Raw genomic sequence first — 57,344 nt, forward strand, 5'->3', positions numbered from 1 at the left:
TTCACCGTCCATTCAGCCGGGTCCACTCGACGGGATGTGGAAGCGTGAGCCTGATCGCCCTGACGTCACTCGCCGGGCTGTTCTCGGTCGTCGCCGGGATCAACGACGGCGGCGCGCTGCTGGCGACCGGCCTGAAGATTCCCAGCGTCCGGCCGCTGACCGGCCTGACCGTCCTGATGGCCTCCGTCGCGCTGGTCCCGCTGGGGACCTACCGGGTCGCGGCGACCTTCACCACCCGGCTGGCGAACCTGAACGGGCCCGGCGGCCAGGTCGCCACCGTCGTGGCCGTGCTGTGCGCCCTGGCCGTCGTCACCTTCCTCAGTGGCAGGGGAAGGCCGACCAGCCTGACCCTGGCCGTCGTCGGGGCCCTGACCGGCGCGGGTCTCGGTTGGGGGCTGCCTGTCTCGGCGGGCGTCGTGCTGTTCGTGCTCACTGTCGCGCTGGCGGCGCCGTTCGCCGGGGGGCTGCTGGCCGTACTGGTGAGCCGGCTGCTCACGCTGCCCGCGAACGGTGGCGCGCTGCGGCAGTGGCACCGCGCCGGGTTCACCCTGCAGTGCCTGGCCTACGCGGCCAACGACGGGCAGAAGATGCTGGCGATCTTCATGCTCGCCCTCGGTTTCCAGGGTGCCCCGCTCCCGGTCTGTCTGGCCGTCGCGGTGCTGTTCGGCGCCGGCGCCCTGTACGGCCTGCCGCGTGCCGGCCGTACCCTCAGCCGGGAGATCATCGTCTCCCGTCCCCTGCACGGTGTGACCGCGGAGCTGGCCAGCGGCACCGCGGTGGTCGGCTGCGCCGCGATCGGCGCGCCGGTGAGCATGACCCAGACGATCGCGGGCGCGCTGATCGGGGCCGGGGTCGCCGACAGCGTCGGCCGGGTCCGCTGGCATGCCGCGACGAAGATCGTCCTGGCCTGGACGCTGACGCTGCCGCTGAGCGGGCTGCTCGCCGCGGCGGCCGCGCTCATCGTCAGAGGGGTGGTCTCGTGAAGCGGCTGCGGCGGATACGCGACCTGATGACCGGGCGGATGGACGGCGGGCTCACGAAGGCCCTGATCGGGCAGCTCGAGGCGACCAAGGAGGGCGCCTGGCTGGCCATGGCCATGATCGGCGGTGACATCGAGCGCAGCGACGCCCACGCGCGGATGCGCGCCATCGAGCACCGGGGCGACACCGAGCGGGCCCGCCTGGCCGAGGAACTGTCCGGCTCCCTCGTCACGCCGATCGACCGGGAGGACCTGTACCGCCTCTCGCGCTCGATCGACGACGTGCTCGACTCCCTGCGCGACTTCGTCCGCGAGTCGTATCTGTACCGCGTCCCCGACCAGCGCCGCTTCGTCCCCATGCTCGACCAGGCGATCGTCGGCATCGAGGCTCTGGAGACCGCGGTCGGCGACCTGGCCTCCCGCCCGGCCACGGTGGCCGAGGACGCCCTGGAGGCCAAGAAGGCGGCCGGGACGCTGCGCCGGATGTACCAGTACGAGATCGCCCGCATCTTCTCCGGCGAGATCAGCTCGGAGGCGGTGAAGGAGCGCGAGCTGGTCCGCCGCCTGGAGATCGTCGGCATGGCGATCGGTGAGGCGGCGGACGCCATCGCGGACGGCGCGATGAAACGCTGAGGCCGGACGAGCCGCGGGCCGTACGGGGTCTCCCGTACGGCCCACGGGTCAGAGCTGAGCGGACGGGTCAGGAGACGCGAAGGTCGTCGATGGCCCAGTACCAGTTGTTGCTGGCGTCGTAGTAGCGGAAGCGGACGGTCATCGTGGAGGCGCCGGAGGGAACGGCGACCGAGAGGGACTCGGCCTGGGAGACGGCGTCGGCGGTGTAGCTCTTCACGACCGTGGTCGGGCCGCCGTCGAAGGAGACCAGGACCTGCGCCTTCTGGGTGCCCTCCTGGCGGTAGTGGGTGACGTAGGAGATCTTCGCCGTGGTACGGCCCGCGACGGAGTACGGCGCGCTGACGAGGGTGGAGTTGTAGGTGCCGGTGCCGTGGGAGGCGTCGTCCCACTCGTCGGAGTCGGCGACGGCGAACACGCCACGGCCCCTGACGAACAGCTCGCGCCACTGGTCACGCTGAGCCCTGGACCAGAACTCGTCGGTCGTGAACGACCAGCCGCGCCACTCCTCGACACCGCCGGAGGGCAGGCCGGTGTTGTCCACCGACCAGCCGGAGGGCGCGGTGTGGGTGAAGCCCTTGACCGTGGCCGGGATACCGGTCTCGCCGACGCGGGTGCCGAGGGTCAGGCCGTCGAAGGGGTCGGTGGCGCGCACCGCGACGGACTTGCCGTCCAGGCCCGCGGGGAGCGGGAGGTGGAGCTGGGCGAAGGCGGTGGCGGCCACGTCGACGAGGCGGGTGTCCGAGGGGGTGGCACCCGCGGCGATGCCGGGCCCTGAGGCGAGGACGAAGGTGCGGCGCTCCTCGATGGTCGAGCCGCCGTGGCCGCCCGCGTCGGTGTGGCCGTGGTCGGTGCCGACGATCACGGTCCACCGCTCGCTCGCGTAGGTGGGACGGGCCCTGACCGCGGCGAGGAGGCGGCCGATCTGCCCGTCGATGGTGCCGATCGCGTTCAGGTAGGCCTGGCTGCCCGCGCCGCTGCTGTGCCCGACGATGTCGATGTTGCCCAGGTAGACGAAGGCGGCGTCCGGGTTGCGGTCGCGGAGCACCTGCTCGGAGACCTGGGTGAGCCGCTCGTCCTCCGCGGGGTATCCGGCGGTGTCACCGTCGAGGACGATCCGGGCGTCGATGGCGGTGCCGAAGGTGCCCTGGTCACCGAGGGGCTTCCAGTCGACCGCGGCGTAGGTGGAGAAGGCCGGGTTGGTCCCCTCGACGCGGCTGAGGAAGTCGGGGTAGAGGTCGTAGCGCTTGCCGGTGAAGGTGTTGTCCTTCACCTTGTGCTTGTCCGGCCACACGCCGGTGGCGATCGTCGACCAGCCGGGGCCGCTGGAGGTCGCGGCCATGGGGTTGGTGTAGAGCAGGCTCGTCCCGAAGGTCCCGCCCGCGATCAGGGAGTCGAGGTTGGGCGCGGTCGCGGGGGCGATACGGTCGTAGCGCAGGCCGTCGAGGCCGATGACCAGGACCTTGTCCGCGCTGGTGCCGTTGGGGACGTTGGGGACGGGGAGCGGGGCGGCCAGGGTCGCCTTGCTGTTCAGGACCTTCTCGGGGGACGGGGCGGGGGTGACCGCCTGGGAGGCGGGCGTGCTCGGCTCGGCCAGGGCCGCCGTCGCCGGGACCAGGATCGTGGCCATCGCCGCCGTCGCCACCACCGCGTTGCGTAAGCGCATGAACATCCTCCTCGCTGGGGCCGGAAATTCCGGCTCTGCGCGAGGATCTCCGGCACGGGTGATCACGCAAAGGCTGGCAGGTTAACAATGAGCTTCGCAGGTAATCGCGTTTTTCAATTGGCGCTATAGGCGTATTGAATGAATAGATGGTGATAACGTCCGGGATTTATGAGCGATTCTGAGGTAAGCGATCGTCCCGCCGCCCGGGTGGTCTGCGTGGCGGGTGACGGCCGGGTGCTGCTGATGCACTGGCGCGACCCGGTCGGCGGCAGGACCCTGTGGGAGCCGCCCGGCGGCGGGATCGACCCGGGCGAGACGCCGCTGGAGGCGGCACGGCGGGAGCTGACCGAGGAGACCGGCCTGCCCGGTACGGCGGTGCTCGACCGGTGGCTGCCGGTGCACAGGGAGTTCGACTGGCTCGGCGTCCACTACGTCAAGACCGAGCGGTTCTACCTGGCCAGGTTCGACGGCACGCCCCTCGTGGACCCGGGGGCGTTCACCACCGAGGAGAACGACACCTACCTGGGCCACGGCTGGTTCTCCCCCGAGGAGATGGCCGCGCTCCCCGACGCTCTGGAGCCCCCGGACCTGGTCGAGGTCGTGTCCCGGATCGTCCGGCTGGGATAGCTCCCTGTGGGACGGTTCCCAGCCCACACTGTTTTCGGTTTTGGGTCGAAGTCCCCGGTGTGTTTCCCGGGGTGACTGTTCTGGGGGTTGCGCTTCGCGGTTTGGCCCGGTTGGCGGATGTTCGCTGTTCGCGCTGCGGGGGGCGGGTGGTCCGGCCGGCCGTCGTTGGTCGCGCTCTGGTGCTTTCAGGCCTCCGGCCTGGCGGGCGTGGGGGTTTCTGTCCTTTTATACGCCGGCCGGACCACCCGCCCCCCTCCGCGCACGACTTGCCCCACCGTACGGCGCGCGGACCGTAGTCGCTCCCTTTCCGACTGCCCAGGGGGCTCGGGGTGGCTGAAGCGATCCGTGGGGGGTTCGGTTCAGGGCTGATCGCCGTAGCTGAAGCTCCTGTGCGGGAAGGAGCGCAGGGCTGAGGTGAAAAGCTGCCCCTTAAGAAGGGCCTCCCCACCCGTGGAGCACCAGCTTCGGTGAGGCGAGTGATGCCCACCCAGTCCGGTGTGCGGCTTCCACTTCATAGGTTGACGCTTGGCCTGGGTCGTCATCCGTAATCATGCTGACGCCGTACCAGCCGTCGACGACACCTTGGGAGCACGTCATCGGACTGGGCGTCTCCCGATCCTCAGCCTCCACCTCTGCGGGAGAGAGCCGGGCCTTCCGGAGGTGGTGGGGGCCGCTCGTGGTTGCCCACTGTGTCGCCCAGGATCGTTGCCTTGGACCCGCCAGGAAAGCGGACATCGAAGCGAACATCGAAGCGGGCGTTCTCGTCGATGTTCCTGACTGCCCGGATGCGCGTCAAGGCCGTGCGTCGAAGCCTCCGGCCTTGAGGTGGTCGAGGAAGTCGGCCCAGGCCGCCGGAGAGAAGACCAGTTCGGGGCCATGCGGGTCTTTGGAATCGCGGACAAGGCGACGGTCGCCGGTATAGGCGATTTCAACGCAGTTGCCGCCGTTGGTGCTGAGGCTACTTTTGCGCCAGGCGACGGGAGTCGGGTCCGTGTTCGAGGCAGCCATGTTCCTCCTTCCTGGGTCAGTATGGGTTATTTTCTGATCATTGAGAAGACAAGGGTTGCTGTCTCCTGGGCAGAAAGCGCTTGAGCAGTCAGATCGTTAAACATGTCGGTATATACGTCCAGCTCGTCGGCGTCTTCGAGGACGAGGCCACTCATAGCCTGTTCGATGTAGACGAGCGTGGGGTCCGCCGAGTCTGGGAACTCCAAGATGACGAACGGCCCGTCCATCGCCGGGTGGGCTCCTGTCCGGAACGGCAGGACCTGGATTGTAATGTTCGGAAGCTTGCTCTGCTGGAGCAGGAAGGCAAGTTGATCGTTCATTGTTCTCGCGTCGCCCACCTCCCGTACCAGTACCGCTTCGTCCAGTACGGCGTGCAGCCGGACCGGATTGTCGCGACTCAGGAGTCGTTGGCGTGCCAGGCGAACCTCGGCTTTCTCCTCGATGCGCGCCGAGTTGGACCTCGTAGCCGTCGCCTCGATCACCGCTTTGGCATATGCCTCGGTCTGTAGAAGACCTGGAATCACCTGTGCTTCGTAGGTGCGGATCACCGCCGCGTCGGACTCAAGACCGATGTAGGAGTCGAAACCGGTCTTCAGTGTGTCTCGGTGGCGGTGCCACCAGCCTTTCTGTCGCGATTCGCGCGCCAACGTGATCAATTCCTGCCGAAGCGCCTCTTCCGTGACGCTGTAGTGATCGAGCAGGTCACTGACATCGCCATGGTGAACGCTCACCCGGCCTGTTTCAATGCGCGAGACCTTGGTCGCGGACCAGCCCAGGAGGGTGGCCACATCGGTTCCGTTGAGACCGGCGGCTTCTCGCAGGCGTCGCAGCTCAATCCCGAGTCGGCGACGCCGGGCAGTGGGGCTGATGGGCATCGTCACCCTTCCGGTTGGATCTCATAGCTTCGCAAAGCCTGTCTGCCTGCGCAAACACAATCCATTCGAGATTTCGCGCAAACGCAATTGCGTGTACGCACTTGCTCAGGCATGCTCTGAGCGTACGGCATGTAGCTGTAAGTATCTGTCTGGTGTCAGAAAGTAGTCTGAATCACTCAAATCGGAAGGGCTGGCCATGAAGTCGTGTGATCCGCAAGAGCAGTTCGATCATCTGGTGCGGTTGGGACGGGATCTGCACCGGATCGGGGTGGGCACCACGCTGGTGCTGCCGGTAACCGGTCAGCCCGTCCTGGAGGTCGTCTCGATGGGCAGGACCAGAATCCGGGTGGTGGTGGTCCGGCGGGCGCGGGAGTGGATGTTCATCTGGCGGCCATGGTGGGCGCGGATCTGGATGCCGGGTTCGTGGGTGTGGGCCGAGGCCGACAACGCCGCCGACATCGTCGCCATGGCGGCCGCCGCATGACCCCGCCTCCGCCCCCATTCCCGCTCTCGGCCACGACCGCGCGGGCCGCCTGCCGCTACGAGCGCCACCGTGCGGCCTCACCCCGCTGGGCCGTGCTGTTCCCCCTGGGCCACGCCGAGTTCCCCGGCACCCCCGCCTCGGTCCCCACCGCCCGCCGGTGGGCCCGCGACCTGCTGTCCGGCAGGCTCTCCGACACCACCCTCGACGACGCCCTTCTCCTGCTCAGCGAGGTCGTCACCAACGCCGTCGTCCACTCCGACTCGGGGCGTGAGCCGTACGGGTCGGTGACGGTGTGCGTGGCGCTCTCGAACGACCACGGCGACAGCACGGTTCACGTCGAGGTGATCGACGACGGGTCGGATGACAGCCTGCCGTTCGTCCGCGCGGCGACGACCGACAGCGACGGCGGACGCGGCCTGCTCATGGTCGAACTGCTCTCGGCCCGCTGGGGCGTCCACCACGACGACGAGGCGGGCAACGCGGTGTGGTTCCACCTGCCGGACGGGCCGGACAGGACAGGGGCGCGGGACACGGGTAGTGGGCCGGTCACCTGAGCCCTCCAGGTCGCTCGTCGTCCATCGGCACCGGCCAGGTCCGCGTACTCCTCACCGTCCCGGCGCCTGGGGAAGGCAGGCGGATGAGGAGGATGGGATGGAGCCGGGAGAGGTGGCCGGACTCGCTCTCATCCCGCGGAGGGGACCACGCTGGCGCCCAGGCGCCTGAGGGAGTGACCCATCAGCGGCCTTCCTCCGGGAAGGTCCGCCAGGCCGAACAGGCGGTTGCGCAGGGCGATCCGCCACGCCTGGTGCGGAACCGTCCAGCCCGCGGTGCTCCTGCCTGCTGCCTGCTTGCGCAGCACGAAGGGGCGCATCCGCCGTTCGTAGCGCTCCAGCGCGGAGCCGACGTCCGCTCCGAGTAGTTCCGTGGCCAGCGTGTGGGCCCCGCCCATCGCCATCGACGACCCCTGGCCCGCCATGAGCGAGACGGCGTGGGCGGCGTCGCCCAGCAGGGTGACCCTGCCCCTGCTCCACGTGGGCATGCGGATCTGCGCGACGTAGTCGTAGTACGGATCCTCCGGGCACTGCTCGAGCATCCTGTCGACCAGGGGGCCCAGCCCTCGGTAGACGCTCAGTGTCTCCGCCCTGGGATCGGTGGGCAACGTCATGGCCGGGCAGGCGTGGATGAGGGAGGCCGCCAGGGCGCCGTTCCCCGTCGGGTAGAACCCGGCCTGCCGGTCGGGCACGCCCACCAGGACGAACCTCCTGCCGACCTCCTCGGCGAGTTCGGCGTCCTGGAACAGGTAGGACACGGTGTGGTAGCCCAGCGAGCGCAGGAACGCCTCCTCCCCGCCGAAGACCAGCCGCCGGACCGTGGAGTGGATGCCGTCGGCGCCCACGAGGAGGTCCGCCCTGCGGACGGTGCCGTCGGTCAGCTCGACCTCCACGCCCGAGGGGACGTCGTGGACGGCCTCGATGCCGGTGCCGTACAGGATCGGGAGGTCACGGGGCAGCGCCGAGCGCAGGACCGCCTCCAGGTCCCCGCGCATGAGGCTCAGCACCCGGCCGCCGAGCATCTCCTGGAAGGAGGCGTAACGCAGGCCGCCGACCCGTCTGCCGCGCCTGTCCGCGTAAGTCAGCTCGGCGATGTCGGCGGCGACCTCGCGCAGCTCGCCGAGGATGCCCATCCGCTCGGCCACGTCGTAACCGGAGCCGAAGAAGTCCATCATGTAGCCGTCCGAACGCGGCGCCGCCGCCCTCTCCACGACGGCCACCTCGGCGCCTGCGCGCTCCAGCCACCAGGCCAGGGTGAGTCCGGCTATTCCCGCTCCGCAGATCATGACCTTCATCATCGCTCCGCTTCCCGGGCGAACAGCCCGTTCCGGTAAATGGCCAGCACCTCGTCGGCCCAGCGGGCCGCTCCCTCAGGTCCAAGGGGGTCGACGCCGAGCACGTCGGTGAGCTGGTCCCGCAGGAGCAGCAGCATCAGGTCGTTGACCATGAGGAAGGCGGTGCGGACCGGCGGGTCATCGCCGGGCACGAGCACACCGCGCGCGATCAGGGCGTCGGCGGTCGCCTGGCTGGCGGCGAACCAGCGTCGGAACACCTCCGTGCCCGCGGGATCACCCGACAGCAGGAGACGGCGCAGGTAGCGCGAGACAGGTGAGTCCGGCGGCAGTTCCCTCAGGAACACCTCGGCGAACGAGGCGCCGTCCACGGGGTCGAGCTCACCGTCCGCCACCCGGGAGAACAGGCCGTCGAAGATGGACGCCACGTACGCGTCCACGGCGGCGCGCAGCCGTTCCTTGGAGCCGAAGTGGTGGATGACAAGGCCCGGCGAGACCCCCGCGGCCGTGGAGATCTGCCGGACGGTCACCGAGTCGGGCCCGAGCGCCGCGAACAGTTCCAGGGCACGGTCCCGGATAACGGCCTTGGCGGTCAGATCATCATGGGCTGAACACATGTTTAGGATACTAAACACATGTTCAGCTCAGATCAAGTGAACGGAACCCGGCCGTCCGGCGGGCGCCGCCCCCAGGGTGCGGCGCCGCGTGCCGGCACCGATCAGGTCCGCGTCACCACCCGCCGTACCGGCGACGACGGGAGCCCGCCTTCACCGGCGGGCGGGGCACCGCCTGGGCGCCTCACCCGAGGGAGCGGTCGGCGGGGCCGTCATAGTGGTCCGGGCCCTGCATCGACAGGTCGAGCGGCTGGACCATGTGCGAGTTGGACGAGGCCCGCCAGCCCTTCTCCCGGGTGGCCTCCTCGATGGAGTGGGCGCACAGTGAGAGCGAGCGGCAGACGATGAACAGGGCCTTGAGCTGGAGCGGCTCGTATCCCATGTCCAGGCCGATGCAGCCCATGGCGCCGGGGCCGTTGATCCAGATGCGGCGGCCGAAGACCTCCTCCGTCGCCTCCTCCATCGCGCGGGCGACGGCCACGTAGCGGCCCGAGACGCCGAGCTCGTCGGCGAGGCCGAGCAGACGGACGGTACGCGGGTCACGGATGTGCTGGGCGTGGTGGAATCCGGGCATCCGCTCACGGCGCTCGCGCATCTCGGCGACGACCTTGGCCGCGGCGTCCGCGTCGCTCAGCCCTTCGCGCACGGCCCGCTCGGCCACGGCCAGGAACAGCTCCGCGGGACGGTCGGCGGTGCCGTGCAGACGGCCGATGCCCGCGACGCCCGCGGCCACCGCGGAGTTGAGCTCGGCGCCACCCGAGGTGGCGAAACGGACCGTGGCCGAGGAGGGCGACATGGCGTGCTCGGCCATGTTCACCATGATCGCCTCGGTCATCCTGCCCACCTCGGGCGTCGGCAGCTCACCCCTGAGCACCAGGTGGAAGTGCTCGCCGAAGGTGATGTTGCCGGTCAGCTCGTTGACGTCGTACCCGCGGACGACGATGCGGTCCTTGTTCTTCCAGGCGATCGCCGTCTCCCAGGCGAACGGCTTCTTCTCGGTCAACGGAGTTTCCTTTCGGGGAAGTAGACGCACGCCGGGTCGAGTTCCTCGCGCAGCAGGCGCAGGTCCTCGGGAGCCGGCGGGACGACGGTGGTGAGATCGGGGGAGAACAGCGGGGTGAACCCGGTGTTGTCCAGCACGGCCCGCTCCGTGGCACCGGGCATCAGCGCGGTCACGGTGAGAGCGGAGTCCTCCGCCTCCATGACGCACAGGTCGGTGACGACCTTGACGGCCAGCGGCGGCAGCCCGGCCGCCGCGCGGGCTCCGGGGCCCGACAGGAATCCGGGGCTGGTGACGTAGTCGCAGCGCGCCGGGAAGCGGCGCCGCTCGTGGTCGGTGAGGACGACCACCTGACGGCAGTGACTGGCGATGTCGTTGGCGCCGCCGCTGCCGGGCAGCCGGACACGTTCCCCGCTCTCGCGGGGCACCCAGGTGGAGTTGATGTTGGCGTACTCGTCGACCTGCGCTCCACCGAGGAAACCGGTCCGCACCAGACCTCGCTGGACCAGGCCGCCCAGTGCCTCGAACAGCGACCCGTGACGGGAGGCGCCGTGCATCAGGCGGGGGTCGACCACGGAGACCGGGGTCGGCACGACCCGGGGGAACATCACGCCGGACTCGATGACGAGCTTGGCTCCGGGAGCGTGGGTGCGCTGGGCGAGCGTCGCGGCGAGCAACGGCAACCCGGTCCCGACGATCACCAGGTCGCCGTCCCCGATCTGCCGCGCCCCCTCGACCACGAGCAGCTCACGCGGGGTCGGCCCGCTCATACGAGACTCCTCATCTGGTCGGTCAGCAGCGCCCTGAGTGAGCCCTCCGGGTCACGGAGGCTCAGGAAGGCGTCGAAGTCGGCCCCCGCGTACACGTTCGCGGCGAGCCAGTGGCGCAGTTCCCCGTCACCGGCCCGGCCGAGCGCCTGGTACTCCTTGATCTCCGACTCGGCGAAGTCGTAGGCGCGGTACACCGAGGTGGGGAAGGCGCCGAACGGCTGCTCGACCACGGCGGAGACGTAGGCCTCGGGGATCGTGACCTGCTCCGGCCGGTCGGCGAACGACCCCGCCGGGACGATCTCCTCGGCCGAGACGATCGTCACCCTGGCCGCCCTGACCATGTCCACCTCATGCGAGGTGACCCCCTCGATAACGACATTTCCCGAAATATCAGCACGGTTCGCGTGGATGATCGCCACATCCGGGATCATCGCCTTCAGCAGAACCAGGGGACTGCCGCTCCAGGGGTCGACGTCCTGCCTGGCGTAACCGGCCGCGACCATGTCGGTGAGCAGGTCGGTGCCGAGCAGGCTCCTGGTCGGCAGGTACGGCAGGCCGAGCGCCCCCGCCGCGAACCGGGTGGCCATGGCCAGGTGGCTGTGGTCGCCCACGCTCACCTCGCCGCGCTCGACCGCCCGCCGCCAGGCGAACAGCGTGCCGTACCGCTCCAGGTTGCCGGTGCCCTGCTCCGTCCTGGCCACGAGCCCGGCCGCGACCAGCATGTCCAGCGGCAGGGAGAGGTTGCAGCCGACCACGGTCAGCCCGCCGACCCCCTGCCGGATCACCTCGTGGACCAGGGCCATCGGGCAGCGGTTGATGTTCTGCCCGCCCATGCCTACCACCGCGCCCGGCGTGACGAAACGTGCGACGGCCTCGGCCGCGGTGGTCACCTTCTCCGCCGTCATCGACGCCTCGCGGCCCTGACATGCGCCGTCGGCGCGTTCAGAAGCTTATGCACGCCGACCGCCACTCGGTGTAGAAGTCCCAGACCTGCGGAGAACACTCGGGCGGCCCGAACTGCGACATCTTCGAGCCCATGTGCGGCAGGTGCGCGTACGCGCCGACGCCAGGCCTGTTGACGTGCAGCATGCCCGCCTCGAAGCGCTCAAGCGCCTCGAACGCCTTGGACATGTCCGAGGTGAAGATCGTGCCGCTCATGCCGTACCTGACGGAGTTGGAGATCCGCATCGCGTCGTCGAAGCCGTCGCAGTCGATCACGGAGAGCACCGGCCCGAAGATCTCCTCCTGGGCGATCTCGCTGTCCCACGGCACGTCGCGCAGCACGGTCGGCTGGACGTAGCAGCCGTCGGGCACGCCCTCCGTGTGGCGCCCGCCGCCGACGGCGACCCTGGCTCCGGCCTCCTGGGCGGATCTGATCGCCTCCAGGCAGGCCCTCATCCGGGCCTCGCTGACCACAGGGCCGATGTCGGCGCCCGCGTCGGCGCCCGCGCCGACCTTCAGCGCCGAGACCCGCTCGACCAGGCGCTCGAGGAACTCGTCCTTGACGCGCACGTCGACCACGACCCTGGAGGTCGCGCTGCAGCGCTGGCCCGACTGGCCGAACGCGCCGAACACCGTGGCCTGGACCGCCTTGTCGAGGTCGGCGTCGGCCAGGACGAGGACGGCGTTCTTGCCGCCCAGTTCGAGCTGGGTACGCAGCAGCCTGGGGGCACCCGCGGTGTGGATGGCCAGGCCGACGGGCAGTGAGCCGGTGAAGCTGATGCCGGTCACGCGCTCGTCGGCGACCAGCGCCTCGCCCGCGGCGATGTCGCCCTGGACGAGGTTGAGCACTCCGGGGGGCAGTCCGGCGTCCACGAACGCCTCGGTCAGCAGCGCGCCGCTCAGCGGGGTGAACGGCGACGGCTTGAACACCGCGGTGCAGCCGGACAGCAGCGCGGGGGCGACCTTCCACATGGGAATCGCCAGCGGGAAGTTCCACGGCGTGATCAGGCCGACCACGCCGAGCGGGGCGCGAAAGGTGTAGGAGAAGGTCCTCGGTTCCTCGGCCGGGGTGGTCTCACCGTTCAGTCGCCGGGCCTCGCCCGCGGTGAAGTCGAGGATGGCCAGGGCGCGCCTGACCTCGCCGCGCGCCTCCTTCAGCAGCTTGCCCTGCTCACGAGTGATCGCCTGGGCGAAGTCCTCAGCCCGTTCCTCGATGAGCCGCTCGACGGCCCGCAGGTAATCGGCCCGCCGGATCGGGCCCAGCGCCTTCCAAGCGGGGAAGGCCGCCGACGCGGCCTCGACGGCGAGGTCGACGTCCGCTCCGCCGGACTCGGCGAAGTCGCCGACGCGGTCCGACAGATCGCCCGGGTTGATGTTGGGCCGGGTCTGCCCGCTCTCCGGCGGGCGCCACTGGCCCCCTATGTGGTTGAGCAGGTAGCGACTCTCCATCGGATTCCTTTCCACCGTGCGACTGTCAGTGGTCAGCCTCACCGCGCGCGCTCCCCTCTCACAAGGGGGAATTACCCGATGCCTCCGATAGGCAGGGGCTATAGCGCTTTACCTATGAGCCCGATCAACAAATGATGCGTTGGCCGCGCTCCGGCACTGGGTTAGACATTCGGCAGCACGCGGTCTCCGTCCGTCAAAGAGCCACTAAATGGCCCCCAAATGACGTTAACCACGAATTCATCTGATCGAAACAAGCCGGTGGGTTGAACGTCGCTCAGGTAAGACCGACAAACGCCATGGTTCAGGGCGTAAAACTCCCAGAAGGGCACTTTCTATGCGAAACCTCCGCTTGCGGGCGGCATCGGCGACCGTACTGGCCATGCTCTCCCTCAGCGCCTGCGGCGGCAGCGCCACAGCCGGCGACTACGACTGGGCCGCCGCCCCGGACGAATCCAAGATCGCCGCACAGGGCGCCGACCTTCCCACGTACGGCCTGGCGCCCGACTGGGCCAACTACGAGGAGGTCATCAAGACCTTCTGCGCCAAGCACGGCGGCACCTGCAAGCACGCCGACACCGACATGTCCTCCGCGGAGGAGATCCAGCGCTTCGACGCGGAGAAGGGCAACCCGGTCGGCACCGCCAGCGACATCGGCCTGATGTGGGGACCGGTCGCCGAGGCCAAGGGCGTCGCCCCTTCCTACCTCCCGCCGTCGGCGAGCAAGCTCAAGGACTGGCAGAAGGCCAAGAACGGCGGCTGGGTCGCCACCTTCGTCGGCGTTCCGGCGTTCGTGGTCAACACCGACAAGGTCACCAACCCGCCGAAGAGCTGGGCCGACCTGCTCAAGCCCGAGTACAAGGGCATGATCGCCACGAAGAACCCGGCCTCCTCCGGCACGGGCCAGGCCATGGTCGTCGCCGCCGCGGTCGCCAACGGCGGCTCGGTCGACAACCTCGTCCCGGCCTACGACTACTTCAAGAAGCTCAAGGACGCGGGCAACCTCAGCGACGCCAAGCTGAGCGAGGAGACCCTGGAGAAGGGCGAGGCCCCGATCCAGATCAACTACGACTTCAACGGCCTGGCCCAGAAGAACGCCCTCAAGGCCAAGAACGTCAACGTGGAAGTGATCATCCCCAGCGACGGCTCCGTCTGGTCCCCCTCGGGGCTGATGATCAACAAGTACAACACCGCCAAGGGCGACTTCCTCAAGGGCTTCCTGGACTACGCCCTGTCCGACGAGGCCCAGACCCTCTTCGCCAAGTTCGGCGCCCGGCCGATCCGCTCCCTCAACGGTGACCTGCAGCTGCCCGCGGACGCCAAGGCCAACTGGCTGCCGGACGCCGCGTACGCGCCGGTGAAGGAGATCGAGATCACCAAGGTGAGCCCCGAGCAGATCGTCGCCGACTGGGAGGCGAAGGTTCTAGCGTGACCCAGCACACCCCTGAGCCCGTGGCGGGAGGAGCACTCCTCCCGCCACCGGCGGGTGCCCGCCCGGCCCCCGCCCCAAGGCACGAAACGCCCGTCTCAGGCGAAGACGTCACCGCCTCGCCTCCGGGCCACATCGCGGGCCGTATGGGGAGGGCTCTCAGGAACTGGGGGCCGGCGCTCCCGCTGCTGGCGTTCACGTTCGCGATGCTCGTGCTCCCCGCCGCCAGGCTGGTCAACGACACCTTCGCGCTGCGCGCGGGCGGCTACGGCCTCGACAACGTGACGCGGGTGATCGAGAACCCGGTGGACCGGCAGGCCATCGCGGGCTCGCTCGGCCTCGGAGTGGTGCAGGCGACCCTCGCCACCCTCCTCGGCGCCCCCGCGGCCTGGCTGATCACCCGGATGCGCCTCGGCGGCCGGGCCTTCTGGCTTTCCCTGATGAACGTGGCCTCCAACTTCGCGGGCATCGGGCTGGCCTTCGGCTTCGTCGCGCTGATCGGTTCGACCGGCATGCTCACCCTGATCCTCGGCGGCCTCTTCGGGATCGACAACCCCTTCCCCTCGACCGGCTCATTCACCGGCATGAACATCGTCTACCTGTACTTCAACGTGCCGATGTTCGTGTTGCTGACCCTGCCCGCGCTGAGCGTGCTCAAGGACGACTGGCAGGAGGCGGCGGCGGTCTGCCACGCGACCCGGTGGCAGTTCTGGCGCCATGTGGGCATCCCCGTGCTGTCGCCGTTCGTGACCGCGGGGTGGCTGCTCATCTTCACCTGGACCATCGGCGTCTACGCGGTGGCGTACGCCGTCGCGGCCAGCCCGGGCAGCCAGAAGCTCATCACCCTGCAGATCGGTACCACGCTGGAGTCCTCGGTCTTCGGTTTGGAGCGCGCCGCGGTGCTCTCGGTGCTGCTCATGATCCTCGCCGCGGGCACGACCGCGCTCTACCGGCTCTCGCTGAGGCGGGCGCAGCGGTGGCTGTGACCGAGGAGTCCCGAAAGCCCCGGGAGCGGCACCGGTGCCGCTCCCGAAGACGCGGGCGAGAAGACGAACGAGAAACGGTGCGCTACCCATGAAAAGGCGGATCTTCCTGGGCCTTCTCGGCCTCTACTTCGGGCTGCCCCTGCTGGCGGCCCTGCTGTACTCCGTCGCGACCCGCTGGACCGACACCCCGCTGCCGGACGGCTACACCCTGGACCACTGGCTCGGCGTTTTCGGCAAGCCGGACGTGACGTCCGCGCTGCTGCGCTCCCTGCTGCTGTCCGCCGTGGTCGTGGTCGTCGACACGCTGCTCGTCGTGCCCGCCGCCTACTGGTCGGTCGTGCACAACCCGAGGATCGGCTCGGTGGTGCAGACGATCGCGGTGATCCCGTTCGCTGTGCCGTGGGTGGTCATCGGAGCGGGCCTCCAACTCGTCACCGCGTCGTTCGCCCCCGACCTGTTCGGCACATTCTGGCTGCTCGCGGCGGCGACCGCGGCCATCGCCTTCCCGTTCATGTACTGGGCGGTCGAGGGCTCCCTGATCGCCGCGGGAGCCGTACGGCTCAGCGAGGCGGCGGCGACCTGCGGCGCCGGTCCCGTCCAGACCCTGGTCCGGGTGATCTTCCCGGCGATCCGCGGCGGTGTGGTCTCGGGCGCGCTGCTGGTCGTCGCCACCGCGATGAACGAGTTCGCGCTCGCCAAGATCCTGGTGGGAGCCAAGTTCGAGACGCTGCCGATCTGGTCGGCCCGTCAGTTCGTCTCCCGCACCCTCGGCGACCCCAACGCGCTCGCCGTCGTCACGATCTTCACCTTCGGCCTCCTGTTCGCACTCTCCGCCCTGGTCGTCCATCTCGGGCGCGGCAGGGTGAGCACCATCGGAAGGACCCTGCGTTGACCTCCTCCCCCTCGTGAACGAGGGGGATTCCCACGGTCGCCCGTGAGGGTTCCTGTTTCACCGCCGGCCGCCCGCCCGAGAGGACTCTCGTTGAGGTCTCACACCAGCTCCGCAGGCGTTTCACCTGTCCGCCAGCCCGGCGGCCAGGATGTTCTTCGCGGCGTTCACGTCCCGGTCATGGGCCGCGCCGCAGGCGCACACCCACGCACGGACGCCGAGCGGCATCTCCTCTTGCAGCGCCCCGCAGGCCGAGCACAGCTTGGAGGAGGGCAGCCACCGGTCCGCCACCAGCAGGTCGCGCCCGTACCAGGCCGCCTTGTACTCCAGCATGGACCGCAGTTCCCGCCAGCCCGCGTCCGAGATGGCGCGGGCCAGGCCGCGGTTTCTGACCATGTTGCGGACGGTGAGGTTCTCCACGGCGATCACTTGGTTCTCGCGAACGAGCCGTGTCGTGAGCTGGTGCAGGTGGTCCCGGCGGCGGTCGGCGATCCGGGCATGCACCCGCGCCACCTTGAGGCGGGCCTTGGCCCGGTTGGCCGACCCCGTGGCTTTGCGGGCGAGCGCCCGCTGGGCCTTGGCCAGCCGGCGCCGACCGGCCCGCTCGTGCCGGCGGTTGACGATCTTCTCCCCGGTGGACAGCGTCACCAAAGCGGTGATCCCGACGTCCACCCCCACCGACGACCCGATGGGCGGCAGCGGGGAGATCTCCTCCTCCACCAGAAGAGACACGAACCAGCGCCCCGCCACGTCCCGGGAGACGGTGACCGTGGACGGCTGCGCCCCCTCCGGCAGCGGACGCGACCACACAACGTCCAGCGGCTCGTTCATCTTCGCCAGGGTGAGCCGGCCGTCGCGCCACCGGAAGGCCGAGCGGGTGTACTCGGCCGACGCCCGCGACCGCTTACGGGACTTGAAGACCGGATACCCGGCACGCTTGGCGAAGAAGTTCGTGAACGCCGCCTGCAGGTGCCGCAACGCCTGCTGCAACGGAACCGACGACACCTCCGACAGGAAACCGTACTCGCCGCCGCGCTTCCAGGCCGTCAGCGCGGCCGACGACTCCGCATACGAGACGCGGCGCCCGTGCAGCCGGTGGGCGCGGGTGCGTTCCTCCAAGGCCTTGTTATAGACCAGGCGCACGCACCCGAAGGTCCGGGCGAGCTCGGAGGCCTGCTCGGGGGTGGGGTGGAAGCGGTATCGGTAGGCCCGCTTCACGAGCTGCGCCATGCCCCACCTTCTACCACACAACCCACCAAATGTCGAACGCGTGTTCGATTTTGCGGTGATATGCCGCGCTTCCTCCCCCGCCTGAAGGCAGGGGTCTCCACACTCAAGGAGTTCTGATGAGTCACGTCGTCCTCGACGGCATCACCAAGCGCTACGCGGGCCATGTCGCGCTGGCCGGGGTGAACGTCAGCGTGGAGCAGGGAGAGATGCTGGCCCTGCTCGGCCCCTCCGGCTGCGGCAAGACCACCCTGCTGCGCTGCATCGCCGGTCTCACCGAGTTCGACTCGGGACGGCTGACCATCGGTGGCACCGACATGGCGGGCGTGCCGGTCCGCAGGCGCCCGATCGGCATGGTCTTCCAGTCCTACGCACTGTTCCCCAACCTGACCGTGCGCGGCAACATCGGCTTCCCGCTGACCGTGCGCAGGCAGGCCAAGGCCGCGGTCGCCGAGCGCGTCGAGGAGATGCTCGAGCTCGTCGGACTGTCGGAGCAGGGGGACAGGCTGCCCAATCAGCTCTCCGGCGGCCAGCAGCAACGCGTCGCACTGGCCCGCGCGCTTGCGCCCCGCCCCGAGGTGCTGCTGCTGGACGAGCCGCTGTCCGCGCTGGACGCCCAGGTGCGTCACCGGCTGCGTGACGAGGTCAGGCGCATCCAGCACCAGGTCGGCATCACCACGGTCTTCGTCACTCACGACCAGGCGGAGGCGCTGGCCATCTCCGACCGGGTCGCGGTGATGAACGCCGGGGACATCGAGCAGTGCGCCGCCCCCTCCGAGATCTACACCGCCCCCTCGACCCGCTTCGCGGCGGGCTTCGTCGGCAACCGCAACACCCTTGAGCTGCACGCGAGCGGAGGGCGGGTGACCGCGGGCGGCGCCTTCGACGTCGAGGCCCCCTGGGAGCGGGTGCTGTGCATGTTCCGCCCCGAGGACGTCTCGGTGCGCCACGAGGGGCCCGGCGCCCGCGCGGTCGTCGACGTGACGGTGTTTCTCGGCGCGACCACCCGCGTCTACGTCCAGGCCGAGGTCAACGGCTCCCCCGCCACGGTCTTCGCCGACCTCCCCTCACGCGCCGCCGCCACACTCTCCCCCGGCGACGTCGTACGGCTCAGCGTGGACCCCGGCCACGTCCAGGTCTTCCCCGCCTGACCGCTCCCCGGCCGCGCGACGTCACGACACGGCCGGGGCCGACCGACCGCCGGGGCCCGTCGCCAGGAGGTGCGAGGGTCCATGCGATCACCGGAGCGGTCAGGGCGCTTCCTCATCCCTTGTGGATGACGCTGGAGACACCGCTGAGCCTGGTGGTGCCCGGCTTGTGGACAATGATCTTCTTCATCGTACCCTCACAGGAAAACGACTACAGGTACGAGAAACAAGTATTCTCCGGTTCCACCGGATTGCAATGTTTAATGAAAAACGGGAATTAATCACTTTAGTCGACCAGAGGCCGAACAGCCGGGATCAGATTGTCTTTCTCTATGTAAATCACGACGTGTTCACCGCGTTCCTCTCTGCGGGTCTCGCGCCAGCCGTACTTGCGGTAGAGCTCGATCGCGGCGAGCTGGTTCAGCGTGGTGTCCGCGCACAGGCGGTGATACCCCAGCTCAATCGCCCGTCGCTCCAGCTCGGCGACCATCCGGTCACCGAGTCCGCGCCGCTGGAAATCCGGATGGACGCGCATGCGACACATCTCGGCCGTCCCGGAGTCGACGCGGCGGAGCCCGCCCATCGCCACGACCCGCCCGCAGGAGAGATCCCCGACAAGGAACTCTCCCTTGGCGGCGATGTAGATCTCACCGATGCGCGGGAAGTCGTCCTCGTAGTAGACACCGTCCCCCGGGGCGAGACCGACCTGGGCGAGGCAGATCCGGTGCAGCGCCCGGACGGATTCGAGGTCGGACCGGCGATAACGCCGGATCCTCATGCATCCCTCACCGTCGAGTCCATCGCGGGCGTGGCGCGCAACGCCTCCAGGTAGAGCTTGAGCTCGGGATGGTTGGGATCCTTGCCCTCCACGTCCCTGGCCACCTCGTGGGCGCGCTGCATGAGGATGTCCGGCCTGCAGCCCTCCCCCAGGCTGGCGAGGGTGGCCTTGGCGATGGCCAGCGCCTCGTCGATGTCCCCCTCGAGGAGCTTGCACTTGGCCCGGTCGAACTTGATGAACGTCGGGTCGAGCCAGTCGCCGGGGCCGTACTTGGTGAGCGCCTGTTCCAGGATGAGGTCGGCCTCCATGGCCTGCCCCAGCTTCACCAGCGCGTCGCCCTGGTGGAAGTAGAGCTGCCGCTCGGTGTAGCCGAAGGTCGCGTCGTCCTGGTCCGCCGCCGCCATCTGGGAGAAGGCCGCCCTGGCCCGGGACAGCGCCCGCTTGGCCTGGTCGACCACATCCTTCTTACCCGCGCCCGACAGCATCGCGAGCGCACGGGCCTCGACGACGGGTGCCATGGCCTGGGCCGCGCACGGCGTCTGGCCCGCCAGATCGCGGCTCTTCCTGGCGAGGTTGAGCGCCTCGCGCGGATCCCCGTAGTAGAGCGGGACCAGGGCCTCCCTGGCGATGACCCAGGCCCTCAGCGCGCGGTCCCCGGTGTCGTCCGCGGCGATCCTGCCCGTCCTGAAGAAGGACCGGGCCATCCTGTGGTCCCCCAGGTTGACCATGATCATGCCGCTGAGGCCCGCGAGCTGGGCCGCCATGCGGCACAGCCGCTCCTGCAGATCCACCGGCTGGCGCCGCTCCATGGCCTTGCGCACGGCACTGAACTCCAGCAGCACGTCGCACAGCAGCCGCAACGGCGGCGTGTTCATGTACTGGCGGCCGAAGCCGATAGTGGCTTCCTCCCACTGGTCGAGCATCGCGGGCGAGACGGTGGCCGACACCAGGGTCTCGTCCATCCTTCTCCGGATGTTCTCCACCGATCCGAGCACCTGTCCGTCGAGCCCGACGGCGGTACCCGCAAGAAGCTGTAAAAGCGTCCTCCGCAACACGTTCTCGTCCTCCTCGCTCCCGTCCGCGGAAAAGGCGCCGCCGATCAGCTGGATCGACGACTCGCGCGGACCAGGGGAAGTGTCGGGTCTTCCGTCTCGGAGATCGCTCCGGACGGCGCCGGACGCCCTGTGGCCGTGGCCACAGATGCAGGGACCGTCATAACCGAGGGAGACCGGTTCGACCCGGTAAGCGGAACACAGGTAGTGGAGGTATTCGGGCCCCGGACGTTTCAGCCCGCTCTCATAGGCGGACAGGAGCGTCTCCCCGATCCCCGGAGCCGACTTGCCGTCGCGTTCGAACAGTGCCCGTATCTGTTCGATTACGTCGGCGAGGGCGACACCGTGCGCGAGACGATGAGCCTTGATGCGGGTGGTCCCGAACTGGGGACCGCACACATCGTGGATCTCTTCCGCGATCTGAGCCGGGTTACGCCCTACGGCGAGGCCCCTCGCGCGAATCTGCCGCGCTAACTCCGTCTCCCTGTGCTGCCTGCCGGACATACCGGCCCCTCTCTCGCGGCCAGCTGGGCTGGTTGGCACGCCTGTCCCGACCGGTCCTCTCCCCGTTGACCCAGTGTGATTCGGGCGTCGCACTGTGCCTACAGAGAATAATGGACCACAGTTGGCTCATTCGAAACGCGCGAATGAAGCCGTCGGCTAAGGATCGTCCTCCGATGGACTGTTTCTTTCAACCTACTTGGGACAATGCACATCCTGATCTTGGTAAGAGTGACATTGACCCATCGGGCCAGGTGAGTCATCTTTGGCCAACCAGCATCGATCCGCGTGACCGAGCGGACACGATTTGGTGGGAGATGGGCCGAACCCAAGAGGAGGAACGAGGTGGGGGAAGACGACTTCGGGCACCTGGAGCGGTTGGTGTCAGAACTTGACGCTCGCGGGTTACACGCCCGAGTGGTGCGGACCCAGGCAGGCCGCGCCTTCGTCCGTGTGATCAACCCGAACGCGACCAGCCTGGCGGAGAACGTCACCTGCCGTGCGCAGGCCGCCCCCAGCCACCGTGATTGGTACTACTGGTGGTCCTGGGGAGAGCGGATGCACACGGTCAAGGACCCCGCCGGCGCGGCGACCAAGGTCGCCCGAGTGCTCGCCGCGGTGGGGGAGTGAGATAGACGGCGCACCGGATGGGATCGCAGCCATCCGGTCCGCCGTGTCCACCGCGGCTCGGCGGAGTCGGCGGGGTGACCGGTGCGGAGCGTCCTCGGACGCTGGGCACCCCGCCGGCTCCGAGATCGGGCGGGCCGGTCCCCATGTCGGCGAGATCCGCGGGACCACCGAGGACGCGACGTGGGCACGGATCTCAGCACGAGAACAGACTTCAAGTACCAGCGCAGACACGGGCCTCAGCAGCGGCGCGGGCACGAGAACGGGCCTCAGCACGAGCGCGGGCACGGCTGTGAGCGCCGATGTGAACAGGCGTGGACATCGGCACGAGCACAGATACCACCACAAGCCGCCGTCCGGGGCAGCCCGGACGGGGATCGGAGGGATCCCTCCCGGAACGGCACGGGACACGCTTCCGGGTGCGTGCCCCGTCCGGGCAGTTCGTCACCGGATCACCCTGGCTCGCCCCCCGCGGCCCCGAGTCCGGACGATCCCGTCCTCCCCGGCGTGATGTGACGACGGCCGGTTCGGTCGGCAATATAGGGATGTCGCTTGACTTACCCCCCTTTGTCGACCGAACCGATCCGGGAGGGATCCACTCCGTGTTCCTGCTCGTCCCCTCGCCCACCCCTACCCCCACCCTCACTCCTTCGCCCACACCGTCGGGCCTGCCATCCGGCTGGGAGGATCTCACCAACATGGGGGCGGGCTTAGTGGACCCGACATGTGGACGGGATGGTGGGGTAATCTGCGGGCTCGTGCAGACCGTTCTGCCCGTGGAATGGGCCCCCATCGTCGCAAACGTGATCGCGGGCCTGATCGCAATCGTGCTGATCTCAGCCGTCGCGATCGTGCTGCGCAAGATGGCCCACCGCCTGATCACCCGCGTCGTGCAGCGCGCCTCCTCGGACAGGCCGTCCCTGGCCGGACGGCTTCGCGGCAAGGACGTGATCCCCCTCGACGGCCTCGACGCCATCATGGCCGAACGGCGCAGGCAACGGGCCGAGACCATGGGCTCCGTGCTCAAGCACGTGGCCTCGATCATCGTCCTCGGCACCGCGGCCCTGACCATCCTCGAACGCCTTTCCGTCCCCATCGCCCCCCTGCTGACCAGCGTCGGCATTCTGGGCGTCGCGATCGGCTTCGGCGCCCAGGAGCTCGTCAAGGACTTCATCGCGGGCATGTTCATGCTTCTGGAGGACCAGTACGGCGTGGGCGACGTGATCGACGTCGGTGCCGCGGTCGGCACCGTCGAAGCCGTCACCCTGCGCATCACCAGGCTGCGCGACATCGACGGCCGGGTCTGGTACGTCCGCAACGGCACCATCATCCGCGTCGGCAACGAGTCTCAGGGCTGGTCCCGCGCCGCGGTCGACGTGCCGGTCGCCTACACCGTCGACGTCCCCGTCGTCCGTGACCTGCTGAACAAAGTGGTCGAGGAGCTGTGGCAGGACACCGACTTCCGCGACTCGATCATCGTGGAGGAGCCGAAGGTCTGGGGAATCGAGCAGATCTCCGGCACGGCCGTCGTCTTCCGGGTCAGCGCCAAGACCATCCCGTCCCGGCAGGCCGAGGTCGCCAGGGAGCTTCGCGTCCGCGTCAAGGCGGCGCTGGACGGCGCTTCCATTCCGATCGCCAGCGTCGCTTAGGCTTGGAGACGTGTCCGCCATCCCCGATGAACCCCAGTCCTTCTACGACGCCGTCGGCGGCGAGGAGGCCTTCCGCCGTCTCGTCCACCGCTTCTACGAAGGCGTCGTGGAAGACCCCCTGCTCCGACCGCTCTACCCCGAGGAAGACCTCACCGGGGCCGAAGACCGGCTGCGCCTCTTCCTGATCCAGTACTGGGGCGGCCCTGGCACCTACAGCCAGCAACGCGGGCACCCGCGCCTGCGGATGCGGCACAACCCGTTCGTCATCGGCTCCGCCGAACGCGACGCGTGGCTGAAGCACATGCACGACGCGGTTGTCCTCCTCGAGCTCCCCGAGGAGCTGGAGAAGCGCCTGTGGGACTACCTCGTCTACGCCGCGCACAGCATGGTCAACGCTCCTGACGCATAAACCCGGCCGGGCAGGGGCAGCCCATGCACATGGAGACCCCCTGGTGGCGTGATGCCGTCGTCTACGAGATCTACGTTCGCAGCTTCGCCGACGCCTCAGGAGACGGCGTCGGCGATCTGGCCGGCATCAGGCAGCGCATGCCGTACCTCGCCGACCTCGGTGTCGACGCGATCTGGCTGACCCCCTTCTACCGCTCCCCCATGGCGGACGGCGGCTACGACGTGGCCGACTACCGTGACGTCGACCCGCTCTTCGGCACGCTGGCCGACTTCGACGCCCTCGTCGCCGAGGCCCACGCGCGCGGTCTGCGGGTGATCGTGGACATCGTGCCCAACCACAGCTCGTCCGAGCACGAGTGGTTCAAGGCGGCGCTGCGGGGCGAGGGCCGCGACCGCTACGTCTTCCACGACGGCGGGGACCTGCCGCCCAACAACTGGCAGTCGACCTTCAGTGGCCCGGCTTGGAGCAAAACACCCGACGGGCAGTGGTACCTCCACCTGTTCGCCCCCGAGCAGCCCGACTTCAACTGGCGCAACCCGGAGGTGCACGCCGAGTTCCTCGACGTGCTGAGGTTCTGGCTGGACCGCGACGTCGACGGGTTCAGAATCGACGTGGCGATGGGTCTGTACAAGGCCGAAGGCCTGCCGGACACCCCTCCGGAGGACCAGGCGTTCAAGGCCGAGTCGCCGATCTGGGGCAGGCCCGAGGTACACGAGGTCTACCGGCGGTGGCGCGAGGTGCTCGACTCCTACCCCGGAGAGCGGATGGCCATCGGCGAGGTGTGGACCGACTCGACCGAGGACCTCGCCCGCTACGTCCGCCCCGACGAGCTGCATCAGAGCTTCAACTTCGCCTGGCTGGAGGCGCCCTGGTCCGCGGCGGCGTTCCGGAAGATCATCGATGACACCCTGGGCGCCGTGACCGCTCCCACCTGGGTGCTGTCCAACCACGACGTGGTCCGGCACGTCACCCGGTACGGCGGGGACCTGCCCAACTCCACGGCGGGCCTCGCCCGCGCGCGGGCGGCACTGCTGGCCATGCTCGCCCTGCCGGGATCGGCCTATCTGTACCAGGGCGAGGAGCTCGGCCTCCCCGAGGTCAGGGACCTTCCCCCGCAGGCCCGCCAGGATCCTATCTTCGCCCGTTCCCAGGGAACGCTGCCGGGGCGCGACGGCTGCCGGGTGCCCCTCCCCTGGTCCGGCGTGGCCGAGCCGTACGGCTTCTCACCCGACGGCGCGCGGCCCTGGCTGCCCCAGCCGGTCGAGTGGACGGTGCTGACCGCCGAGCGTCAGGCGGGCGACCCGGGCTCGACCCTGAGCTTCTACCAGGAGGCTCTGCGCGCCCGCCGCGCGCTACGCGGTTCACTCGCCGACGGCATCACGTGGCTGGACTCCCCCGAGGACTCGCTGTTCTTCAGCCGTGGCCGCCTGACATGCGTCGTCAACTGCGGCACCGACGCGGTTCCCCTCCCACCACACGATCGCGTCCTGATCGGCAGCGCCCCGGTGGACGGCCACCTGCTCCCCCCGGACACCGCGGCCTGGCTCCACACTCCGTGATCTGAGGCTGCCCCGCCCGGCGTGACCGCGGAAAGCTTCCGCATCCCGGGACCGGCCCCTCTTCCACACCCCGGTGGAGCCCTTCCACGAAAGCCTCCACCGGGCCGGCTCCATCCGCCCCGGCCCCGGTCATTCCGGGTTCACTGTCCGGCGACGAGGAAGCGCTCAAGGTAGTCGAGCTCGTGCTGCTCCAGCCTGCGCGGGGTCGCCCGCTCCACGTCGTAGGCGACCAGCACGGAGGAGGCACGGACGAAGGTCGTTTCCTCATCGCGGATCTCGTAGTTGAGGACGAACTTCACCGGCTTGATCTCGGTCACCCACGACTCCACCCTGACCGGGTCGGCGCGGAAGGTGAGGGGGCGCCGATAGTCGATCTCGTGGCGGGCCACCACGAGGCCGCTGAAGGGCGTCTCCCCCTCCCGGTGCGGGTCGAGGTGGAACATCTCCAGCCGCGCGTCCTCGAGGTAGTCGAAGAACCTGACGTTGTTGACGTGGCCCTGCGAGTCGACGTCGGCGAACCTGACGGCCCTGAGGAACACATGCCTGCGGGTATCGCTCACGGCCTCTGCCACGCTCTGTTCAAACACAACCCAAAAGGTAGCGAGCCCCCGGCTCCCAGCGCACAGCGGGGGCGCCGGGAGCCGGGGGCGACTCGCGTCAGTCGCGGGTGAGCTTGCGGTAGGTGACGCGGTGCGGACGGGCCGCGTCGGCACCCAGGCGTTCGATCTTGTTCTTCTCGTAGTCGGCGAAGTTGCCCTCGAACCAGAACCAGTTCGAACCTTCCTCCCAGGCGAGGATGTGGGTGGCGATGCGGTCGAGGAACCACCGGTCGTGCGAGGTGATGACCGCGCAGCCGGGGAAGTCGAGCAGCGCGTTCTCCAGGCTGGAGAGCGTCTCGGTGTCGAGGTCGTTGGTCGGCTCGTCAAGCAGCAGCACGTTGCCGCCCTGCTTGAGGGTCAGCGCCAGGTTGAGCCGGTTGCGCTCGCCGCCGGACAAAACGCCCGCCTTCTTCTGCTGGTCGGGCCCCTTGAACCCGAAGGCGGCGATGTAGGCGCGCGACGGCATCTCGACCTGGCCGACCTTGATGTAGTCGAGCCCGTCGGAGACGACCTCCCAGACGTTCTTCGCCGGGTCGATGCCGCCCCTGCTCTGGTCGGCATAGGAGATCTTGACGGTGTCACCGACGACGACCTGCCCGTCGTCCGGGGTCTCGCTGCCGGTGACCATCCGGAACAGCGTCGTCTTGCCGACGCCGTTCGGGCCGATGATGCCGACGATGCCGTTACGCGGCAGGTCGAACGACAGGTCGTCCATGAGGAGACGGTCCTCGAAGCCCTTGGTGAGCTTCTCCGCCCGGATCACCGTGGTGCCCAGACGCGGGCCCGGCGGGATCTGGATCTCCTCGAAGTCCAGCTTGCGGTGCTTGTCGGCCTCGGCGGCCATCTCCTCGTAGCGCTGCAGGCGCGCGCGGCTCTTGGTCTGGCGGGCCCTGGCGTTGGAGCGGACCCACTCGAGCTCTTCCTCAAGGCGCTTCTTGCGCTTGGCGTCCTTCTGCCCCTCAAGCTTGAGCCGCGCGGCCTTGGCCTCCAGGTAGGTGGAGTAGTTGCCCTCGTAGGGGTGGCAACGACCGCGGTCGAGCTCGAGAATCCAGTTGGCCACGTTGTCCAGGAAGTAACGGTCGTGGGTGACGGCCAGGACGGTCCCGGGGTATTTCTCCAGGTGCGACTCAAGCCACTGGACGCTCTCTGCGTCGAGGTGGTTGGTGGGCTCGTCGAGCAGGAGAAGGTCGGGCTGCTCGAGCAGCAGCTTGCACAGCGCGACCCGGCGACGCTCACCACCGGACAGCAGGGTGACGTCGGCGTCGGGCGGCGGGCAGCGAAGGGCGTCCATCGCCTGCTCGAGCTGACTGTCGAGGTCCCACCCGTTGCGGTGGTCCAGGGCATCTTGGAGCTTGCCCATCTCGTTGAGCAGCTCGTCGCTGTAGTCGGTGGCCATCAGCTCGGCGATCTCATTGAACCGGTCAAGCATGGCCTTGGTCTCGGCGACGCCCTCCTCGACGTTGCCGAGCACGTTCTTGGACTCGTTGAGGGGGGGCTCCTGCTGGAGCATCCCGACGGTGAAGCCGGGCATGAGCCGGGCGTCGCCGTTGGACGGCTGCTCCAGGCCCGCCATCATCTTCAGCAGCGTCGACTTTCCTGTGCCGTTCGGCCCAAGAACGCCGATCTTCGCGCCCGGCAGGAACGACAGCGTCACATCATCGAGGACGACCTTGTCACCATGCGCCTTGCGCACGCGCTGCAGTGTGTAGATGTACTCCGGCATGCCCTCTAGCTTAGAGCCTGATGGGCTTAGCTAGGGGCACCCTCCGGCCCTGGCCGCCTGGCGGGCGGCACAGGCGTCGCGGGCAGGCAGATCCGGTCGCGTCCGAGCTCCTTCGCCCGGTAAAGAGCCAGGTCCGCCGCGGCGAGCAGCTCGATCAGGTCGTCACCGTGCATGCTCATGATCGCGACACCCGCGGAGATCGTCACGGTGACCATGTTCTCGTCGGCGGGGACAGCCATCCGCCCGATGCGGGAACGCAGCCGCTCGGCGACCCTGCGGGCCTCGGTCACGTCGGCCCTGGGCAGCAGGACAACGAACTCCTCTCCGCCGAAACGGCCGACCACGTCGTAGTCGCGCAGCTGGCTGCGGATGGTGGCCGCGACCCCGATCAGCACCTGGTCTCCAACCAGATGCCCGTAGGTGTCGTTGACCCGTTTGAAGTGGTCGATGTCGACGATCAGCAGGGCGAGCGTCTCCCCGGTACGGCGCGCCCTGACGATCTCGGTGTCGGCCTCGCGCTGCCACGCGGCGGCGTTGAGCAGGCCGGTCTTCGGATCGGTGCGGGCCGCGGCCTGGAGCTGGGCGTGCAGCAGGCTGCGCTGGAGCAGCACCACCGGTGGCAGGGCCAGCACCAGCAGCGCCAGGTTCACCCCGCACGCGATGGCGACGAGGACGCCCAGGCAGAGTTCGACCACATCGAGCAGCAGGCTCTCACGGTTCCACAGCACGTCCCGCCAGCGGGTGTCGGGGACAGCGGTGTGCGCCGCGATGGCGATCAGCGCGGTGTTCAACACCGTGAACAGGACGGCACAGCCGACGGCGAGGAGGATCGGGCCACCGGTCCCCTCTGTGGGAACGTCCAGTTCGCCGACCACGGCGTGGAACAGCACCGAGGCCGCGCCCCCGGCCAGGCTGATGGCGGCCGAACTGAAGACCCTCCGATAGACAACCGTCTCACGCACCCGTTTCTGCAACAGGATCTGCAGCGGAATGGGCGCCAGCAGCGCGTAGACGGGCGGCAGCAGCAGCGCGGCCGGCAGCCACCAGGCGGACAGCAGGTCGCGGGAGACACCCGCGGGCATACCGAGCCTGCGGGTCGCCTCGATGCAGACGGCGCCGCAGACCATCAGCGCGACGAAGGTGAGTAGATCGTGCCAGTGGAAATCACTCGATGCGGCGAAAAACCCGATTGCGACGAGATCCAGGGCCACGATGCCGCAAAGATAGACAACCAATGGACGGCGCTGCCCAAGGATGGGCCACCGATCGGCCAGGGTCGTCACGGTGTCACGTGATTTGACCGAGGTGTGACTGGGTGCCGCCATGTCGTCCCCTTCTCCGACTAACGATGTGTAACACGATAGTTGCGGAGTGTGCGCCGCGCGATGGGAACCGCTACCTTGGGCGGAGTGGGTCCACTCATCAGGTGGCCCATTTTTGGGGACCGCTCCTCCCGGAGAGCGGACCATGTAGGAAAGGAGCAGCCATGCTGCGAGGTGTGACCTGGACATAGGCCCTGTCCCTTAGATCTTTTACCTCCTGCGGTCGCCTAGTCGGCATCTCGCGGCGTTCCCACCCCACCCCGCGAAAACGCTGCGCAAGCTCCGTGTTCGCCGCGGGAACCCCGGGATGTCCCGGTCATCACAGCCGGTTGCGGCCCCTCCTTCTGCGACGCACCGCTGACCGCATGCGCCATCGACCGCACGCACCGCCGATCGCACGCATCATTGACCGCACGCACCGTCAACCGCACGCACTGCCGATCGCACGCATCGTCAACCGCAGGCACCACTGACCGCACACCCGGCTCGACCGCGACGCACCATCCGGCTGCGGCGCGCCATCGGGCCTCGATGCGTCGGACCGGCTGCGGCACACCGGCGGACCGCGATATCTCGGTGGTCAAAGCGCACCGGTTGACGGCGATACAGCAGTTGGTCATGAGGCACCCGGTTGACCGGTTGACCACGACGCACGGGTTGACCACGACGCGCCGGTTGCTGAATCTCAACGCGTGATGTCGCCGCAGACAGTGGCTCTGACCTGGGAGAGCAGCGGGTTGCCGAGCGACATCACGCGTAGATCATCAGTAGTCGGCCGACAGCGTAGGCAAGATCTGCGAGACAGGACCAGCACCGTGCTTCGAGCGTGTGGCACGGCAAGCGTGTAGCACGGGCAAGTCCATCGGCCGTTCTTTCGGCGCCACCTCCCTTCTGTGGGAAAGAGCACCGACCGCATACGGCCGATACCCCCTCCCCTCACCCCTTCTCACCCCCCTTGTCCCCTCCGGAGCCCCTTTGCCGCAGTCCGAAGACTCCACCCGGAGAACGGGTCTCGAGAGCCCCGGCCTCAAAGAACATCCCCTGGCGGGAATCCGCCGCCTCAAGCGGCCATGCGCACCTCCGTAGGCCACGGCGTCTCGTCGCGTGCCTTGCCGTCACCCGGCCCCGGCTCTCGCCCCACGCCTTGGCCCTCCTCCACGTCGTGGCCCGTATCGTGCTCCGCGTTGTGATCGGCATCGTGGTCGGCGTCGTGGTCCGCTGCTCCGTACTCTCCGGCGAGCCGTCTCACCGCACCTCCTCCGGCCCCGGCCGTCTCAACCGACTCGTCTCCGTCAGCCCCGCCTCTCAGCAGAGCCAGGGAACCGGAGGCGTTCGCCGGGCCGGAGGCGGCGCGGACCGCAAAGCCCGTGGCGGGGGCGGCACTGCCCATGGCCCAGTCGTGCGTCTCCTTGTCGAGCTCGTTCCGCTGCTGCATGCCTAGCACCGGGGCCGCCCCGCCCCGTTGCGGCTTGCTGAAGCTTCCCAGGCCCCAGCGCAGGTCGTGCCCGAGCGAGTTGGCCTCAACCTCGGGCATGAAACGACGCTCACCGTCGTGGGTGAACTCACGGATGCGCAGCCGCCCCTGCACGACGATCGGCTGCCCGACCCGGACCGCTATGTGGAGCGAGTAACGGAGTGTCATTGACCTCCAACTCACAGTGAAGTCTCTACGATCTGTGCTACATGGACAGGTCTTGCTTCCATGTCCATGTCGATCAGGGAGTGGCCCGTGCCGCTTGCCGTACAGCGACTGCGGTCGCCCGACGGAGGTCCGGCGTCTTGCACCGTGGTGGGATCGGACGGTCTCCCCGTCGAACCCATCGAAGACTTCCTTGCGCATCTGTGGGCCACGGGTGCGGCTCCGAACACTGTTCAGGCTTATGCCCATGATCTGAAGGATCTCTTCGTCTGGCTTGACCAGGCGGGCCTGGACTTTCGGCGGCTTGGCCTGGAGCAGCTGGCCCAGTTCTTCGACTGGTTGCGGCGCCCCAAGCCTGCCCGCACGCCTGGAGTGTTCATGCTGCCCGGGACCGCGCCAGCGGTGGAGAACAGCACCCTGCAGCGCAAGCGCAGCGCGGTGGCCTCCTTTTACCGCTTCCATGCCCGACGCGATGAGTCGGTGCCCGCGCTGCTCGGCGAGCTCATCGGAGCTCGGCCAACCGGCCGCTACATCCCGATGTTGGCCCATACCCACCGCGGACAGCCCGGCGCGCAGTCCTACAGCCCGATCCGCATTCACGTGCGGCGCAAGCCGCCCAAGCCCTTGACCCCGGAGGAAGTCCGCCAGGTCCTCGATGCTTGCCGTCGGCGACGCGACCGGTTCCTCTTCACCTTGCTGGACGAGTCGGGGCTGCGGATCAGCGAGGCGCTCGGCTTGCGGCACAGCGACCTGCACCTGCGCCGGGGCCAAGTGCATGTCATCGCCCGTGAGAACAACGCCAACGGCGCCCGCGCCAAGGGCATGAAGAGCAGGATCGTGCCGGTCCGCGGGGATCTGTTCGATCTCTACGCCGACTACATGGAAACCGAGTACGGATCGCTGGACTGCGACTATGCCTTCGTCAACCTCTTCCACCCGCCCCTCGGCGCTCCGATGACCCGGGAGAACGTCAACGACCTGGTGGAGCGGCTGCGCGAACGCACCGGTATCGCCCATTTTCATCCGCACGCTCTGCGCCACACCTACGCCACCCGCCTGCTGCGGGCAGAGGTGCCCATCGAGGTCGTCGCCGAATTGCTCGGCCACTCCAGCCCACAGACCACCGCCGAGACCTACAGCCACCTGAATGTTGAAGATCATCGTCGGGTCCTTGTCTCCGCGGGAGTGATCGAGGATGGGGCGGTCAGCCGATGAGTACGACGCCGGCGGCCCGTCCGTCGACAGGTCTGCTGGAACGCCTGGTGGCGGTCGTCCGGCCGGAGTTTCGCGCCGAGGTGTTCCATCCGCCTAAGAACAGCCCGGTGTTTTTTCAGGGCATCTGCCGGATCCCGTCGTGTCCGACCGCGATCAGCTTCGCCGCCAAGGAGCTGTGTCAGGGCCACTATCAGCGTTGGAAGGCCTCCCCTGGGTCCGACTTGGAGGCCTTCGTCGCCGAGGAGGACGTCGCCACCCTGGCCCGGATGACGATCCTCAGCTGCGCGATTCGCGGCTGTCAGCGGGCCCGCAAGGCCCACACACTCTGCCATCGCCACGTCTTGGCATGGGCGGCGGCCGGCCGGCCCGATGTCGAGACGTGGGTGGGACGGACGCTCTACTCGCCGCCACGCAACGCAGGCCAGGTGGAGACGACCTGCCGGGTGCCTGAATGCGAGCGGTGGACCGATGGCCCCAACATGCCGCTTTGCATCAGCCATGACCGACGCTGGCGCTGGCAGGGACGTCCGGGCCTTGAGGACTTCCTCGCGGAACTCGCCCACGGCCGCGATCCGCGGGTGCGGCTGCACGACCTTCCCCGACAGGTTCGGCTGGAGCTGCAGTTTGGCCTGCAGTGCCGCCACGATGAGGCCAATAAGCTGACCTCGATCCGGTCGGTGGTCACTGCGGTGAACTGGGTGCGGCGCTTGGGCGTCACCAGCTTGCTCGACTACACCGAGGGCGAATGGCGCCAGCAGCTCGGTTCTCATCGGCACGCTTTCGATGTCATCGCCCGGGTGTTCTTGTTGGACACGCGTTTCCGGCTGGAAGCCCTGGTCATGGACGGTGATCCCTGGGCGGATCAGTATCCGCGCGATGTCTGGGATCTTCGTCATCTCGGCTTTCAGAACGAGGATGCCCGCCATATGCGGTTCAGCCTCATTCCCCAGCCTTGGCTGCGTGAGCTGGCCAAGCGTTGGTGTCGACTGCGGCTGAGCAAGGGCTTGGCCCCGGTGACCGTCGCCCGTGACCTGGTGAACTGCACCGCTTTCGCCACCCACCTCGCCGCTGCCGTCCCTGGCGCCCAGCCCGAGGACCTCACCCGGTCCCGGCTCGAAGCCTGGATGGCCGCGCTACAGGTTGAGTGGCCAACCCCCGGCCGCGGCCAGCGCATCGTGTCGCTGAGCATCTTCCTCAAGGACATTCACCGGCATGAGTGGGAAGCACGGCTCCCCTCTGGCGCGCTGATCTTCCACGACGACCTGCCGCCCAAGAAGCGCGCCAACCCTCGCTGGATCGCCGAACACCTGATGCGGCAGCTGGAGGCCCCGGACACCCTCGCTTTGTTCCCTCATGAGGAGGGCCGCGCCATGCTGCAGATCATCATGGCCTGCGGGCTGCGGCTCAAGGATGCCCGCTACCTGCCCTTCGAGTGCCTCGTCCGCGACAACTCCGAAGCGCCCTACCTGGCCTGGCTGAATCGCAAGATGCACGACCGCGCGGCGTTCTTCCCCGTCAGCGAGGCCCTCGCCGAGGTGATCGCCGCCCAGCAGCGCCGCACCCTGGAGCGTTATCCCGGCGGCTGCCCCTGGCTGTTCGCCGCCCTGCAGGCCAACCTCGACGGCAAGAAACCCGCCAGCGACAAGGCCTTTCGCAACCAGCTGGGAGTCTGGCTGAAGCGCATCCAGCTCCTGGATGAGCATGGCCGCCCCACCCACATCACCCCGCACCAGTTCCGGCACACGGTGGGCACCCGGCTGATCAACGCCAACGTCCCTCAGCACGTCGTCCAGCAGTTGCTCGACCACATGTCCCCGCAGATGACCGCGATCTATGCTCGCTTGCACAACGAGACGGTCCGCACACACTGGGAAAACGCCGTCAAGATCAACGCAGACGCGGAACCTGTCGCGCTGCCCGCCGGGCATCACCTGGCCGACGCCCAGTGGATGAAGATCAGCATGGTTCGGGCCAAGGTCACCTTGCCCAACGGCTACTGCGGCGCGCCGATCCAAACCGACTGCGAGTTCGCCAACCCCTGTCTGGACTGCCATTTCTTCCTCACTACTCGCGACTTCATCGGCCAGCACCGTCGCCAGCGTGAGGAAACCCTTCGTTTCATCAGTGACGCCGAACGCCAGGGCCTGACACGGATCGTGGAGCGAAACACCCGCACGCTGGGCAAGCTCGACCGCCTCATCGAAGCCCTGGAGCAGACCGGCCCTGAGCAGATCGTGGCCGGTGGAAAGGTGACCGATCTCGATGCCACGGGCTGACAACGCGCGCTTCCTCGTCGAGGCCTCTAAAAAGCGCAGCCACGACGCTCGCCAACGCGCGGAGCGGGCCATCACCGACGCGGAACGGTCCGGCAAACGCCCGACCGTCGTCGGCATCGCCGCGGCCGCCGACGTTTCCCGTTCTTGGCTATACACCCAGACCGACCTGATCACGGCCATCGCACAGCTCCAGACCCGCAGACCCGCCTCGACCCGGACCGGAGGGCACCCCGCCAGCGAGGCCTCGCTCCAACGACGGCTCGACACAGCGTTGGAGCGCAATCGTCAGCTCCGGGATCAGGTCGGCGATCTCACCCGGCGGCTGGAGGCAGCACTGGGTGAGATTCGCAGGTTACGGACTCTTGGATCTTCCTCAAGTCAAGGATCTCAACTCCGTTGAGGGGCCTGCTGCGAGACTGCGGGGCGCTGCCGCTGGTCACGGCGCCAACGATCGCCCGCGTGTTCGATCTACGTTGAAAAGCAGAATCCCTTTCTGTGGTTCCCTTGCGGAAAACACAGAGTCCACATTTGGGCGAAATGTCGGATTGGAACGAAATAGAAAATTGTCGCTGCGGAGGAGTACGCTAATTCCACGCAAGCGAAAACCCCGGCGCACGCGGGTTCACGCGAGCACCGGGATGTGTCTTGATTCGCGCCTTGACTCTATCCTGAGGCCAACAGCCAGGCCACACCGGCCTACCCCGCTGTCACCTCTGTGTGTTCCTTCCTGATGCGCCGGACCTACCCCCTGGAAGGAAACATGCAGCTCATCAGGGCGCACATCACGCACTATCGATCGATCGAGGACTCCACCCCGTTCGACGTTGAGGAAGCCGTCACCTGCCTGGTCGGCAAGAACGAGTCGGGCAAGACCACTGCGCTGCAGGCCCTCTATCGGCTCAACCCGGTCGAGTCGTCGGCGAAGTTCGACGAAGTGATCGATTTTCCGGCGCGGCTGACCCGCAAGCGCAAGGAATTCCGTCCGAACCAGCGGATCCCCGTCATCGCTGCCACCTTCCGCTACAGCGACGACGAGGTGGCCGAGATCGAAAAGGACCTCGGTCCCGGCGCCTTGCTGAGCCCGGAGTTCATCGCGACGAAGGGCTACCGCAGCAGCAACGTCACCTTCGAGCACTCCTATGACGAGAAGGCGATCGTCAAACACCTCATCTCCGGACTCGACCTTCCCAGGAGCGCCGCCGAGAAGGTCAGTGGCGCCGCCACTGTCGAGGAGCTCCTGGAGACTCTGGACAACTTGGAGGAACCGTCGGCGGCCGCTGGGGAACTCGCCAGCCGCATCCGCGAATGGCGGCATCAGGATGTCGGCTACTACCTGCTCGACAAATACGCCTGGCCGCGAATGCCCAAGTTCGTCTACTTCGACGACTACGACACCATGCCCGGCAAGGTCTCCATTCCCGACCTGATGCGCCGCCGGGATGCGGGTCAGGTCACCCGGGGCGAGCAGGCGCTGCTCAGCCTGCTCGCCATCGCCGACGTCGAGCTGGAGGACTTCCACCGGACCGACCAGCATGAACGCCTGATCAGGGAACTGGAGAACTCCGGCAACGTGATCTCCGACGAGGTCTTCGAATTCTGGTCGCAGAATGACGAGCTCGAGGTCCAGCTCGAAGTGCTTCCGGTGGAAGACGGAGCGGTCCCTCCGTTCAACGAGGGCCCTATCCTGCAGATTCGGGTGTTCAACCGGCGCCACCGCGCCTCCGTCCCCTTCGACGAGCGCTCGCGTGGGTTCGTCTGGTTCTTCTCCTTCCTGGCCTACTTCACCGACCTGGAGCGCGAGTCCGACAGAGACCTCATCCTGCTGTTGGACGAGCCCGGCCTGTCCCTGCACGGCCGAGCCCAGGAAGATCTGCTCCGCCTCATTGATGAGCGCTTGGCGCCCCGGCATCAGGTTCTCTACACCACGCACTCACCGTTCATGGTCTCGTCCGACCAACTGCACTGCGTGCGCACCGTCATCGACCGGGACAAGGTCGGCACGAAGGTCTCCTCCGAGATCTTCGAGGCCGACACCGACACCGCCTTCCCCCTGCTGACGGCCATGGGCATCGAGATGAGCCAGACGTTGTTCGTCGGCGAGCACACCCTGCTCCTCGAAGGCCCCAGCGACCTGATCTATCTTGACGTCCTGTCCGACCTGGTCCAGCACCAAGGGCAGGAAGGGCTCGACCCCCGCTGGGTCAAGACGCCGATCGGTGGCTCCGGCAAGCTGTCCACCTTCGTCACCCTGCTCGGCGCGAACAAGCTCCACGTCGCTGTCCTGGTCGACTCCAGCACCAAGGACGTCGGGGCCGTCCAGCGCCTGCGCGCTAACGGCCAACTCGCCGCCAACGGCCTCGTCGAGATCAGCGAGTTCACCGGCACCGCTGACGCCGACATCGAAGATCTCTTCGACCCGGACTTCTATCTCGCGCTGGTCAACCAGGCCTACGACCAGCAGTTGGCGAGCCCGATCACCGCAGCGGACCTCAACCCCCACGATCCTCGCATCGTCCGGCAGGTCGAGGCCTACTTCCGCCAGCACAACATTGCCGGCGGCAAGTTGGACCACTTCAAGCCCGCGGCCGTCCTGCTCCGACAGCAGCAGGACATTCTGATCCAGCACCCCATCGACCAGGCCACCCTCAACCGCGCGGCGCAGCTATTCACCCGACTGAACAGCCTTCTGCCCTGACATTCTCGGCCGCGGCTTCGGCATGAAGAGCTTCTGCCACGACCGAGGCTGATCCACGGGGTCAGGAACGACGGCTTGCTCTGGGCCCGCGAAGCGGGCCCAGAGCAAGCCGATCAGAACGGGGCCTCCTGCCCGCCGAAACCGGCACCGGCACCAGCCATGGCCAGTTCCTGACGCTCCTGATTCTCCCCGTTCCAGGAGGCGGAGGTGTTGTCCCAGGACTCGGCCGGGTGCGGAACCTTCTCCCGCGTGACCCTGTTGACCTTGGCAGTCGCGAACTTCAGCGAGACACCGGCGTCCTCGACGATGACCTCCATGACCCACCGCTTGACGCCCTGCTTGTCCTCATAGCTGCGCTGCTGGAGCCGACCGGTGACCAGGACGCGGGTGCCTTTGGAGGCCGACTCGGCAATGTGCTCGGCGAGCTCGCGAAAGGCCGAGCACCGCATGAACATGGTGTCGCCGTCGGTCATCTTGCCGTTGGCCTTGTCGAACACCCGGCGGGTGGAGGCGACGGTGAAGGCCGCGATGGCGGTGCCCTTCTCGCTGAACTTGAGCTCGGGGTCGTCGACGAGGTTGCCGACGATGGTGATGGTGGTGTCTCCGATGGCCATGATGAAGCTCCTTCGCGAGCTGAAGAGGATGAGGATTGATCGAAGGGGATCGTGAAACCGAGAAGCGGGAGTGGTCAGAGAGATCCAGGCCCGAGTGAGGGATTGCCTCGTCCACCCGCGTCGAAGACATGTCCGCGACGCATCACCGCAGGACAGCGCATGATCAGCTCAGAGAACTCGGCATAATCAGGCACTGGGCGACGTTGTCGCCGAGCCCTCGAAAGCACCGGACGCCGAAATAGGTCGTCTCGCCGTTACACCACTGCTGGTTCTCCCGGTCGAAGTAACGGCTCGTCGAGGCGACCTTGAGCGAGGTGACCCGCGAGCCGTCCGGGAAGGTGTGCTGGCGTGGCGGAGCGGCGACGTTACCGGTCAGCGTGACATAGATGTCGTTCATCGTGCCTCCCATGAGAGCGGGCAGAATGCCCGGCGTGTGAAAGACACAGTGGCCCGCGCCACCCATGGCACGGGCCACCGAATCGCGTTCTGGGGATAGCCGGAACGCTCATGGAAAAGCTGTGGACAACCCGGGGTCCGCCCCTTCCGAGCTGCGGAGCGCCCCCTTCAGGACCCTGTCTCAGGCACCGTCTCAGGCACCGTCTCAGGCACCGTCTCAGGCACCGTCTCAGGCACCGTCTCAGGACACTGTCGCCGTCACCGGGGAGGAGGCGGGCTCAGCCGCGCACGCCCCGCAGCGCGGAGTAGAACTCGTTGCATCTGGCCAGTTCGCGTTCCACCGGCTCGATCACCATGGTGGAGGCCACCGCCCCGACCCTGCGGCGCATCTCCCGCTCGAGCCTGTCGCGCTCGTTACCCGCGCCGAGCATGACGAAGTTACGGCTGGCCACGGCTGTGAGCAGGCCGAGTCCCAGAACTGACAGAACCATGAGCCCCACCCACGGCAGTGATGCCGCCTCACCGAACACCGCCAAGCCTGACGGCAACTCTCCCGCGCCGAACACACCGTAGGCGAGAGCCGTACCGAACCAGGCGATCCCGGCGAGGAAGAGCAGGACCAGGAGGTATTGCCAAACGAGGAGCAGCCGCCACCAGCTGGGGACCCGGTCGAGGCGGGGCGCGATCTCGGAGAGTTCCTCTGAGAGGAGTTGGGGCAGCTCAGCCGAGTGCGAACGCGCAGCGTCCCTGATCCCGTTCTGCCAGGCCTCGTGCATGCCGACGGTCAGTCCGTCGGACAGGGCATGCACCGCGTTGTCGACCTCGGCGGCCTGCGCGCTGACCGAACCTCCGGTCAGTCCCCGGATCTCGTCCCTGAGATCGCCCAGGCGCAGGCTGTTCAGCGGGTCGGGCCTGAGCTTGGCCGCCCAGCGGGTGTACGGCCAGCCGACCCACTCAACGGACCGCACGCCGTACACGTTCTCCATGGCCTCACCGACGGCGGGCACACCGACCGCGTCGCAGAGCGCGTCGGTGAGGCCGATCCTGCGGGCGTCGTCGATGGAGGAGGGAAAAGCGGGGGCTCCGACATCGGGCATGACCTTCACCAGGCGGAGCGTGACCCGGTCGAGGTCGGCCTCCAGCCGCTGGATCGCCGCCCTGCGCCTGGCCACGGTCTCCGCGAGGGCCGCCTTCAGATCGTCGACCCCATCCCCTGCGATCGCGGAGGTGGTGACGATGACGGGGTCATCGACACCCTCGCGGCGCAGCAGATCGTTCAGGTCCGCGACGCACTCGACGAGTTCCTCTGGGGCCAGCCGGTCTGCCTGGTTGAGCACGAAGATCGTCACTGCCTCGTGGCCGGCCAGCTCGGTCACGTAGCGCCTGTGGGTCGACGCGTCGGCGTACTTCTGCGGGTCGAGCACCCACACGACGAGGTCGGCGACCTGGATCAGCCGGTCGGCCTCGTTGTCGGTGAGCGCGCGGATGGAGTCGTGGTCGGGCAGGTCCAGCAGGATCAGCCCGTGCAGCCTGCTCTCGCCCTTGTCCAGGGCACTGGCCCTGGCGAAGCGGTGCCGCCACTGGATCTGCAGCCAGTCGAGCAGCGGGCCGGCGCCGTCCAGGCCCCAGACGCAGGCATGGGCCCGTGCCGTGGTCGGGCGGCGTACCCCTGTCGGAGAAAGTTCGAGACCCGAGATCGAGTTGAACAGCGTTGACTTTCCGCTTCCCGTGCCTCCGGCGAGCGCGACCACCGTGTGATCGGAGGACAGCTTGAGCCTGTCACCGGCGCGCAGCAGCAACTGCCCCGACTCGGTGAGGAGCTTGGGGTCGACCCTGCCCGGCCCCAATTCCACGATCCGTGACAGCGCGGCGAGCCGGCTGCCGAGACCTTGGCGAGTCTGGGTGGTGCCAACGCTCATCGGGCGACCTCAAGGTTGTACGTCGCCTGGTAAAGGCGGGTGGCGATGGATTCGTCAGGGATGCCCGCACCATCGAGGGCCCGGATGTAGCGTGACGTCTCATCGTCGAACAGCGTGGCGATCCGTGCGCGCAGATCACTGCGGGCCTTGGCGCCGATGGTTCGCAGCGACTCGGCGCCGAGAAGCGCGTGCACGAGCCGTTGCGGCAACCCGCCGGTGCTCTCCGCTTCGGCGGAGCCGTAACCGAACAGACCGACCGCGAAGATCAGTGCCAGCGACTCGACGTCGAAGGAGACGAGCCTCGCCACCGCCCGCTTGGTCACGCCCTCGGTCCGGATCAGCTCGATGATGTGCTCCTGCCAGCCGCCGACGGCCTTACCGGTCCTGCGCGAGAGCTCGTCGGAGACATGGCCCAGGCCTGCGGTCGCGGCCAGGGACTCCCCCGCGCCGGAACGGTGCAACCATCGCGTGACGGTCTCCTCAGCGGCCCGCTGCGCCGCGGAGACGATGACGGACTCCAGCCCGGCCCTGAGCGCGGACTTCAGCGCGCTGAGCCGCTCTGGCGCCTGCTGGCCCGCCTTCCCCGCGAACCGGCCCGGCCTGCGCAGGTGGAGGGTCCGCATGAGGTCTCCCGACCCGGCGAAGTCCTGCCACCGGGCGAGCACCTCGCCGTGCAGCAGCGCGCCGTTCCTGGTCGCCTCCTCGATCTCTGTCAGGGCGGTGGCGTAGGCGGTGTCCACGTCACTCCGCAGCTCGCTCCTGAAGACGACCTGGGCCTCCAGTTGCCGGGCCAGCGCCGGGATTCGGACGCGGAAGCTGTCTAGCGCTCCGGACAGGGTCGCCTGTACGGCCTGCGCCCTGCGCTGGTCGTCCACGGACAGCTCGGTCAGCCACATCCTCAGGTCGGTGACCTCGTGGTCGGGGAGCATGCCGTCAGTGACCTTGCTCTCGTTGACGACGAACCGCTCGACCTCACCGAGGCCGTACTCGGTGAGCATCCTGACGAAGTGCTTGGTGATCACGTCGCGGGACTTGGTCGGCACCCGGGACAGCACGATGGCCAGCCTGGCTCCGCGTTCCTTGGCCAGGCGGAGCAGGCGCCACGCGGGGGCGTCGGCGTAACGGGCCGCGGTGGTCACGAAGATCCACAGGTCGGCCGCGTCGAGCATGCGGTGGGCGATCTCGTGGTGCTCCTCGACGACCGAGTCGATGTCGGGGGTGTCGAGCAGTGCCACGCCTGTCGGGAGGCGTTCGGTCGAGACGAGAACGAGGCTGCCCGGCTCCGCCTTGGGGGCGGGGGCCTCCCGCCGCCGCAGGCTGCCGAGCAGGTCGCCCTCGGCGAACCACTCGTAGTCGTCCGGATGGCATGCGAGAACCGGGGTTCCCGTGGTCGGGCGCCGCACACCTGTGGCGCTGACCTTGGCGTTGGCCAGGGTGTTGAGGAGTGTGGACTTGCCCGCCCCGGTCGAGCCCGCGATGACGACGAGCGCCGGCGCGGTGCTCATGTGGATCCTCGGGATCACGTAGTCGTCGAGCTGCGCCAGGATCTCGCTCTGGGCCCGCCTGGCCTCCTCCGCGCCGGGGAGGTCCAGACCGAAATGGAGGTCGGTGACGGTGTTGCGCAGGGCGGTGAGCGCGTTGGCCAGGGCCTCGGAGACAGCCTCCGGCAGCGGCAGCTCCCGTACCCGGTCAGCCCTCGCCGCCTCGCCCCAGCCCTCGCTCTCATCGTCCTCGTCTTGATCGTCCTCCTCCAGGAGGGCGATCTCGTCCGGGTCCTGGCCACGCTCGGAGAGCGGGTCCGGCCGCGTGTCCCGGGCCGGAGCCATGTCGGAACCCGCGCCCTCGCCGGGGCTCGCACCGGAAACGGAGCCCAGGGCATCGCCGTCCGCGTCGCCTTCCGCGTCCGTCTTCGCGCCTTCGCGCGCCTCGGCACCGCTGTTCTCCAAGGGAACCCCGGCAGGGATTCCAGCCGGGGCTTCGGCACCGGCACCGGCACCGAGGGGATCGTCTTCGGCCTTCGCGCTCCTCGCGGCCGCCGCCGTGCCCGTGACACCGGTGACGGCTTCGGCCTCCTTGGGAGCGCCCTTGGAGCCCTTCTCGGGCTTTTCCTCCCGCGTGTTCGCACGGAGAGGAGGGACGCCACCGTCTCGGAAGGCACCGGAAGGGCCGTCTGAGGTGGAAGGGACGCCCTTCCCTTCGGGAGAACCTGCGTTCTTCCCCTTAGGAGAACCCGCGATGGTCTTCCCGGTGGGGGAACCGGCGGCACCTCCCTCCGCGGGAGACGCGCCTGTGTCCGAGACGTCCTCGCCCGGGGCGGGCTTGCCCGTGGAGCCGCTTGCGGGGTCGCCTGTGGAAGCGGCGGGCCTGCCAGTCGAGCCCTTGGCCGCCGCTCCGCCCGTGGGAGCGACAGACTTGCCCGTGGGGGCGGCGGCCTTGCCTGTGGGAACGGCGGGCTTGCCCGTTGAAGAAGCGGGCCCGCCCGTGGGAGCGGCGGGCGTGCCCGTTGAAGGGGGCGCGGTGTCGTTTCTCGCCTGAGCGGCCGCGGCCACCTCGTTCACCGACGAGATAGCCGCCTCAGCCGCCCTGCGGAAAGCCTCGAAAGCATCGTCGACCGGCATCGACGCGCCCTGCCCCTGGGAAGACCCCGCAGAAGCACCAGCGCCGCCCTCAGGCGGCGCCGTACCCGGACCTCTCCCGGTGCCCGTTTCCGGCGAGGCTGGAGCACCACCACGTGCGGGCGAGGTGGCGTTTCTCCTCGCCTGGAAGTTCCCCCGGGGAGCGACAGCGCCTCTACGGGCGGCCCCGGCGGGGTTACCCGGAGGGGTGACGGCTCCCGTCTCCCCTCCCCCGGTGACCGCGTCGCCGCCCCTCTGGGAGGCGGCGGGCTTGCCCGTGGAAGACGCGGGCTTCCCCGTGGAAGGACCGGTGAGGCTCTTTCCCGCGGGAGGCAGGGCCGTGCCCGAGGGAGAACCCGCGGTGCCCTTCCCATCGGAGGAACCTGCGGCACCTCCTCCTGCGGGAGACACCCCCTCGCCCGTAGGGCCGCCTGAGAGAGGGCCGTCGTTGCCCGTGGAGCCCTTGCCTGCGGGAGCGGCGAGCCTGCCCGCTGAGCCGCCAGTGGGGGCGGCAGGCCTGCCCGTGGGGGTGGCGGGCGTGCCTGTTGAAGAGGCGGGCTTGCCCGTGGGAGCGACAGACTTGCCCATGGGAGCGGCGGGCGTGCTCGTTGAAGAGGTCACGGCGTCGTTCCTCGCCTGAGCGGCCGCGGCCACCTCGTTCACCGACGAGATAGCCGCCTCAGCCGCCCTGCGGAAAGCCTCGAAAGCATCGTCGACCGGCATCGACGCGCCCTGCCCCTGGGAAGACCCCGCAGCAGCACCGGCGCCGCCTGTGCTCGCCGGGGAGGCCGCACGCTGCCTGCTCACAGGGCCCGAGGCGTCAGCGACCTTCCTCCCCTCTCCTGGGGGCGCGGCAGGGGGCCGCGGACCGGAGGCCTGAGCGGGCTCCGCGTCATCCGGGCGGATGGCCTGGAACGTGACCGTCTGCTCGCCGGGAGACTCATCGTCCGCGGGGGCGCCGTCGGGCTGCCCCTGAGGGGCTCCGGCGTGGCGGTGGTCGCGCTCACCCTGATGAGTGGGCTTGTTGGCAGCCGACTTCACGGTACCCGCTCCGCTCGAACCATCTCGACCTCCTGGCCGACCTTCACGACATCGCCAACGATCACGATCGCAGGTGGCCGAATCCCAGCCGCGGTCACGCGCTCAGCCACTGTGGACAACGTGGCGTAAAGAGCTCGCTGGGTGGGAAGAGTACCGTCCTGTACCACCATTACGGGAGTTTCCGGCGAACGTCCTTCTTGCATGAGTGTCTCGGCGATCGTTGCGATTCGCTCGACAGCCATCATGAGTATCAGGGTTCCGGCGGATCGCGCCAGATTCGGCCAGTCGACGGTTGACCGGACGTCGCCCGGCGGGACGTGTACGGAGATCACGTGGAACTCCTGGCTGACACCGCGATGCGTCACCGGCACGTTGGCGGCGGCGGGCACCGCGACCGGGCTGGTGATGCCGGGGACGACGATCACGGGGATGCCCTCACGGGCACAGGCGAGCATCTCCTCGCCCCCGCGACCGAAGACGAACGGATCACCGCCTTTGAGCCGGACCACGAACTTGCCCTGCTTCGCATGCTCGATCAGCAGCTCGTTGATCCTCTCCTGGGCCATGTAGCGGCCATAGGGGATCTTCGCGGCGTCGATCAGCTCGACGTCCGGGGAGAGCTCGTCGAGCAGAGCCTGCGGTGCGAGACGGTCGGCGACGACCACGTCGGCCTGGGACAGCAACTGCCGTCCGCGGACCGTGATCAGGCCAGGGTCTCCGGGACCGCCGCCGACCAGGGCAACGCCGACCGGCTTGGTGCGGTTGCGCCGGGCGTCGACCGTACCGTCGCGAAGCGCTCCCACGACCGCGTCACGGATACCCGCCGCCCTGCGCGGGTCGCCCCCCGCGGTGATCGCCACGCTGATCTCGTCGACCCGCCCGGTGGCGGGGGTCCAGGCGGCCGACGCGTCCTTGTCGTCCGCGCGCACGCACCAGATCCGCTTCGCCTCGGCCTCGGCGGCGACCGCGGTGTTCACCGCGCGGTCGTCGGTGCAGGCCTGGACCAGCCAGGCCCCGTCAACGTCACCGACCTGGTACGGCCTGGCCTCCCAGGTCACACGGCCGGTCGCGATGAGGTCGTCGAGAGCGTGCGTGACGCTCGTCGAGACGATGGTGACCAGGGCACCCGCCTCAAGCAGCGCCGGGACACGTCGCTGGGCGACGCGCCCCCCACCCACGACGAGCACCCGCCGCCCGGAAAGCTGCAGACCGAGCAGGTAGGGCGACATGGTGACAAATCTCCCGTTCGCGATGAATTGTGCAGGGTGTGTTAGGAGGTAAACCTACCGGCTAATACCCCATTGTTCGCTGCTCCGCAGGTAACAACGTGAGCAGAGCGGCGCCTGGGCTCACCAATGGGATCCGAACGCTCCGGCGGTCAGGCTTCCTTGTCGGTGACCCCGGCGGAGTCGAAGGTGGCCACCTCGTGCATGACCCTGACGGCCGCGCAGACGAGTGGGTGGGCGAGCAGGCCGCCGGTGCCCTCTCCGAGCCGGAGTTCCAGCTCGACCAGGGGGCGAAGACCGAGGTGGTCGAGCGCGACGGCGTGGCCGGGCTCCGCGGAACGGTGACCGGCCACACAGTGGTCGGCCACGTCGGGGGCCAGGGCCGCCGCGGCGAGCGCGGCCGATCCCGCGATGACGCCGTCGAGAATGACCGGCACCCGCAGAGCCGCCCCGCCGAGGATGAATCCCGCGATCGCGGCGTGCTCGAGGCCGCCGACCGCCGCCAGCGTCTCCAGCGCGGAGAGGCCGGAACCAGCCTCAGAGGCGCCCCCGGGAACGTCCTCTCCCCCCGGCTCCGCGCCCTCCGCCTCCGGGTTCCCCCGGTTCGCAGCCGTATCCAGGGCGTTCACCCGCAGGGCCCGCCGGACCACCTCGACCTTGCGGGCCAGCGTCTCGTCGTCGACCCCGGTCCCCCTGCCGGTCACGACCGCCGCGTCCTCACCGGTGAAGGCGCAGATCAGGGCGGCTGAGGCGGTGGTGTTCGCGATGCCCATGTCTCCGGTGATCAGGCAGCGGGCCCCCTGGTCCACCAGGTCACGGGCCACCGCGATGCCGGTCTCCAGCGCCGCGACCGCCTGCGCGGTCGTCATCGCCGGTCCGAGGGACAGGTCGGCGGTGCCGTGGGCGACCTTGCTGATCGTCAGACCGGGAGCGGGGGCGAGGTCGGCGGCCACGCCGACGTCCACGACCGTCACCGAGGCACCCACCTGGGCCGCGAAGGCGTTGGCCACGGCGCCGCCCGCGAGGAAGTTGCCGACCATCTGCAGGGTGACCTCCTGCGGCCACGGGGTCACGCCCTGGGCGTGGACGCCGTGGTCGGCCGCGAAGATCGCCAGAGCCGCCGGGACCGGGAGCGGCGGCGGACTGACGGCCGCGGCTCCCGCCAGCCGTACCGCCACCTCCTCAAGCGCGCCCAGCGCGCCCCTCGGCTTGGTCAGCCTGTCCTGGTGTGCCCTCGCCTCGGCGAGGGCCTCGGGGTCGGCGGGCCGGATCGCGGCCACGGTCTGCTCAAGGGTGGTCATGCCATTCAGTGTCTCGTGAAGAGGTCGAAGACGGTCATCCCGCCCCAGGACTCGAGATCCGGGGGAACGGTCACCAGGCGATGCCGCTGAGCGCTTCCTCGTAGCGTTCGACGACCACGTCGGCCAGCCCCTCGCAGTCGCCGATGACGTCGGCGCAGCGGACGTCCAGGTCAGGGTGGCCCGCGGCGTAGGCCATCGCCTGGGCCCAGATCCTGTCCAGGACGCCTCCCGCGAACAGCAGGTAGGGCACGACGATCACACGCTTGGCGCCGAGGCGGCGGCAGCGCTCGATGCCGCCGGGGACGCCGGGCGGGGTGAGGGAGGTGAAGGCGGTCTCAACGGTCATGTACTCGTGGGCGTGGGTCTCCCAGAACAACCGGGAGACGCGGTGCACGTCCGCGTTCATCGCGGGACTGGTCGAGCCGTCGCCGACCAGGACGACCGCGGTCTCGCCGATCTCGATGCGCTCGGGCTCGTCGTCGAACGGGCTCGCGGCCGCGGGGACGAGACGGAGGCTGGCGACCTCGGCCGCCGCGTCCGCCAGGCGCTCGGCGAGAAGCGCGAGAATGCGGGGGTCCGAGCCGAGGGGACGGCCGTAGTCGCAGGTGAGCATGGGGTGACGCTCCTGCTCCCTGGCCATCGCCGCGGGGATGTCCGCGCCGATGCGGACGTCGCCGGTGAGGCTCAGCGGCAGCGCGACCATGCGGTGGTGCCCGTGCGCGACCAGCGCGGCGACCGAGTCGCGCAGCCGCGGCCTGGCCTTGGCGATGTATCCGCCTGACACCTCGGCCGCGCTCCGATCCAGCCGGCAGCGGAGCCGGTGGATGAACCTGCCGAACTCAACGGATTCGTTGTCTTCGTGTGAGCCCTGCCCGATGAGCAGCAGCGGCGGCTTCATAGAAACAGGACTCCAATGACCTTGACCTGGGGATACTCAGCAGCGACTGGCGAGGATATCCGATAACGACTCGACATGGACAGGTAACGAAACCATAAATCACATCGGATATGGCACGAACGGCATCGAACCAGCCGGGCGCCTCACGGAGAGCGCGGGTGGATCCCTCCCCGCGCGGAGTGAGCGGGTTGCGCCGGAAGGGTGACCGGGGGCCGGCCCACGCCCAAGGCGCTCACCCATGTCCTCGCCCTCCGGCCAGATCGCTCCTGAGCAGGCCGAACACCACGACGTCGTGGGGGCCGTCGTCCTCCATCGCGGCGGCGCGCAGCACTCCCTCCCTGACAAACCCGGCCTTCTCCGCCACCCGGAGGGACGCGGTGTTGTCCACGTTGGCGCGAAGCTCGATCCGACGCAGGCCCGTGCTCTCGAACGTCCAGCGGGCCAGGGCGCGTACGGCCTCAGGCGCGTAGCCCCGTCCCCGGTGCAGCGGGTGCACGCCGTACCCCACCTCCGTGGTCCCCGTGCCCCACTGGGTCTTGAACAGGCTGATCGCTCCCACGACGAGCCCGTCCGCCTCCATGGCCAGATGCGTGCCCTGGCCGGAACGGCGCAACTCGTGCACACCCTGGGCGAGCCATCTGGGGACGCCCGAGGGACGTCCTGGCGCGCCCGGCGGGAGGAAGAGGTCACCTGCCTCGACCACGGCGCGGATCCTGCGCGCGTCGGAGGGGGCGAAGGGACGGAGCAGAAGCCGTTCTGTCGTGACGGACGGATCGGGTGCGAAGGCTGTCACGCGCTCTCCCTGCCGGGAAATGCCGGGGAATGGGTGCCGCCAAGCTCATCCCATGGGGCAGCGCCGGCGCAACCCGGGCGCGCCCGCCGGGAGATCAGCGGACGACCACCACCTCCAGGGTGCGCGGGCCGTGCACGCCCTCGACGCGGTTCAGCTCGATGTCGCTGGTCGCCGAGGGACCGCTGATCCAGGTCAGCGGGCGGGACGGGTCGAGCACGGCGAGGGCCTGCGGCACCCCCGCCACGATCTGCCCGGCCCGCACCACGCACAGGTGGTAGTCGGGCACCAGGGTCAGCGCCCTGCGCCCCTGGCCCGGCCCCGTGTCCAGCACGATCGTTCCGGTCTCCGCGATCGCCACGGCGCAGCCGGTGACCACGCCCCCCGCGGCGTCGAGCTCCGCCGGGCCCAGCACCGGGTCGTCGGTGAGCGCCTCCGCGGGCATCCACTCCCCGGGCAGGCCTGCGGGGACGATCGGCCTGGTCACGCCCCGCAGGGCCAGCGCGGTCCCGATCGTCGTGGCCACGCCGTCCTCGTCGACCACGTGCACGACGGCCCGGTAGTCGGCGACCCGCTCGGCGAACAACTCGACCACGCCCGCACGGTCCTGCGACGGGCGGGACGTGCGGTAGGCGCGGGTGATCTCGACGTCGGGCGCGGCGGCCACGGCGGCGCGGATCCTCGACAGAATCAGCTCCCTGCCGCCGCCCTGGCCGTTCATCGGGTGCCTCCGTCCGTGCGGTTCCACCAGTCGCGGAAGGACTCGGCGGGGATGTCGGGGATGTCACGGGTGTCGGTCCAGGCGGACAACGGCCCCGGCAGACGCCGGGGAACGAACCGGCGCAGGCGTCCGGCCAGGCGCCCCGCGCGTGCCAGCCGTTCCCCGCGGTCGAGAACCCAGCCCGCCGCGCGCATGCCCAGGCGCTCGGCGCGCGGGTGGCGGGCCCTGCCCCGCAGGTGGACCAGGACCTCGGGGATGTCGATGGCGACCGGGCATGCATCGAAACAGGCGCCGCAGAGCGTCGAGGCGTAGGGCAGGGAGGCGTCCAGCTCCGAGGCCATGCCGCGAAGCTGCGGGGTGAGGATCGCGCCGATGGGGCCGGGATAGACGGAGCCGTACGCGTGCCCTCCCGCGCGCTCGTAGACGGGGCAGACGTTCAGGCAGGCCGAGCAGCGGATGCAGCGCAGCGCCTGCCTGCCCACCTCGTCGGCGAGGACTCCGGTGCGGCCGTTGTCGAGCAGGACCAGGTGGAACTCCTGCCCCTCCGTCGCGCCCGTCCAGGTCGAGGTGTAGGGGTTCATCCGCTCGCCGGTCGAGCTCCTGGGCAGCAACTGCAGGAAGACCTCCAGGTCCCGCCAGCTCGGCAGCAGCTTCTCGATGCCGACCACGCTGATCAGTGTCTCCGGCAGGGTCAGGCACATCCGGCCGTTGCCCTCCGACTCCAGCACCACCAGCGTGCCGGTCTCAGCGATCATGAAGTTGGCGCCGGAGATCGCGACCTTGGTCGACAGGAACCGTTCCCGCAGGTGGAGGCGAGCGGCCTCGGCGAGGGCCTGCGGCTCGTCGGTCAGCCCCTCCGGTGCCGCGCGCCCCCAGTCCGCCATCTTCTCCTGGAAGATCTCGCGGATCTCCGAGCGGTTGCGGTGGATCGCGGGGACCAGGATGTGCGAGGGCCAGTCGTCGCCGAGCTGCACGATCAGCTCGGCCAGGTCGGTCTCGTACGCGGTGATCCCCTCGGCGGCGAGGGCCTCGTTGAGCCCGATCTCCTGGGTCGCCATCGACTTGACCTTCACCACGCTGCTCTCGCCCGTCGCCCTGACCAGCCCGGCGACGATCCGGTTCGCCTCCTGCGCGTCGGCCGCCCAGTGGACGTGCCCGCCCGCCCCGGTGACGGCCGCCTCGAGCTGGAGGAGATAGCGCTCCAGGTTGCGCAGCGTGTGGTCCTTGATCTCTCTGCCCGCCGCCCTGAGCTCTGCCCAGTCGGGCAGCTCGGCCACGACCGAGGCCCGCTTGCCGCGGATCGTGTGGGTCGCCTTGCGGAGGTTGAACCTGAGCTGGGAGTCCTGTACGGCCGCCGCCGCGTTCACCGGGAAGGCGGGCATGCCCAGGAACGTGACGCGTCCGGTCATCGGGTGCCCTCCGTGGCCGCGAGGATCTCGGCGAGGTGCATGGTCCTGACCCCGGCGCGCTGGCGCCCGAGGGTGCCGCCGATGTGCATCAGGCAGGAGTTGTCCGCCGCGCAGAGCACCTCGGCCCCGGTCGCGGTGACGTTGCGCACCTTGTCCGCGCACATGGCGGCGGAGACCGCGGGGTTCTTCACCGCGAAGGTGCCGCCGAAGCCGCAGCACTCGTCCGCGGCGGGGAGCGGCACCAGTTCCAGGCCCCTGACCCGCTCGAGCAGCCGGGTCGGGCGGTCGCCCAGGCGCAGGCCACGCAGGGAGTGACAGGTCGGGTGGTAGGTCACCCGGTGTGGGAAATAAGCGCCGACGTCGGTGACACCGAGGACATCCACCAGGAACTCGGAGAGCTCGTGGACCCTCGGCACCATCTCGGCGACCTCGTCGGCGAAAACCGCGGGGACCGCGGGGGCGGCGGGGGCGGCGGGGGCGGCGGGGGCGGGGCCGGACGGGAGCGCCCGATCCTGGGCAGGAGGGACGGAGGGAACGGGGACAGAGGGAACGCGGACCGGTTCCGGAGGCCGGCGGGCCAGCTTCGGGTACTGCTCGCGGACCATCGCCGCGCATGATCCGGACGGCACGACGACCGCGTCGTATCCGGCGAAGACGTCGGCGAAGTGCCGCGCGAGGCGCTCCCCCTCCCGTGGGTATCCCGTGTTGAGGTGCATCTGGCCACAGCAGGTCTGCGCCGGGGGGAACTCGACGTCACACCCGAGGCGGCGCAGCAGCGTCACGACCGCCCGCCCGGTTTCGGGGAACAACGTGTCGTTCACGCAGGTGATGAAAAGGGCGACGCGCACGGCACTCCTTCCGCAATAGATCCGATCACAGCCATGATCGCGGCACGACCGGGCCTGGCGTCGCCCAGGGTGTCACGAGTGGCGCGAGACGGCCGGGGAGGGTGGGGAGGACGGGACGGACGACGGAGGGGCGAGCGAGGGCGGCTGGACGGAGTCGGCGGAGCGGCAGGTCGGCCCGGAACAGGCGGCCAGGGCGTCGAGCTGCCGATTGAACTCGGCGATCACCGCGGGCGAGACTTTGGCGGCGAGGTTGTCGAGCTGGCTGGGGTCCCTGTCGTCGTCGTAGAGCTGGTACTCGCCGGTCGAGTAGCGGACGAAGGTGTATTGGGCCGTCCGCATGCCCTGGTAGGCGGGGACCGGCGTCTGGCGGGCCGAGCTCGGGTTGGTCGGGCGGTAGAACTCCAGCAGGACGTTCCGCCGCCACGAGGGCGGGATCTGTCCGTGCAGCAGCGGGAGCAGCGAGCGGCCCTCGGCGAAGTCCGGCAGCCCGGCGCTCCCGAGCTGGGCGAAGGTCGGGGCGAGGTCCACGTTCGCGGCCAGGTCGCGGACGACGCCGCCCGCCGGGATTCCCGGCCCCCTGACCAGGAGCGGCACCCTGATGGACTCGTCGAAGGGGGTCGTCTTGCCCTGGGCGAGCCGGTGCTGGCCCAGGTGGAACCCGTTATCGGAGGCGAAGAACAGGTAGGTGTTGTCGAGCTTGCCGGTGGCACGCAAAGTCTCGACCAAGGAACCGACCATGTCGTCCACGCCGAGCATGGCCCTGAGCCTGCGGCGGTAACGCTCGTCGATGCCCGCGATCGTCCTTTCGCTGAACCTCTCCCGCGAGCTCAGCCAGCGAGGCTCCGCGCTGACGTCCTCCTGGTCGAAGGAGGGGGTTCTCGGGGCGATCGCGCCCGCGAAGGCGTCGCGGTGGCGGGCCGCGTAGTTGGACGGGTTGTGCGGGGCGACGGGGGCGAGGTACAGGAAGAACGGCTCGGCGCCCGCCTGGGAGACGAACGTGTTCGCCTTCTGGGACAGGACGTCGACCAGGTAGTCGGTTTCGGCGGAGCCGTAGTCCTTCAGCAGGCCGTTCTCGTTGAGCGTGTAGTCGTATTCCTGGTAGAGACTGCGCACCGGCACGTCCCACTCGTCCCAGCCCTGCGGCACGTAGGTGGGCTCCGCGGCCCCGCCGGGATAGTGGTTGAGGTACTTGCCCATCAGCCCGGTGCGGTAACCGGCCGCCTTCATCCAGGTGCCGAGCGTGGAACGCTCCAGAGCCGTGTTGTAGAACTTGGCGAACCCGCCCTCGGGGCCCGTGTTCGTCAGCACGCCGTGGCTGTGGACGTACTGGGAGCGCAGGATCGACGAGCGGGACGGGCAGCACCACGAGTTCGTGACGAAGAACCGGTCAAAAGTGGTGCCGGCGCGGGCGAGCTCGTTCCAGATGTTCGGGAACTTCTGCAGATCTCCTGCCTCCTGGTCGTCGACGAGGATGAACACGATGTTGGGCCGTTCGGCCGCCTGCGCCACCACGGGTGCCAGGCCCGAGGCTCCGAGGGTGGACAGCAGGACCAGGCATATGAGCCTGCGGACAGCGTTAAGCACAAACTCACGCTTCCCAGAAGGCCGGATATCGACACCTCTTCCCAGGTCAGCCCGGGTAGAACGTGTTCCAACGGGCACGACCGCCCCGGAGGGGTGCCGCGCCGAGGTCGCGGGAACGCCCGAAGAACATCCGGTACGGCCCGCGCCCTTCCGAGCGCCGCCCGCGCCACGCGGGCCGTACCGGACACCGGACGGGTCAGACCGCGACCCCGTGCAGTTCGGCGGCCACGACCCGGTTGAGAGAGGGCACGACCGCCGCCCGCGCGTCGACGCGCGCGGCCAGGAACCCCGCGTCGTACAGCACGTCGGCGGCGTCCTGCTGCTCGGCGGCGAACACGTCGGTCACCGGCTCCAGAGTCCATGGAAGCCGTCTGAGCGCGGTCGCCCACGAGTCGATCGAGCCGCCCACGGCCTCGACGACCAGCCTGGCGGCCTCAACGGGGTGTTCCGCGGCCCACCTGTCGGCCTCGCGCAGCGCCCGCACGACCACGGCCAGTTCCTCCGGCGCCGACTCGGCGAGGCTCCTGCGCGTGAGGAACACCGAGCGGTCCGCGACGACTCCGGCCGTGCCGGAGAGCCTGGCGAAGTGTCCCGCGCGCTCGGCCTCGACCAGCTCGGCGCCCTGGGCGACCCAGCCGGAGACCACACCGTCGCGCAGCCAGAGGCGGGCCTCAGAGGCGGCGGGCCTGGGCTCGATGTCCTGGTAGGAGAGCCCGGCGTCGGCGAGCACCTTGGCCAGGAAGTGGGTCTGCCACGAGCCGACGCGCAGCGAGACCGGCTGGTCCCGCAGGTCGGCCACGGTCATGATCGGACCGTTCTTGGCCACCAGCAGCGCGCCGTGGCCGTGCCGCGGCGCGGAGACGGCCACATAGGCGATCGGCACTCGCCCCGCCTGCGCGATCAGCGGAAGCGTCGAGCCGGTGCCGCCGAAGTCGATGACCCCGTCGGCCAGAAGCCGGTCGGTGCGGTCAGCGTCGGTGTAGCGGTGGACCTCGATCCCGTCGAGCAGATGGTCGAGGTGGGACAGGAAGAACAGCGAGGGATTGTCGACGTGCACCCCGACACGGATCGCCATCGATTCGCTCCTAGGTCTTTTACCGGCAGGCCCCCAAAGCGGAGCCAGCGGGCGAGGGGGCCTCCTGACCGCTGGCTCCGCCTTGGCGAGCGGCGTCCGTGGCCGTGAGACGCCGCCCCCGTCCACGGAGGACGCCCGGTTGGAAGGTCTGCGCCCGCCGCGTGGGCCCGGCCCCGCGACACCTTCACCAACCGGGGTCTCCGTGCGTCCTACCGTAACGACCCGTCGCCATATTTACAACTTTCCCTACTTGTTAAATAGGAATCCCTAGTCCGGACGGGGTGCGGGGTTCGCCGTGACCGAGCGTAGGAGCGGCCCGCTCGCCGCTCCCGCCCCGATCACCCCGGCGAAGCCGAGCGCGACACAGACGAGCAGCGTGACCGCGCCGGAGACGTTCATCACGGACAACGCGAACGGGAGCGCGCAGAACATGCCGATCGCGATCGCGCCGCCGCCCATGACGGTCAGCGGGATGAGCGTCTCCGCGCGGCGGGCCGCGTCGAGCACCTTCAGCGGGGTGCCCGCCAGGCGGAGCAGGGCGTAGGTCTGCCTGCGGTCCAGGATCGAGGAGGCCGCGGTGATCCCGGCGCTCGCGATCGCCACCAGGAACGAGACGGTGAGCACGACGACCGTTCCGGTGCCGATGTCGCCCAGGATCCGGAATCCGGAGCGGTCGTCGTCCGCGGCCGTGGTCGCGCTGCGTCCGGGTACCAGCCCGTCGAGCGCGGTGCGCGCCCTGTCGACCGACACGACGTCGTGCTCGCGGAGGGAGACGACGAGCACCGCCGCCGCGGCGTCGCGCTTGCGGGGCGAGGGGCCCGCCCCCCGGTCACGGACGGTGACCTCGGCCCGCACGCCCGCGGTGGAGAGGCGTCCGCGCGCCTGCGTCGTGATCTCGGCCACCTTGGCGGAGGGGACGGAAAGCCGCAGGTCCGAGGCGTTCCCCTGGGTGAGCAGGGCGCTACTGGGGCTGAGCAGGCCGATGAACCCGGCCACGAACCCGGTCATGGCCACCCCGCTCACGGTCCGCCACGCGGCCCTGGGGTCGTCGATCATGCGGCGTCCGGCCAGTAGCCCGGCGGGGCGCCTGGCCGTCGCCGCGACGATCCGGCCGAGCATGCCGACCACCCACGGGCCGACCAGGTTGATCGCGAGGAAGGCCAGACTCAGGATGGTCACGACCACGCCGATGCCGACCCCGGCCCCGAGGGTCGGAACCACGGCGAGAATCGCCAGCAGCGCGACCACCCTGATGAAACGCATCGCGGGCGGCGTCTCGCGTCTGGCGACGCCGAGCGGGCTGACCACGACCCGGCGCAGGCCGATCACCGCGGACAGGCCGACGAGCAGCGGCACGGCCACCAGCACGGCGAGTACGGCGAGCACCCCCGGCCACATGTCGGAGACGAACCAGGAACCCCCCTGGATCTCGATCCCGGTGAGCAGCGGAGTCGCCAGAAAGTACAGGGCCGTGCCGAGCACCGCCCCGCCGAACGCCGTGATCATCGCCTCGGCGACGGTCATCGCGACCACCTGCCCCGGGGTCGCCCCAACCAGCCGCAGCGCCGCCAGGCGCTGGTCCCTGCGGGCCACGGTGAGCCTCGCCGCCGCCCCGCCGAACACCAGCAGCGGCACGACCATGAGAACACTCGCGATCAGCGCCAGGATCTGGTAGCCGATCGCGTCGTCCGTCCTCTTCCCGGCGAAGCCGGAGATCTTCGTGGGGGCGATGTCGTCCGGCCCGCCGGCCCGCAGCCCCTCGGCCAGCGCCGGGGAGCCGGGAGCCTGTCCGCGGACGACGACCAGTTCCTCCGGGTGGACGAGCCCCGGGTCGCCGATCCTGCCGCCGCCCTTACCGGGGAACCGGTCGGCGAGCCGGTCGGCGGGAAGCTCGGCGGCGAGCCTGGCCAGCGCTGGGGAGAGCCAGACCTCGCCCGGCGCGGGGAACCTGTCGAGGCCGGGCGGCGCGGGCGCCCCCGGCTCCAGCGCCGCCACGTCGACGACGGTGATCGGCCGCTCGTTCACGTAGTCAAGGTGCACGGCCTCTATCGCGACCGCGCCGCCGGTGGCCGCGACCGGGTTGCGCCACGCCCCACGGTCGGCCCTGCCCTGGAAGGCGAGGTTCGCGGTCACGGTGAACAGCAGCAGCCCGGTGGAGACCGCGACCGCGGCCATGGTCAGCCCCGAGCCGAGCAGGCCTCGGCGACCGCCGCCGCGCAGCAGCCGCCAGGCCAGGCCCATCAGCCCGCTCACCCCGCCACCTCCGGCAGGATCCCGGTCGTCTCCCCGGAAAGGACCCGGGTCTCCTGTGACCGTGCTCCGTCGCTCCCCTCGCCCCTTGCGGGGTCGCCCGCGCCCCACCCGGCGGCGGGATCATGGGCATCCCCGGAGAGGGGGAACGGTATGCCGTACCGGCCCTGTCCCCGCTCCTGGACGTCCGGGTCCGCGAAGGGCGGCGTGCCGTGCCCACCGGGGATGATCTGTCCGTCGCGGACCTCGACGACGCGGTCGCACCAGCGGGCCACCTGGGGGTCGTGGGTGACGACCACCAGGGAGGCCCCGTTGCGCTTGGTCGCCTCGACCAGAAGGTGCATCGTGTCGTGGCCCGTCGCCTGGTCGAGGGCGCCGGTCGGTTCGTCGGCGAAGATCACCGCGGGCTTGGTGACCAGCGCGCGGGCGATGGCGACCCGCTGGGCCTGGCCTCCGGACAGCTCACCCGGCCTGCGCCCCTCCATGCCGCCGAGCCCCAGCGGGCCGAACCACTCACGAGCTCGCCGTACGGCGTCGCCCCTGGAGACGTCGCCGAGCATGAGGGGCAGCGCGACGTTCTCCTCCGCCGGGAGTTCGGGCAGGAGCTGTCCGAACTGGAAGACGAACCCGAACCGGGTACGGCGCAGCTCGCTGCGGTGGCGCTCCCCCATCGCGTCGATGCGCCTGCCGAGCAGATTGACCTCGCCCGCGTCCGGCTTCATGATCCCGGCCAGGCAATGCAGCAGGGTCGACTTGCCCGACCCGCTCGGCCCCATGATCGCCAACGCCTCGCCCGCGTGGAGGGTCAGGCCGACCCCGCCCAGTGCCACGGTCGGGCCGAACCGCTTGACCAGGCCGATTCCTTCGAGAACAACACTCATGGCGACGACCCTCTCCCGAAGGGGGGTCACGGCGGATCGGCCGACCGGCCCGATCCGCCGATCACGGCATCGGCCGAAAGGCCGACATCGGCGCCGGGCTGGCAGAATCGACCGGGTGACGATTCGGGTGCTCATCGCCGACGACCAGGAGCTCGTGCGGACCGGTTTCCAGATGATCCTGGACGCCCAGACGGACATGGAGGTCGTGGCGACCGCCGCCAACGGCGCGGAGGCGGTGGAGCACGCGCGCAGGCTCCGCCCCGACGTGTGCCTGCTCGACATCCGGATGCCGAAGCTGGACGGCCTTGAGGCCACCAGGATCCTGGCGGGACCGGGGGTGCGCGAGCCGATGCGGGTGGTCATCGTCACCACCTTCGACCTGGACGAGTACGTCTACGGCGCGTTGCGCGCCGGAGCCACCGGATTCCTGCTCAAGGACAGCGGGCCGACGCTGCTGATCGAGGCGATCAGAGCGGCGGCGGCCGGGGACGCGCTGGTCTCGCCCTCGGTGACCGTACGGCTGCTCGAACACCTGGCGCATCCCCGCGCCAACGGCGGCAGGCCGCCGAACGAGCCGCTCACCGAGCGCGAGCTGGACGTCGTGCGCCTGGTCGCCAGGGGACGCACCAACCAGGAGGTTGCCGCGGAGCTGTTCGTCTCACTCTCGACGATCAAGACGCACCTGGGGAGCATCCAGGTGAAACTCGGCGCGCGGAACAGGGTGGAGATTGCGGCCTGGGCCTGGGAGTCCGGTGTGGTGAGCTGATTAGCGAAGCGGCTGACGGGATAGAAGAAGGGCAGGTCCTTCAGCGCATGCCGGGGGGAGATACACATGCGCTTCGTCTCGTCTCCGCCGAGAAGATCAGCCACAGCCGTCCACGTGGCCCTCTGCGCCCAGGTGATCGCGATCACTGCCCTGGTGGTGTTCGAGCACGCCCGGGGACGGCGGCTCGCCCGGGAGATTTCGGCGCTCGGTGGCGACCCCCACGCCCCCGGTGCGCAGGCCGTCGTCGGCGCGGTGACCGTCTTCGCCATCCTGATCATGTTGGTCGCGGTGACCGTCGTGGCGGGCGCGGCGGCCTACCTGACCTGGCTGGTCCAGGCCAGGCAGAGCGCGCTGCCCGCCTGGACTCCCGCGCTGCCCGTGCTGGCCGCGTGGTTCGTCCCCG

50 protein-coding genes (1 of these 50 only partly in view) are annotated in these 57,344 nt (G+C 69.2%); 19 read left to right on the forward strand and 31 right to left on the reverse strand.

The annotated features are described in order from the left end of the window. The first annotated feature begins 44 nt into the window (after positions 1–44). A complete protein-coding gene (locus AB0395_RS13245) occupies positions 45–983 on the forward strand; it encodes an inorganic phosphate transporter (protein ID WP_366280262.1) in 939 nt (312 codons plus the stop codon). After that, positions 980–1,612 (forward strand): DUF47 family protein, encoded by a 633-nt coding sequence (locus tag AB0395_RS13250; RefSeq protein WP_366280265.1) that lies wholly within the window; start codon positions 980–982, stop codon positions 1,610–1,612. Before AB0395_RS13245 ends, AB0395_RS13250 begins: the two co-directional genes overlap by 4 nt. Positions 1,613–1,679: 67 nt before the next feature. Here AB0395_RS13250 and AB0395_RS13255 read toward each other — a convergent pair whose 3' ends face one another. Then, on the reverse strand, positions 1,680–3,275 hold the full coding sequence (locus tag AB0395_RS13255) for an alkaline phosphatase family protein (RefSeq protein WP_366280268.1): 1,596 nt from the start codon (positions 3,273–3,275) through the stop codon (positions 1,680–1,682). A 168-nt stretch (positions 3,276–3,443) separates the two neighbouring features. Here AB0395_RS13255 and AB0395_RS13260 point away from each other — a divergent pair, with 168 nt between their 5' ends. Further along, entirely contained in the window at positions 3,444–3,902 is a 459-nt protein-coding gene (locus tag AB0395_RS13260; RefSeq protein WP_366280270.1) for an NUDIX domain-containing protein, read from the forward strand. Positions 3,903–4,694: 792 nt separating this feature from the next. Here the strand turns inward: AB0395_RS13260 and AB0395_RS13265 are convergent. Both AB0395_RS13265 and AB0395_RS13270 read right to left on the reverse strand, forming a co-directional pair. After that, positions 4,695–4,910 (reverse strand): DUF397 domain-containing protein, encoded by a 216-nt coding sequence (locus AB0395_RS13265; RefSeq protein ID WP_366280272.1) that lies wholly within the window; start codon positions 4,908–4,910, stop codon positions 4,695–4,697. Positions 4,911–4,936: 26 nt separating this feature from the next. Next, the gene (locus tag AB0395_RS13270; RefSeq protein ID WP_366280403.1) at positions 4,937–5,785 is read right to left on the reverse strand and encodes a helix-turn-helix transcriptional regulator; all 849 of its coding nucleotides are present in this window, start codon (positions 5,783–5,785) and stop codon (positions 4,937–4,939) included. A gap of 196 nt (positions 5,786–5,981) precedes the next feature. Between AB0395_RS13270 and AB0395_RS13275 the strand changes: the two genes are divergently transcribed. Continuing rightward, positions 5,982–6,269, forward strand: a complete 288-nt coding sequence (locus AB0395_RS13275) for a hypothetical protein (protein WP_366280274.1) — start codon at positions 5,982–5,984, stop codon at positions 6,267–6,269. After that, complete coding sequence (locus AB0395_RS13280) at positions 6,266–6,823, forward strand: ATP-binding protein (protein ID WP_366280277.1); 558 nt, start codon at positions 6,266–6,268, stop codon at positions 6,821–6,823. Before AB0395_RS13275 ends, AB0395_RS13280 begins: the two co-directional genes overlap by 4 nt. Positions 6,824–6,951: 128 nt before the next feature. On the opposite strand, the gene AB0395_RS13285 is transcribed toward AB0395_RS13280, so the two are convergent. The 6 genes from AB0395_RS13285 to AB0395_RS13310 all read right to left on the reverse strand — a co-directional run bounded on the left by AB0395_RS13285 (position 6,952) and on the right by AB0395_RS13310 (position 12,887). After that, positions 6,952–8,118 (reverse strand): FAD-dependent oxidoreductase, encoded by a 1,167-nt coding sequence (locus AB0395_RS13285; RefSeq protein WP_366280280.1) that lies wholly within the window; start codon positions 8,116–8,118, stop codon positions 6,952–6,954. Continuing rightward, positions 8,115–8,729 carry a helix-turn-helix domain-containing protein gene (locus AB0395_RS13290; protein ID WP_366280282.1) on the reverse strand — a complete coding sequence of 205 codons (615 nt, stop codon included), beginning with the start codon at positions 8,727–8,729 and terminating at the stop codon, positions 8,115–8,117. The genes AB0395_RS13285 and AB0395_RS13290 overlap by 4 nt, the downstream gene beginning before the upstream one ends. 181 nt (positions 8,730–8,910) lie before the next feature. Beyond that, positions 8,911–9,729 (reverse strand): citrate/2-methylcitrate synthase, encoded by an 819-nt coding sequence (locus AB0395_RS13295; protein ID WP_366280284.1) that lies wholly within the window; start codon positions 9,727–9,729, stop codon positions 8,911–8,913. Continuing rightward, complete coding sequence (locus AB0395_RS13300) at positions 9,726–10,496, reverse strand: CoA-transferase (protein WP_366280288.1); 771 nt, start codon at positions 10,494–10,496, stop codon at positions 9,726–9,728. The genes AB0395_RS13295 and AB0395_RS13300 overlap by 4 nt, the downstream gene beginning before the upstream one ends. Beyond that, positions 10,493–11,401 (reverse strand): CoA-transferase, encoded by a 909-nt coding sequence (locus AB0395_RS13305; protein ID WP_366280290.1) that lies wholly within the window; start codon positions 11,399–11,401, stop codon positions 10,493–10,495. Before AB0395_RS13305 ends, AB0395_RS13300 begins: the two co-directional genes overlap by 4 nt. A 37-nt stretch (positions 11,402–11,438) precedes the next feature. Then, positions 11,439–12,887 (reverse strand): aldehyde dehydrogenase family protein, encoded by a 1,449-nt coding sequence (locus tag AB0395_RS13310; protein ID WP_366280293.1) that lies wholly within the window; start codon positions 12,885–12,887, stop codon positions 11,439–11,441. Between the two features lie 334 nt (positions 12,888–13,221). Between AB0395_RS13310 and AB0395_RS13315 the strand changes: the two genes are divergently transcribed. The 3 genes from AB0395_RS13315 (at position 13,222) to AB0395_RS13325 (ending at position 16,191) form a co-directional block, all read left to right on the forward strand. Next, entirely contained in the window at positions 13,222–14,316 is a 1,095-nt protein-coding gene (locus AB0395_RS13315; protein WP_366280296.1) for an extracellular solute-binding protein, read from the forward strand. Positions 14,317–14,459: 143 nt separating this feature from the next. Next, positions 14,460–15,299 (forward strand): hypothetical protein, encoded by an 840-nt coding sequence (locus AB0395_RS13320; protein WP_366280298.1) that lies wholly within the window; start codon positions 14,460–14,462, stop codon positions 15,297–15,299. An 88-nt stretch (positions 15,300–15,387) separates the two neighbouring features. Continuing rightward, positions 15,388–16,191 carry an ABC transporter permease subunit gene (locus AB0395_RS13325; RefSeq protein WP_366280301.1) on the forward strand — a complete coding sequence of 268 codons (804 nt, stop codon included), beginning with the start codon at positions 15,388–15,390 and terminating at the stop codon, positions 16,189–16,191. 120 nt (positions 16,192–16,311) lie between these two features. On the opposite strand, the gene AB0395_RS13330 is transcribed toward AB0395_RS13325, so the two are convergent. Further along, entirely contained in the window at positions 16,312–17,418 is a 1,107-nt protein-coding gene (locus AB0395_RS13330; protein WP_366280303.1) for an RNA-guided endonuclease TnpB family protein, read from the reverse strand. A 116-nt stretch (positions 17,419–17,534) separates the two neighbouring features. Here AB0395_RS13330 and AB0395_RS13335 point away from each other — a divergent pair, with 116 nt between their 5' ends. Then, positions 17,535–18,566 (forward strand): ABC transporter ATP-binding protein, encoded by a 1,032-nt coding sequence (locus AB0395_RS13335; protein ID WP_366280305.1) that lies wholly within the window; start codon positions 17,535–17,537, stop codon positions 18,564–18,566. A gap of 283 nt (positions 18,567–18,849) precedes the next feature. Here AB0395_RS13335 and AB0395_RS13340 read toward each other — a convergent pair whose 3' ends face one another. Further along, entirely contained in the window at positions 18,850–19,341 is a 492-nt protein-coding gene (locus tag AB0395_RS13340; protein ID WP_366280307.1) for a GNAT family N-acetyltransferase, read from the reverse strand. Further along, positions 19,338–20,897, reverse strand: coding sequence for an XRE family transcriptional regulator (locus tag AB0395_RS13345; protein ID WP_366280308.1), 1,560 nt, complete (start codon positions 20,895–20,897; stop codon positions 19,338–19,340). The genes AB0395_RS13340 and AB0395_RS13345 overlap by 4 nt, the downstream gene beginning before the upstream one ends. Positions 20,898–21,239: 342 nt before the next feature. On the opposite strand from AB0395_RS13345, the gene AB0395_RS13350 reads away from it, so the two are divergent. The 4 genes from AB0395_RS13350 to AB0395_RS13365 all read left to right on the forward strand — a co-directional run bounded on the left by AB0395_RS13350 (position 21,240) and on the right by AB0395_RS13365 (position 25,138). Further along, positions 21,240–21,524, forward strand: coding sequence for a hypothetical protein (locus tag AB0395_RS13350; protein ID WP_366280310.1), 285 nt, complete (start codon positions 21,240–21,242; stop codon positions 21,522–21,524). 773 nt (positions 21,525–22,297) lie between these two features. Next, on the forward strand, positions 22,298–23,170 hold the full coding sequence (locus AB0395_RS13355) for a mechanosensitive ion channel family protein (protein WP_366280312.1): 873 nt from the start codon (positions 22,298–22,300) through the stop codon (positions 23,168–23,170). Positions 23,171–23,180: 10 nt separating this feature from the next. After that, the gene (locus AB0395_RS13360) at positions 23,181–23,579 is read left to right on the forward strand and encodes a globin (protein ID WP_366280314.1); all 399 of its coding nucleotides are present in this window, start codon (positions 23,181–23,183) and stop codon (positions 23,577–23,579) included. Positions 23,580–23,602: 23 nt separating this feature from the next. Beyond that, positions 23,603–25,138, forward strand: coding sequence for an alpha-amylase family glycosyl hydrolase (locus AB0395_RS13365; RefSeq protein WP_366280317.1), 1,536 nt, complete (start codon positions 23,603–23,605; stop codon positions 25,136–25,138). Between the two features lie 140 nt (positions 25,139–25,278). Here the strand turns inward: AB0395_RS13365 and AB0395_RS13370 are convergent, their stop codons facing one another. The 4 genes from AB0395_RS13370 to AB0395_RS13385 all read right to left on the reverse strand — a co-directional run bounded on the left by AB0395_RS13370 (position 25,279) and on the right by AB0395_RS13385 (position 30,424). Continuing rightward, on the reverse strand, positions 25,279–25,725 hold the full coding sequence (locus tag AB0395_RS13370) for a thioesterase family protein (RefSeq protein ID WP_366280320.1): 447 nt from the start codon (positions 25,723–25,725) through the stop codon (positions 25,279–25,281). Between the two features lie 70 nt (positions 25,726–25,795). Beyond that, positions 25,796–27,460: an energy-dependent translational throttle protein EttA gene (gene ettA / locus AB0395_RS13375; protein WP_366280322.1), complete on the reverse strand. Its 1,665-nt coding sequence runs from the start codon at positions 27,458–27,460 to the stop codon at positions 25,796–25,798. A gap of 26 nt (positions 27,461–27,486) precedes the next feature. Further along, positions 27,487–28,785 carry a GGDEF domain-containing protein gene (locus tag AB0395_RS13380; protein WP_366280324.1) on the reverse strand — a complete coding sequence of 433 codons (1,299 nt, stop codon included), beginning with the start codon at positions 28,783–28,785 and terminating at the stop codon, positions 27,487–27,489. 1,057 nt (positions 28,786–29,842) lie between these two features. Further along, positions 29,843–30,424 (reverse strand): hypothetical protein, encoded by a 582-nt coding sequence (locus tag AB0395_RS13385; RefSeq protein WP_366280326.1) that lies wholly within the window; start codon positions 30,422–30,424, stop codon positions 29,843–29,845. A gap of 87 nt (positions 30,425–30,511) precedes the next feature. On the opposite strand from AB0395_RS13385, the gene AB0395_RS13390 reads away from it, so the two are divergent. The 4 genes from AB0395_RS13390 to AB0395_RS13405 all read left to right on the forward strand — a co-directional run bounded on the left by AB0395_RS13390 (position 30,512) and on the right by AB0395_RS13405 (position 36,607). Further along, complete coding sequence (locus tag AB0395_RS13390; protein WP_366280328.1) at positions 30,512–31,636, forward strand: tyrosine-type recombinase/integrase; 1,125 nt, start codon at positions 30,512–30,514, stop codon at positions 31,634–31,636. After that, positions 31,633–33,912, forward strand: coding sequence for a tyrosine-type recombinase/integrase (locus AB0395_RS13395; protein WP_366280331.1), 2,280 nt, complete (start codon positions 31,633–31,635; stop codon positions 33,910–33,912). The genes AB0395_RS13390 and AB0395_RS13395 overlap by 4 nt, the downstream gene beginning before the upstream one ends. After that, positions 33,899–34,312, forward strand: a complete 414-nt coding sequence (locus AB0395_RS13400; protein ID WP_366280333.1) for a hypothetical protein — start codon at positions 33,899–33,901, stop codon at positions 34,310–34,312. Before AB0395_RS13395 ends, AB0395_RS13400 begins: the two co-directional genes overlap by 14 nt. A 360-nt stretch (positions 34,313–34,672) precedes the next feature. Next, positions 34,673–36,607 carry an AAA family ATPase gene (locus AB0395_RS13405; RefSeq protein WP_366280334.1) on the forward strand — a complete coding sequence of 645 codons (1,935 nt, stop codon included), beginning with the start codon at positions 34,673–34,675 and terminating at the stop codon, positions 36,605–36,607. A 113-nt stretch (positions 36,608–36,720) separates the two neighbouring features. Here AB0395_RS13405 and ssb read toward each other — a convergent pair whose 3' ends face one another. From ssb to AB0395_RS13480, 15 genes are all read right to left on the reverse strand, one after another. Beyond that, entirely contained in the window at positions 36,721–37,221 is a 501-nt protein-coding gene (gene ssb, locus AB0395_RS13410; protein ID WP_366280335.1) for a single-stranded DNA-binding protein, read from the reverse strand. A gap of 163 nt (positions 37,222–37,384) precedes the next feature. After that, positions 37,385–37,618: a single-stranded DNA-binding protein gene (locus AB0395_RS13415; RefSeq protein WP_366280337.1), complete on the reverse strand. Its 234-nt coding sequence runs from the start codon at positions 37,616–37,618 to the stop codon at positions 37,385–37,387. A 277-nt stretch (positions 37,619–37,895) separates the two neighbouring features. Next, the gene (locus tag AB0395_RS13420) at positions 37,896–39,536 is read right to left on the reverse strand and encodes a GTP-binding protein (protein WP_366280338.1); all 1,641 of its coding nucleotides are present in this window, start codon (positions 39,534–39,536) and stop codon (positions 37,896–37,898) included. After that, a complete protein-coding gene (locus tag AB0395_RS13425) occupies positions 39,533–41,482 on the reverse strand; it encodes a GTPase (RefSeq protein ID WP_366280340.1) in 1,950 nt (649 codons plus the stop codon). The genes AB0395_RS13420 and AB0395_RS13425 overlap by 4 nt, the downstream gene beginning before the upstream one ends. Before the next feature lie 1,706 nt (positions 41,483–43,188). Then, complete coding sequence (gene cobA / locus AB0395_RS13430; RefSeq protein ID WP_366280342.1) at positions 43,189–44,421, reverse strand: uroporphyrinogen-III C-methyltransferase; 1,233 nt, start codon at positions 44,419–44,421, stop codon at positions 43,189–43,191. Between the two features lie 149 nt (positions 44,422–44,570). Continuing rightward, on the reverse strand, positions 44,571–45,719 hold the full coding sequence (locus AB0395_RS13435) for a nicotinate-nucleotide--dimethylbenzimidazole phosphoribosyltransferase (protein WP_366280343.1): 1,149 nt from the start codon (positions 45,717–45,719) through the stop codon (positions 44,571–44,573). Positions 45,720–45,789: 70 nt separating this feature from the next. Next, the gene (locus AB0395_RS13440; RefSeq protein WP_366280345.1) at positions 45,790–46,617 is read right to left on the reverse strand and encodes a sirohydrochlorin chelatase; all 828 of its coding nucleotides are present in this window, start codon (positions 46,615–46,617) and stop codon (positions 45,790–45,792) included. A 232-nt stretch (positions 46,618–46,849) separates the two neighbouring features. Next, positions 46,850–47,410, reverse strand: coding sequence for a GNAT family protein (locus AB0395_RS13445; RefSeq protein ID WP_366280347.1), 561 nt, complete (start codon positions 47,408–47,410; stop codon positions 46,850–46,852). 94 nt (positions 47,411–47,504) lie between these two features. After that, a complete protein-coding gene (locus AB0395_RS13450) occupies positions 47,505–48,128 on the reverse strand; it encodes an LUD domain-containing protein (protein ID WP_366280348.1) in 624 nt (207 codons plus the stop codon). Beyond that, positions 48,125–49,537, reverse strand: coding sequence for a lactate utilization protein B (locus tag AB0395_RS13455; RefSeq protein ID WP_366280350.1), 1,413 nt, complete (start codon positions 49,535–49,537; stop codon positions 48,125–48,127). Before AB0395_RS13455 ends, AB0395_RS13450 begins: the two co-directional genes overlap by 4 nt. Beyond that, positions 49,534–50,385 (reverse strand): (Fe-S)-binding protein, encoded by an 852-nt coding sequence (locus tag AB0395_RS13460; RefSeq protein ID WP_366280352.1) that lies wholly within the window; start codon positions 50,383–50,385, stop codon positions 49,534–49,536. Before AB0395_RS13460 ends, AB0395_RS13455 begins: the two co-directional genes overlap by 4 nt. 72 nt (positions 50,386–50,457) lie before the next feature. Further along, positions 50,458–51,969 (reverse strand): sulfatase, encoded by a 1,512-nt coding sequence (locus AB0395_RS13465; RefSeq protein ID WP_366280354.1) that lies wholly within the window; start codon positions 51,967–51,969, stop codon positions 50,458–50,460. 196 nt (positions 51,970–52,165) lie between these two features. Further along, complete coding sequence (locus AB0395_RS13470; RefSeq protein ID WP_366280355.1) at positions 52,166–53,044, reverse strand: ABC transporter substrate-binding protein; 879 nt, start codon at positions 53,042–53,044, stop codon at positions 52,166–52,168. A gap of 267 nt (positions 53,045–53,311) precedes the next feature. Continuing rightward, complete coding sequence (locus tag AB0395_RS13475) at positions 53,312–55,297, reverse strand: FtsX-like permease family protein (protein ID WP_366280357.1); 1,986 nt, start codon at positions 55,295–55,297, stop codon at positions 53,312–53,314. Further along, on the reverse strand, positions 55,294–56,175 hold the full coding sequence (locus AB0395_RS13480; RefSeq protein WP_366280358.1) for an ABC transporter ATP-binding protein: 882 nt from the start codon (positions 56,173–56,175) through the stop codon (positions 55,294–55,296). The genes AB0395_RS13475 and AB0395_RS13480 overlap by 4 nt, the downstream gene beginning before the upstream one ends. A 115-nt stretch (positions 56,176–56,290) precedes the next feature. Here AB0395_RS13480 and AB0395_RS13485 point away from each other — a divergent pair, with 115 nt between their 5' ends. Both AB0395_RS13485 and AB0395_RS13490 read left to right on the forward strand, forming a co-directional pair. Beyond that, positions 56,291–56,941, forward strand: coding sequence for a response regulator transcription factor (locus AB0395_RS13485; protein WP_366280360.1), 651 nt, complete (start codon positions 56,291–56,293; stop codon positions 56,939–56,941). A gap of 66 nt (positions 56,942–57,007) precedes the next feature. Continuing rightward, positions 57,008–57,344, forward strand: partial view of a DUF4328 domain-containing protein gene (locus AB0395_RS13490; RefSeq protein WP_366280362.1) — the start only. It continues 365 nt past the right edge of the window; only the first 337 of its 702 coding nucleotides appear in the window; the start codon lies at positions 57,008–57,010; its stop codon lies off the right edge, out of view.

The sequence above is a fragment of the Streptosporangium sp. NPDC051023 genome (assembly GCF_040689595.1).
Lineage (GTDB): Bacteria > Actinomycetota > Actinomycetes > Streptosporangiales > Streptosporangiaceae > Streptosporangium.

Excerpts from the sequence above, each read along its gene's own strand:
- AB0395_RS13255 (WP_366280268.1), bottom strand. The coding sequence starts at position 3,275 with ATGCGCTTACGCAACGCGGTGGTGGCGACGGCGGCGATGGCCACGATC.
- AB0395_RS13260 (WP_366280270.1), top strand. The coding sequence starts at position 3,444 with ATGAGCGATTCTGAGGTAAGCGATCGTCCCGCCGCCCGGGTGGTCTGC.
- AB0395_RS13265 (WP_366280272.1), bottom strand. The coding sequence starts at position 4,910 with ATGGCTGCCTCGAACACGGACCCGACTCCCGTCGCCTGGCGCAAAAGT.
- AB0395_RS13270 (WP_366280403.1), bottom strand. The coding sequence starts at position 5,785 with ATGCCCATCAGCCCCACTGCCCGGCGTCGCCGACTCGGGATTGAGCTG.
- AB0395_RS13275 (WP_366280274.1), top strand. The coding sequence starts at position 5,982 with ATGAAGTCGTGTGATCCGCAAGAGCAGTTCGATCATCTGGTGCGGTTG.
- AB0395_RS13280 (WP_366280277.1), top strand. The coding sequence starts at position 6,266 with ATGACCCCGCCTCCGCCCCCATTCCCGCTCTCGGCCACGACCGCGCGG.
- AB0395_RS13285 (WP_366280280.1), bottom strand. The coding sequence starts at position 8,118 with ATGATGAAGGTCATGATCTGCGGAGCGGGAATAGCCGGACTCACCCTG.
- AB0395_RS13290 (WP_366280282.1), bottom strand. The coding sequence starts at position 8,729 with ATGTGTTCAGCCCATGATGATCTGACCGCCAAGGCCGTTATCCGGGAC.
- AB0395_RS13300 (WP_366280288.1), bottom strand. The coding sequence starts at position 10,496 with ATGAGCGGGCCGACCCCGCGTGAGCTGCTCGTGGTCGAGGGGGCGCGG.
- AB0395_RS13305 (WP_366280290.1), bottom strand. The coding sequence starts at position 11,401 with ATGACGGCGGAGAAGGTGACCACCGCGGCCGAGGCCGTCGCACGTTTC.
- AB0395_RS13310 (WP_366280293.1), bottom strand. The coding sequence starts at position 12,887 with ATGGAGAGTCGCTACCTGCTCAACCACATAGGGGGCCAGTGGCGCCCG.
- AB0395_RS13315 (WP_366280296.1), top strand. The coding sequence starts at position 13,222 with ATGCGAAACCTCCGCTTGCGGGCGGCATCGGCGACCGTACTGGCCATG.
- AB0395_RS13320 (WP_366280298.1), top strand. The coding sequence starts at position 14,460 with ATGGGGAGGGCTCTCAGGAACTGGGGGCCGGCGCTCCCGCTGCTGGCG.
- AB0395_RS13325 (WP_366280301.1), top strand. The coding sequence starts at position 15,388 with ATGAAAAGGCGGATCTTCCTGGGCCTTCTCGGCCTCTACTTCGGGCTG.
- AB0395_RS13330 (WP_366280303.1), bottom strand. The coding sequence starts at position 17,418 with ATGGCGCAGCTCGTGAAGCGGGCCTACCGATACCGCTTCCACCCCACC.
- AB0395_RS13335 (WP_366280305.1), top strand. The coding sequence starts at position 17,535 with ATGAGTCACGTCGTCCTCGACGGCATCACCAAGCGCTACGCGGGCCAT.
- AB0395_RS13340 (WP_366280307.1), bottom strand. The coding sequence starts at position 19,341 with ATGAGGATCCGGCGTTATCGCCGGTCCGACCTCGAATCCGTCCGGGCG.
- AB0395_RS13345 (WP_366280308.1), bottom strand. The coding sequence starts at position 20,897 with ATGTCCGGCAGGCAGCACAGGGAGACGGAGTTAGCGCGGCAGATTCGC.
- AB0395_RS13365 (WP_366280317.1), top strand. The coding sequence starts at position 23,603 with ATGCACATGGAGACCCCCTGGTGGCGTGATGCCGTCGTCTACGAGATC.
- ettA (WP_366280322.1), bottom strand. The coding sequence starts at position 27,460 with ATGCCGGAGTACATCTACACACTGCAGCGCGTGCGCAAGGCGCATGGT.
- AB0395_RS13380 (WP_366280324.1), bottom strand. The coding sequence starts at position 28,785 with ATGGCGGCACCCAGTCACACCTCGGTCAAATCACGTGACACCGTGACG.
- AB0395_RS13385 (WP_366280326.1), bottom strand. The coding sequence starts at position 30,424 with ATGACACTCCGTTACTCGCTCCACATAGCGGTCCGGGTCGGGCAGCCG.
- AB0395_RS13395 (WP_366280331.1), top strand. The coding sequence starts at position 31,633 with ATGAGTACGACGCCGGCGGCCCGTCCGTCGACAGGTCTGCTGGAACGC.
- AB0395_RS13400 (WP_366280333.1), top strand. The coding sequence starts at position 33,899 with ATGCCACGGGCTGACAACGCGCGCTTCCTCGTCGAGGCCTCTAAAAAG.
- AB0395_RS13405 (WP_366280334.1), top strand. The coding sequence starts at position 34,673 with ATGCAGCTCATCAGGGCGCACATCACGCACTATCGATCGATCGAGGAC.
- ssb (WP_366280335.1), bottom strand. The coding sequence starts at position 37,221 with ATGGCCATCGGAGACACCACCATCACCATCGTCGGCAACCTCGTCGAC.
- AB0395_RS13415 (WP_366280337.1), bottom strand. The coding sequence starts at position 37,618 with ATGAACGACATCTATGTCACGCTGACCGGTAACGTCGCCGCTCCGCCA.
- AB0395_RS13420 (WP_366280338.1), bottom strand. The coding sequence starts at position 39,536 with ATGAGCGTTGGCACCACCCAGACTCGCCAAGGTCTCGGCAGCCGGCTC.
- cobA (WP_366280342.1), bottom strand. The coding sequence starts at position 44,421 with ATGTCGCCCTACCTGCTCGGTCTGCAGCTTTCCGGGCGGCGGGTGCTC.
- AB0395_RS13435 (WP_366280343.1), bottom strand. The coding sequence starts at position 45,719 with ATGACCACCCTTGAGCAGACCGTGGCCGCGATCCGGCCCGCCGACCCC.
- AB0395_RS13440 (WP_366280345.1), bottom strand. The coding sequence starts at position 46,617 with ATGAAGCCGCCGCTGCTGCTCATCGGGCAGGGCTCACACGAAGACAAC.
- AB0395_RS13450 (WP_366280348.1), bottom strand. The coding sequence starts at position 48,128 with ATGAACGGCCAGGGCGGCGGCAGGGAGCTGATTCTGTCGAGGATCCGC.
- AB0395_RS13455 (WP_366280350.1), bottom strand. The coding sequence starts at position 49,537 with ATGACCGGACGCGTCACGTTCCTGGGCATGCCCGCCTTCCCGGTGAAC.
- AB0395_RS13470 (WP_366280355.1), bottom strand. The coding sequence starts at position 53,044 with ATGGCGATCCGTGTCGGGGTGCACGTCGACAATCCCTCGCTGTTCTTC.
- AB0395_RS13480 (WP_366280358.1), bottom strand. The coding sequence starts at position 56,175 with ATGAGTGTTGTTCTCGAAGGAATCGGCCTGGTCAAGCGGTTCGGCCCG.